At 70.6% G+C, this 51185-nt stretch carries 77 protein-coding genes and 1 pseudogene (2 of these 78 cut by a window edge); 12 read left to right on the forward strand and 66 right to left on the reverse strand.

Annotated elements, in window-relative coordinates; all coding sequences use genetic code 11:
* The 19 genes from CHR28_RS10240 to CHR28_RS10335 all read right to left on the reverse strand — a co-directional run.
* Positions 1-387: the 5' portion of a hypothetical protein gene (locus CHR28_RS10240; RefSeq protein ID WP_094053222.1), read on the reverse strand. 3372 nt of this gene lie to the left of the window's left edge; only the first 387 of its 3759 coding nucleotides appear in the window; its start codon is at positions 385-387; its stop codon lies beyond the left edge, outside the window.
* 126 nt (positions 388-513) lie between these two features.
* Positions 514-912 (reverse strand): hypothetical protein, encoded by a 399-nt coding sequence (locus tag CHR28_RS10245; RefSeq protein ID WP_094053223.1) that lies wholly within the window; start codon positions 910-912, stop codon positions 514-516.
* A gap of 12 nt (positions 913-924) precedes the next feature.
* Positions 925-1332, reverse strand: a complete 408-nt coding sequence (locus CHR28_RS10250; RefSeq protein ID WP_256984205.1) for a hypothetical protein — start codon at positions 1330-1332, stop codon at positions 925-927.
* Positions 1333-1335: 3 nt separating this feature from the next.
* A complete protein-coding gene (locus CHR28_RS10255; protein WP_094053224.1) occupies positions 1336-1770 on the reverse strand; it encodes a hypothetical protein in 435 nt (144 codons plus the stop codon).
* On the reverse strand, positions 1770-2513 hold the full coding sequence (locus CHR28_RS10260) for a hypothetical protein (RefSeq protein WP_094053225.1): 744 nt from the start codon (positions 2511-2513) through the stop codon (positions 1770-1772). The genes CHR28_RS10255 and CHR28_RS10260 overlap by 1 nt, the downstream gene beginning before the upstream one ends.
* Complete coding sequence (locus tag CHR28_RS10265) at positions 2510-2962, reverse strand: hypothetical protein (RefSeq protein ID WP_143655811.1); 453 nt, start codon at positions 2960-2962, stop codon at positions 2510-2512. Before CHR28_RS10265 ends, CHR28_RS10260 begins: the two co-directional genes overlap by 4 nt.
* A 3-nt stretch (positions 2963-2965) precedes the next feature.
* Complete coding sequence (locus CHR28_RS10270; protein WP_094053227.1) at positions 2966-3352, reverse strand: hypothetical protein; 387 nt, start codon at positions 3350-3352, stop codon at positions 2966-2968.
* Positions 3349-4416 carry a hypothetical protein gene (locus CHR28_RS10275; RefSeq protein WP_094053228.1) on the reverse strand — a complete coding sequence of 356 codons (1068 nt, stop codon included), beginning with the start codon at positions 4414-4416 and terminating at the stop codon, positions 3349-3351. Before CHR28_RS10275 ends, CHR28_RS10270 begins: the two co-directional genes overlap by 4 nt.
* A 36-nt stretch (positions 4417-4452) precedes the next feature.
* Positions 4453-4857: a hypothetical protein gene (locus tag CHR28_RS10280; protein WP_094053229.1), complete on the reverse strand. Its 405-nt coding sequence runs from the start codon at positions 4855-4857 to the stop codon at positions 4453-4455.
* Between the two features lie 385 nt (positions 4858-5242).
* On the reverse strand, positions 5243-5761 hold the full coding sequence (locus CHR28_RS10285) for a hypothetical protein (protein WP_094053230.1): 519 nt from the start codon (positions 5759-5761) through the stop codon (positions 5243-5245).
* A gap of 33 nt (positions 5762-5794) precedes the next feature.
* On the reverse strand, positions 5795-7171 hold the full coding sequence (locus tag CHR28_RS10290) for a phage major capsid protein (RefSeq protein WP_094053231.1): 1377 nt from the start codon (positions 7169-7171) through the stop codon (positions 5795-5797).
* Between the two features lie 10 nt (positions 7172-7181).
* Positions 7182-8180, reverse strand: coding sequence for a head maturation protease, ClpP-related (locus CHR28_RS10295; protein WP_094053232.1), 999 nt, complete (start codon positions 8178-8180; stop codon positions 7182-7184).
* Positions 8170-9108, reverse strand: coding sequence for a hypothetical protein (locus CHR28_RS10300; RefSeq protein ID WP_143655813.1), 939 nt, complete (start codon positions 9106-9108; stop codon positions 8170-8172). The genes CHR28_RS10295 and CHR28_RS10300 overlap by 11 nt, the downstream gene beginning before the upstream one ends.
* The gene (locus CHR28_RS10305; RefSeq protein ID WP_094053234.1) at positions 9105-10790 is read right to left on the reverse strand and encodes a phage portal protein; all 1686 of its coding nucleotides are present in this window, start codon (positions 10788-10790) and stop codon (positions 9105-9107) included. Before CHR28_RS10305 ends, CHR28_RS10300 begins: the two co-directional genes overlap by 4 nt.
* Before the next feature lie 262 nt (positions 10791-11052).
* Positions 11053-12366 (reverse strand): phage terminase large subunit, encoded by a 1314-nt coding sequence (locus tag CHR28_RS10315; protein WP_094053236.1) that lies wholly within the window; start codon positions 12364-12366, stop codon positions 11053-11055.
* Complete coding sequence (locus tag CHR28_RS10320) at positions 12363-12905, reverse strand: hypothetical protein (RefSeq protein WP_094053237.1); 543 nt, start codon at positions 12903-12905, stop codon at positions 12363-12365. Before CHR28_RS10320 ends, CHR28_RS10315 begins: the two co-directional genes overlap by 4 nt.
* A gap of 146 nt (positions 12906-13051) precedes the next feature.
* Positions 13052-13261, reverse strand: a complete 210-nt coding sequence (locus tag CHR28_RS10325) for a hypothetical protein (protein WP_094053238.1) — start codon at positions 13259-13261, stop codon at positions 13052-13054.
* A 44-nt stretch (positions 13262-13305) separates the two neighbouring features.
* Complete coding sequence (locus CHR28_RS10330; protein ID WP_094053239.1) at positions 13306-13638, reverse strand: hypothetical protein; 333 nt, start codon at positions 13636-13638, stop codon at positions 13306-13308.
* Between the two features lie 39 nt (positions 13639-13677).
* Positions 13678-14067 carry a WYL domain-containing protein gene (locus CHR28_RS10335; protein WP_094053240.1) on the reverse strand — a complete coding sequence of 130 codons (390 nt, stop codon included), beginning with the start codon at positions 14065-14067 and terminating at the stop codon, positions 13678-13680.
* Between the two features lie 113 nt (positions 14068-14180).
* Between CHR28_RS10335 and CHR28_RS10340 the strand changes: the two genes are divergently transcribed.
* The 3 genes from CHR28_RS10340 to CHR28_RS10345 are packed head-to-tail and all read left to right on the forward strand — an operon-like array spanning position 14181 to position 14817.
* Positions 14181-14456, forward strand: coding sequence for a hypothetical protein (locus CHR28_RS10340; RefSeq protein WP_094053241.1), 276 nt, complete (start codon positions 14181-14183; stop codon positions 14454-14456).
* Positions 14453-14596 carry a hypothetical protein gene (locus tag CHR28_RS37695; RefSeq protein ID WP_179272377.1) on the forward strand — a complete coding sequence of 48 codons (144 nt, stop codon included), beginning with the start codon at positions 14453-14455 and terminating at the stop codon, positions 14594-14596. Before CHR28_RS10340 ends, CHR28_RS37695 begins: the two co-directional genes overlap by 4 nt.
* Positions 14593-14817, forward strand: coding sequence for a hypothetical protein (locus CHR28_RS10345; protein WP_094053242.1), 225 nt, complete (start codon positions 14593-14595; stop codon positions 14815-14817). Before CHR28_RS37695 ends, CHR28_RS10345 begins: the two co-directional genes overlap by 4 nt.
* A gap of 190 nt (positions 14818-15007) precedes the next feature.
* Here CHR28_RS10345 and CHR28_RS10350 read toward each other — a convergent pair whose 3' ends face one another.
* On the reverse strand, positions 15008-15421 hold the full coding sequence (locus CHR28_RS10350) for a hypothetical protein (RefSeq protein ID WP_094053243.1): 414 nt from the start codon (positions 15419-15421) through the stop codon (positions 15008-15010).
* A 139-nt stretch (positions 15422-15560) separates the two neighbouring features.
* Between CHR28_RS10350 and CHR28_RS10355 the strand changes: the two genes are divergently transcribed.
* Entirely contained in the window at positions 15561-15743 is a 183-nt protein-coding gene (locus tag CHR28_RS10355) for a hypothetical protein (RefSeq protein WP_094053244.1), read from the forward strand.
* Between the two features lie 237 nt (positions 15744-15980).
* Here the strand turns inward: CHR28_RS10355 and CHR28_RS38770 are convergent, their stop codons facing one another.
* From CHR28_RS38770 to CHR28_RS37710, 8 genes are all read right to left on the reverse strand, one after another.
* Positions 15981-17738 carry an FtsK/SpoIIIE domain-containing protein gene (locus CHR28_RS38770; RefSeq protein WP_094053245.1) on the reverse strand — a complete coding sequence of 586 codons (1758 nt, stop codon included), beginning with the start codon at positions 17736-17738 and terminating at the stop codon, positions 15981-15983.
* 57 nt (positions 17739-17795) lie between these two features.
* Positions 17796-18746 (reverse strand): hypothetical protein, encoded by a 951-nt coding sequence (locus CHR28_RS10365; protein ID WP_094053246.1) that lies wholly within the window; start codon positions 18744-18746, stop codon positions 17796-17798.
* A 13-nt stretch (positions 18747-18759) separates the two neighbouring features.
* Positions 18760-19005 (reverse strand): hypothetical protein, encoded by a 246-nt coding sequence (locus CHR28_RS10370; protein WP_094053247.1) that lies wholly within the window; start codon positions 19003-19005, stop codon positions 18760-18762.
* 81 nt (positions 19006-19086) lie between these two features.
* Complete coding sequence (locus CHR28_RS37700; protein ID WP_179272378.1) at positions 19087-19239, reverse strand: hypothetical protein; 153 nt, start codon at positions 19237-19239, stop codon at positions 19087-19089.
* Positions 19239-19433, reverse strand: a complete 195-nt coding sequence (locus tag CHR28_RS37460; protein WP_143655815.1) for a hypothetical protein — start codon at positions 19431-19433, stop codon at positions 19239-19241. Before CHR28_RS37460 ends, CHR28_RS37700 begins: the two co-directional genes overlap by 1 nt.
* Before the next feature lie 102 nt (positions 19434-19535).
* Positions 19536-19679, reverse strand: coding sequence for a hypothetical protein (locus tag CHR28_RS37705; RefSeq protein ID WP_179272379.1), 144 nt, complete (start codon positions 19677-19679; stop codon positions 19536-19538).
* A complete protein-coding gene (locus tag CHR28_RS10375) occupies positions 19676-19927 on the reverse strand; it encodes a hypothetical protein (protein WP_094053248.1) in 252 nt (83 codons plus the stop codon). Before CHR28_RS10375 ends, CHR28_RS37705 begins: the two co-directional genes overlap by 4 nt.
* Positions 19924-20079, reverse strand: a complete 156-nt coding sequence (locus tag CHR28_RS37710; protein WP_179272380.1) for a hypothetical protein — start codon at positions 20077-20079, stop codon at positions 19924-19926. Before CHR28_RS37710 ends, CHR28_RS10375 begins: the two co-directional genes overlap by 4 nt.
* 140 nt (positions 20080-20219) lie before the next feature.
* On the opposite strand from CHR28_RS37710, the gene CHR28_RS10380 reads away from it, so the two are divergent.
* Positions 20220-20552 carry a hypothetical protein gene (locus tag CHR28_RS10380; RefSeq protein ID WP_143655817.1) on the forward strand — a complete coding sequence of 111 codons (333 nt, stop codon included), beginning with the start codon at positions 20220-20222 and terminating at the stop codon, positions 20550-20552.
* 10 nt (positions 20553-20562) lie between these two features.
* On the forward strand, positions 20563-21033 hold the full coding sequence (locus CHR28_RS10385) for a hypothetical protein (RefSeq protein ID WP_094053250.1): 471 nt from the start codon (positions 20563-20565) through the stop codon (positions 21031-21033).
* Positions 21034-21169: 136 nt separating this feature from the next.
* Here the strand turns inward: CHR28_RS10385 and CHR28_RS10390 are convergent, their stop codons facing one another.
* From CHR28_RS10390 to CHR28_RS10455, 15 genes are all read right to left on the reverse strand, one after another.
* Positions 21170-21547 carry a hypothetical protein gene (locus tag CHR28_RS10390; protein WP_094053251.1) on the reverse strand — a complete coding sequence of 126 codons (378 nt, stop codon included), beginning with the start codon at positions 21545-21547 and terminating at the stop codon, positions 21170-21172.
* Positions 21544-21975, reverse strand: a complete 432-nt coding sequence (locus CHR28_RS10395) for a hypothetical protein (RefSeq protein WP_094053252.1) — start codon at positions 21973-21975, stop codon at positions 21544-21546. The genes CHR28_RS10390 and CHR28_RS10395 overlap by 4 nt, the downstream gene beginning before the upstream one ends.
* Positions 21972-22244, reverse strand: coding sequence for a hypothetical protein (locus CHR28_RS10400; RefSeq protein WP_094053253.1), 273 nt, complete (start codon positions 22242-22244; stop codon positions 21972-21974). Before CHR28_RS10400 ends, CHR28_RS10395 begins: the two co-directional genes overlap by 4 nt.
* Before the next feature lie 278 nt (positions 22245-22522).
* On the reverse strand, positions 22523-23557 hold the full coding sequence (locus tag CHR28_RS10410; RefSeq protein ID WP_094053255.1) for a hypothetical protein: 1035 nt from the start codon (positions 23555-23557) through the stop codon (positions 22523-22525).
* A 55-nt stretch (positions 23558-23612) separates the two neighbouring features.
* Positions 23613-23969, reverse strand: coding sequence for a hypothetical protein (locus tag CHR28_RS10415; protein ID WP_094053256.1), 357 nt, complete (start codon positions 23967-23969; stop codon positions 23613-23615).
* Positions 23970-24066: 97 nt separating this feature from the next.
* Positions 24067-24438 (reverse strand): hypothetical protein, encoded by a 372-nt coding sequence (locus CHR28_RS10420; protein WP_094053257.1) that lies wholly within the window; start codon positions 24436-24438, stop codon positions 24067-24069.
* A gap of 55 nt (positions 24439-24493) precedes the next feature.
* On the reverse strand, positions 24494-24664 hold the full coding sequence (locus tag CHR28_RS37715) for a hypothetical protein (RefSeq protein ID WP_179272381.1): 171 nt from the start codon (positions 24662-24664) through the stop codon (positions 24494-24496).
* Positions 24661-25041, reverse strand: coding sequence for a DUF4326 domain-containing protein (locus CHR28_RS10425; protein ID WP_094053258.1), 381 nt, complete (start codon positions 25039-25041; stop codon positions 24661-24663). The genes CHR28_RS37715 and CHR28_RS10425 overlap by 4 nt, the downstream gene beginning before the upstream one ends.
* A 32-nt stretch (positions 25042-25073) precedes the next feature.
* Positions 25074-25334 carry a hypothetical protein gene (locus CHR28_RS10430; RefSeq protein WP_094053259.1) on the reverse strand — a complete coding sequence of 87 codons (261 nt, stop codon included), beginning with the start codon at positions 25332-25334 and terminating at the stop codon, positions 25074-25076.
* Entirely contained in the window at positions 25331-25492 is a 162-nt protein-coding gene (locus tag CHR28_RS37720; RefSeq protein WP_179272382.1) for a hypothetical protein, read from the reverse strand. Before CHR28_RS37720 ends, CHR28_RS10430 begins: the two co-directional genes overlap by 4 nt.
* Before the next feature lie 190 nt (positions 25493-25682).
* On the reverse strand, positions 25683-26504 hold the full coding sequence (locus CHR28_RS10435; RefSeq protein WP_094053260.1) for a DNA adenine methylase: 822 nt from the start codon (positions 26502-26504) through the stop codon (positions 25683-25685).
* Entirely contained in the window at positions 26501-26875 is a 375-nt protein-coding gene (locus CHR28_RS38775; RefSeq protein WP_094053261.1) for a hypothetical protein, read from the reverse strand. Before CHR28_RS38775 ends, CHR28_RS10435 begins: the two co-directional genes overlap by 4 nt.
* On the reverse strand, positions 26872-27183 hold the full coding sequence (locus CHR28_RS10445) for a hypothetical protein (RefSeq protein ID WP_094053262.1): 312 nt from the start codon (positions 27181-27183) through the stop codon (positions 26872-26874). Before CHR28_RS10445 ends, CHR28_RS38775 begins: the two co-directional genes overlap by 4 nt.
* Positions 27180-27869 carry an ATP-binding protein gene (locus tag CHR28_RS38780; RefSeq protein WP_306437562.1) on the reverse strand — a complete coding sequence of 230 codons (690 nt, stop codon included), beginning with the start codon at positions 27867-27869 and terminating at the stop codon, positions 27180-27182. Before CHR28_RS38780 ends, CHR28_RS10445 begins: the two co-directional genes overlap by 4 nt.
* 23 nt (positions 27870-27892) lie before the next feature.
* Positions 27893-28774: a helix-turn-helix domain-containing protein gene (locus tag CHR28_RS10455; RefSeq protein ID WP_179272383.1), complete on the reverse strand. Its 882-nt coding sequence runs from the start codon at positions 28772-28774 to the stop codon at positions 27893-27895.
* 209 nt (positions 28775-28983) lie between these two features.
* Here CHR28_RS10455 and CHR28_RS10460 point away from each other — a divergent pair, with 209 nt between their 5' ends.
* A complete protein-coding gene (locus CHR28_RS10460; RefSeq protein ID WP_094053265.1) occupies positions 28984-29223 on the forward strand; it encodes a hypothetical protein in 240 nt (79 codons plus the stop codon).
* A gap of 57 nt (positions 29224-29280) precedes the next feature.
* Here the strand turns inward: CHR28_RS10460 and CHR28_RS10465 are convergent, their stop codons facing one another.
* From CHR28_RS10465 to CHR28_RS10555, 18 genes are all read right to left on the reverse strand, one after another.
* Entirely contained in the window at positions 29281-29604 is a 324-nt protein-coding gene (locus CHR28_RS10465) for a hypothetical protein (RefSeq protein WP_094053266.1), read from the reverse strand.
* 53 nt (positions 29605-29657) lie between these two features.
* Positions 29658-29987, reverse strand: coding sequence for a hypothetical protein (locus CHR28_RS10470; protein WP_094053267.1), 330 nt, complete (start codon positions 29985-29987; stop codon positions 29658-29660).
* 95 nt (positions 29988-30082) lie between these two features.
* The gene (locus CHR28_RS10475; protein ID WP_094053268.1) at positions 30083-31288 is read right to left on the reverse strand and encodes a T4 RnlA family RNA ligase; all 1206 of its coding nucleotides are present in this window, start codon (positions 31286-31288) and stop codon (positions 30083-30085) included.
* Between the two features lie 169 nt (positions 31289-31457).
* The gene (locus CHR28_RS10480; protein WP_094053269.1) at positions 31458-32057 is read right to left on the reverse strand and encodes a WhiB family transcriptional regulator; all 600 of its coding nucleotides are present in this window, start codon (positions 32055-32057) and stop codon (positions 31458-31460) included.
* Entirely contained in the window at positions 32054-32914 is an 861-nt protein-coding gene (locus CHR28_RS10485) for a hypothetical protein (RefSeq protein ID WP_094053270.1), read from the reverse strand. The genes CHR28_RS10480 and CHR28_RS10485 overlap by 4 nt, the downstream gene beginning before the upstream one ends.
* Positions 32911-33423, reverse strand: coding sequence for a hypothetical protein (locus CHR28_RS10490; RefSeq protein ID WP_094053271.1), 513 nt, complete (start codon positions 33421-33423; stop codon positions 32911-32913). Before CHR28_RS10490 ends, CHR28_RS10485 begins: the two co-directional genes overlap by 4 nt.
* A gap of 181 nt (positions 33424-33604) precedes the next feature.
* Positions 33605-34081 (reverse strand): hypothetical protein, encoded by a 477-nt coding sequence (locus CHR28_RS10500; RefSeq protein WP_094053273.1) that lies wholly within the window; start codon positions 34079-34081, stop codon positions 33605-33607.
* Positions 34081-34833: an exonuclease domain-containing protein gene (locus tag CHR28_RS10505; protein ID WP_094053274.1), complete on the reverse strand. Its 753-nt coding sequence runs from the start codon at positions 34831-34833 to the stop codon at positions 34081-34083. Before CHR28_RS10505 ends, CHR28_RS10500 begins: the two co-directional genes overlap by 1 nt.
* A gap of 58 nt (positions 34834-34891) precedes the next feature.
* A complete protein-coding gene (locus CHR28_RS10510) occupies positions 34892-35893 on the reverse strand; it encodes a recombination directionality factor (protein WP_094053275.1) in 1002 nt (333 codons plus the stop codon).
* A 1-nt stretch (position 35894) separates the two neighbouring features.
* The gene (locus tag CHR28_RS10515) at positions 35895-36740 is read right to left on the reverse strand and encodes a hypothetical protein (protein WP_094053276.1); all 846 of its coding nucleotides are present in this window, start codon (positions 36738-36740) and stop codon (positions 35895-35897) included.
* Positions 36737-37018 (reverse strand): hypothetical protein, encoded by a 282-nt coding sequence (locus CHR28_RS10520; RefSeq protein ID WP_094053277.1) that lies wholly within the window; start codon positions 37016-37018, stop codon positions 36737-36739. The genes CHR28_RS10515 and CHR28_RS10520 overlap by 4 nt, the downstream gene beginning before the upstream one ends.
* Entirely contained in the window at positions 37015-37293 is a 279-nt protein-coding gene (locus tag CHR28_RS37725; protein ID WP_094053278.1) for a hypothetical protein, read from the reverse strand. The genes CHR28_RS10520 and CHR28_RS37725 overlap by 4 nt, the downstream gene beginning before the upstream one ends.
* Positions 37290-37874: a hypothetical protein gene (locus CHR28_RS10530; protein WP_094053279.1), complete on the reverse strand. Its 585-nt coding sequence runs from the start codon at positions 37872-37874 to the stop codon at positions 37290-37292. Before CHR28_RS10530 ends, CHR28_RS37725 begins: the two co-directional genes overlap by 4 nt.
* A complete protein-coding gene (locus CHR28_RS37730) occupies positions 37871-38224 on the reverse strand; it encodes a hypothetical protein (RefSeq protein ID WP_094053280.1) in 354 nt (117 codons plus the stop codon). Before CHR28_RS37730 ends, CHR28_RS10530 begins: the two co-directional genes overlap by 4 nt.
* 232 nt (positions 38225-38456) lie before the next feature.
* Positions 38457-39071, reverse strand: coding sequence for a hypothetical protein (locus CHR28_RS10540; RefSeq protein WP_094053281.1), 615 nt, complete (start codon positions 39069-39071; stop codon positions 38457-38459).
* Complete coding sequence (locus tag CHR28_RS10545; protein WP_143655819.1) at positions 39068-39469, reverse strand: hypothetical protein; 402 nt, start codon at positions 39467-39469, stop codon at positions 39068-39070. Before CHR28_RS10545 ends, CHR28_RS10540 begins: the two co-directional genes overlap by 4 nt.
* An 81-nt stretch (positions 39470-39550) precedes the next feature.
* Positions 39551-39853: a hypothetical protein gene (locus tag CHR28_RS10550; protein ID WP_094053283.1), complete on the reverse strand. Its 303-nt coding sequence runs from the start codon at positions 39851-39853 to the stop codon at positions 39551-39553.
* A gap of 3 nt (positions 39854-39856) precedes the next feature.
* A complete protein-coding gene (locus CHR28_RS10555) occupies positions 39857-40120 on the reverse strand; it encodes a helix-turn-helix domain-containing protein (RefSeq protein ID WP_094053284.1) in 264 nt (87 codons plus the stop codon).
* Between the two features lie 175 nt (positions 40121-40295).
* Here CHR28_RS10555 and CHR28_RS10560 point away from each other — a divergent pair, with 175 nt between their 5' ends.
* Both CHR28_RS10560 and CHR28_RS10565 read left to right on the forward strand, forming a co-directional pair.
* On the forward strand, positions 40296-40715 hold the full coding sequence (locus CHR28_RS10560) for a hypothetical protein (RefSeq protein WP_094053285.1): 420 nt from the start codon (positions 40296-40298) through the stop codon (positions 40713-40715).
* Positions 40716-41143: 428 nt separating this feature from the next.
* On the forward strand, positions 41144-42517 hold the full coding sequence (locus CHR28_RS10565) for an integrase (RefSeq protein WP_143655820.1): 1374 nt from the start codon (positions 41144-41146) through the stop codon (positions 42515-42517).
* Here the strand turns inward: CHR28_RS10565 and CHR28_RS10570 are convergent.
* A pseudogene (locus tag CHR28_RS10570) lies at positions 42507-43499 on the reverse strand (amino acid permease); the annotation flags it as partial. The gene CHR28_RS10565 and the pseudogene CHR28_RS10570 overlap by 11 nt on opposite strands.
* A 109-nt stretch (positions 43500-43608) precedes the next feature.
* Positions 43609-44070, reverse strand: coding sequence for a universal stress protein (locus CHR28_RS10575; RefSeq protein ID WP_094053287.1), 462 nt, complete (start codon positions 44068-44070; stop codon positions 43609-43611).
* 87 nt (positions 44071-44157) lie between these two features.
* Here CHR28_RS10575 and lysX point away from each other — a divergent pair, with 87 nt between their 5' ends.
* Both lysX and CHR28_RS10585 read left to right on the forward strand, forming a co-directional pair.
* A complete protein-coding gene (lysX, locus tag CHR28_RS10580; RefSeq protein WP_094053288.1) occupies positions 44158-47445 on the forward strand; it encodes a bifunctional lysylphosphatidylglycerol synthetase/lysine--tRNA ligase LysX in 3288 nt (1095 codons plus the stop codon).
* 89 nt (positions 47446-47534) lie between these two features.
* Positions 47535-48374 carry a polysaccharide deacetylase family protein gene (locus CHR28_RS10585; protein ID WP_094053289.1) on the forward strand — a complete coding sequence of 280 codons (840 nt, stop codon included), beginning with the start codon at positions 47535-47537 and terminating at the stop codon, positions 48372-48374.
* Between the two features lie 39 nt (positions 48375-48413).
* Here CHR28_RS10585 and CHR28_RS10590 read toward each other — a convergent pair whose 3' ends face one another.
* Entirely contained in the window at positions 48414-49079 is a 666-nt protein-coding gene (locus CHR28_RS10590) for a class F sortase (protein WP_094053290.1), read from the reverse strand.
* Between the two features lie 362 nt (positions 49080-49441).
* Between CHR28_RS10590 and CHR28_RS10595 the strand changes: the two genes are divergently transcribed.
* On the forward strand, positions 49442-49930 hold the full coding sequence (locus tag CHR28_RS10595) for a hypothetical protein (protein WP_094053291.1): 489 nt from the start codon (positions 49442-49444) through the stop codon (positions 49928-49930).
* Between the two features lie 107 nt (positions 49931-50037).
* Here the strand turns inward: CHR28_RS10595 and CHR28_RS10600 are convergent, their stop codons facing one another.
* A complete protein-coding gene (locus CHR28_RS10600; RefSeq protein WP_094053292.1) occupies positions 50038-50574 on the reverse strand; it encodes a hypothetical protein in 537 nt (178 codons plus the stop codon).
* Between the two features lie 225 nt (positions 50575-50799).
* Positions 50800-51185 carry the 3' portion of a bestrophin-like domain gene (locus tag CHR28_RS10605; protein WP_094053293.1) on the reverse strand. 379 nt of this gene lie beyond the right edge of the window, so the window shows 386 of its 765 coding nt (coding positions 380-765); the start codon falls outside the window, past its right edge — the gene reads right to left on this strand; the stop codon is at positions 50800-50802.

Here is a 51185-nt window from a genome sequence, read left to right on the forward strand (position 1 = left end):
GGCGCGGCTGGTGCTGTTGATCTGCCCGGACTGGTTGTCGAAGGTGACGTCGAGGCGGATCGGGGACTGCGCGCGCAGGTCCCGTATGCGGCCGGAGATCGTGGTGAAGCCGGCGGCGGTCCGGTCGTCCAGCCCAACGGAGATGTCCGCGCGGCTGGCTGCCCGGATGGCGGTCATGGACCGCTGGATAGCGGCGAACCCGGCCACCGTGCGGTCATCAAGGCGTACCGCCACGTCGATGTCACGGGCGGCCGCGCGCAGTCCGGTGAGCGCCGTGGATGCAGCCCGGGCACGGTCCCGGAGGGTGCTGAGGGAGGAGTTGACGGAGGTGAGTCCGGTGCCGGTCTGGTTGGCGACCCGGACGCGGATCTCGATGTCGTTACCCACCGTCGACACCTCCCTCTGGTGCTGGTGTTCCGAGTTGTTCGATCTTCAGGAGCCGGAGCAGCTCGGCGTCCTCCTGCAGCAGCGTCGTGAGCGTGTAGCCGGGGAAGCGCTGCAGGAGGCCGAGGATCAGGCGGGCACGGCCGAGGTCTGAGGGCTCTCGGACAGGGGTTCCATCGGAATCGACACCGCCGGGGACGGCTCGCCAGAGGGCGAGCTCTGCGGCAAAGGGTCAGAGACCCCGCTGTTCGCCTTGCGCACGGCGTCGAGCATGGCCAGGATCATGGCCACGTCCTGAGTGCACACGCCCTCATACGTGGTCGGGACGGGCTGCCCTTGATCGTCCTCGACGTTCCACGACACCAGGCGCTTCACGAGCGTCTTGACGATCAGGTCGGCGTCCATGTCGACGCCATCCAGTTCCAGTTCCTCTGCCACGGTCATGCCGCGCACGCTGGCCTGGAGGCCCTCGTACTCGGTGCCGGTGAAGTCCAGCGCGTAGACGCGCCTCTTCGGGCGGTAACCCATCCTATTTACCCCCTATGTCCAGGTCGGGACGGTGCCATCCGACAGGACGCCGGGGACCGCGAAGGTGAGCTCGCCGCTGTCGGAGCGGCTGAGCGGGTAGTCGGTGAAGAGGCACTCGTTGTTGAGGCTCTGGCCGCTGACGGTCAGGGACACGGTGCGCGCCACCGAGGTGGACGGCACGGTCTTGAACACGTCATGGCTCGCGTTCGTGGCGTCGTTGAAGACGCCGTTGAGGGTGATGCTGAAGTCGGCGAGCAGCAGGAGCCGCTCATAGGCCGACTTGTCGATGCCGGTGATGTCCTGCACGCCGCGCGGGGTGGCGAACTGCAGGTTGGTGATGTCGTTCTTGATCGCCCTGGCGGTGCCGCCCGCGTCATCCACGGAGCAGGTCGTCCACCCGAGGCCGCTCTCCTTGGCCATGGCCTATCCCTTCTGCTGCTGGTCGACGAGGCGGAGTTGGTTCTCGCCGAAGTCCTCCACCCAGTCCTGCGGACGGGTGTGCTGCCGCTTCCGGCCGGTCGGGTTGCCCCGCCAGTCCCCGTCACGGACGAGGTAGATCTCGGGTCGGGTGCGGTGCTCGGCGAAGCAGCGCTGACCGCTTTCGAACCGGAACACCGTGAGGCCTTGCTCGGTGCGCATCTCGCGGAACGTGCGCCGCGACTGGCCCCGGATGTAGGCGGCCTGCGTCGCGCCGAGCTCCGTGCGCTCGTCGATGACGGAGTCCCAGCCGTGCCGCCACTGCGGGCAGCCGACCTGCTCGCACGCCGCCACCACGCTCGTGTCACGCGGGCTGGTGATCTGGTAGGTCTGGTACGCCTGCACCGGCAGCGCCGGGTCGATACGAGTCACCGGTCGCATCAGAACACCTGCCCTGCGATCTCGTTCTTCACGATCACCACGGAGAACGCCAGCGAGGAGAACCCGCCCGTCGTCGTGGTGACCGCTCGGATGTAGCGGCGGATGGTGGCGTTGTTCGCCGTCGCGATCCGCTCCGCGGTGCGCCCGGCGGTGAGCTGCGTGAAGCTGAGCCCGGCGACGTCCGCGAACGTCGAGTTGTCCGCGCTGTCCTGGATCTTCACCGTGACGTCCGTGCCGGTGAACGCATACGCCTGGAGGTAAGCCTGCGCCCCGAACGCCGCCGACGCTGCGGTGTCGATCGACGAGCCGTTCGTCGCCGCGGTGTCGGTGCGCACGCCGGCCGTCAGCGACCGGCCCCACTCGACACCGAACCCGTTGCACTGGAGATCGAAGGTGAAGGTGAACGCCCCGTCGTCGCCGCGCTGGCCGTCGTAGTTGACCTGCTTCGACACCTGGCACGCCGCCGGATTCCCCAGCGTCGTCCCCCGGAAGTACGACGCGATCACGTCCGTCGTCGGCAGCGTGCTCAGCCGCGGGTGCACACGGTCCGTCCCCGGGTTGAAAAAGCACGTCCCGCCCATCGAGCCGGTGCGCTTCCCACCGATACGCTCGTGACCGCTCTTGTCGATGCCCGTCGTGTCGAGCGTGGCGGGGCCGCCGGCCACGGCGATGCTGTTGATGTCGCCGGAGACGTCGTACCCGTGCAGGTAGAAGTTGTCGCCGAGCCCGGACTGCTTACTCACGGGGTCTCCTCCCAGAGGTCGTTGACGATGCAGGGCACGGCGATGTCCATGACCCGGTACTTGGTGCCGTCCTGCTGGAGGTAGCCCGCGCGGACGTCGAGGGGCTGGCCGTGGGCGCCGAGGATGTCGATCTCCCGCAGCAGCCCGCCAAGGGTGAAATCACCGACGTAGGCGCCGCAGAGGTCGTCGACGGCGGCGACCATAGTGGGGTCGATCGCGTCGGGCGGGTCGAACATGAGCGTCTGGAGCCGCACCGTGAAGCTGACTCGGGTGGTGACCGAGTTCAGGCCGGACGAGCGCAGAGGCGTGATCTGGTTGGCCCACACGGAGCACGTCAGCCCATGCCCGGGCGCGTTCTCCGGCTCGTGCTGGTTCACCCGCTCGAAGTGCCCGGACGCCAGTGCATGCGAGACGACCGCGTCAAGGAGGCCCATGATGTCCAATGCCATCGGTCAGCCCCCCATCGCGGGGAGATGACGGCGGACGGCCTGCTCGGCGATCTGCGGGCCGCGCTCGCGGACGAGGGTCTTGGTGCGCTTCCAGTGCCAGTAGCCAGGGAAGCGGGTGACTGGCGAGTTGCGGGAGCCGACGCCCTCCAGCCACGGCCCGTACACCACGCCCTGGTCGTGCACGAGAGACGTGTCCGCGCTGAGGCGGGTGGTGGTGACGCGGGACTCGTAGTAGCCCGTCGGGTGCCGGAACGCCATGCCCATGAGCGTCAGCGCGTGCGTCTCGGCGAACTCGGCGATGTCCTCACGCGCGTCGTCCGCCGCCTCCTGCATGGCGCGCTCAGCACGCCCGTCGAACAGCGGGCCCTCGAAGTGGATGTCGATGCTCATACGGACCTCACCCGCGCCTTCCGGCCGTGCGAGTCGTAGACCTGGTTGCGCAGCGTCGCCAGAGCCGTCGCGTCCAGCGCCCGCTCGCCGGTGCCACCGTCGCCGGTCTTCCGGGTGCGGGCGTAGCCGGCCTGCTCGCTGGTGATCCTGTTGATGGCTTCGGCGAGGGCCAGGTCTCGTACCGGCCCGGGCGGGTCCCAGCGCACAACGCTCGCCGCGTCAGCGTGGGTGGCCGCGGTGGTGCCGAGCGCGCCCCGCTGCACGGTGAGCGCGCGGGCCGCGTAGATGTCGACGCCAGCCGCGTGCGCGGCGAGCACCGAACCGTCGAAGGCCCGCTTCACGGTCAGGGTGTTGCCGGCGATGTCGACGATGAGCATCCGCTCGGACTCGACGAGGAGGACCTCGTCGACGGCGAAGGCGCTGCCGTCCGTGACGGTGACGGTCACGCTGTTCTGCTGGGCGGTCAGTCCGCTGCCGCCGACGTTCTGGCCGGTGTCGGCCATCGTGCGGTTGGTGACGAGCATGCGCTCGGAGCCGATGCGCAGCACGCTGCCGACGCCGAGTTCGGCCGACGCGGCGCCGTTCACGGTGATCGTGGTGGCGGTCGTCGTGCCGACGGCGGCCGCGAGCGTCCCGACGGTGGTCTCGTCGAGTTGGTAGCCCCACAGGCCGGTGATGGTGATGTCCCGCTGGTGGGTGTCGCCGCCGCCGAACGCCGCGCTGGAGTCGAGGTCGATCTCCAGCCGGTTGTAGGGCGGGCCGGAGCGGTTGGGCTCCAGGAAGTAGTCGCTCGCGGCGATCGTCGTGCCGCCGGAGGTGAGGGTGGTGACGGAGATCAGCTCGGAGTCGTCGAGCCACAGCCGCCACGACGGCCGGTACTGCGAGCCCGGCCAGTCGAAGGACCGCGTGGCCGTCTCCGGGTAGAACCGGCGGTGGCACAGCGCGTCGATCCCGCGACTGGCGGACTGCAGGGCGCGGTCGATCTGTGCGCTGCTGCGGGCCGTGGCCTTCACGTCGAGGGCGCGCATCACGTCCTCACGCGTCGCGTACACCGGCTGGGTCATCTCTCGTCACCTCCTCTCGTGGTCTCGTGCAGGGGGTCAGGCGCGGCCGTATACGGAGAAGCCGACACCGGTGAAGCTGGGGGTGGTGCCGGTGAGCTCCCAGCGGATGCGGCCTTGGTTGCCGAGCGTGTAGCCGGTGCTGATCTGCCCGTAGGTGTAGCCCGACGACGTGAGCAGCGCCCCGCCGATCGACGTTGCTGACGAGGTCTGCACCCAGTTCCCGAACTCGTCCGCCACCTCGAAGAACACCGCCAAGGTGGGGGTCGTACCGGTAGGGGCGTTGCCGACGTGAACGACGAGCAGCCCATTCGAGACCGTCGAGATGTCGATGGCCTCGGCACGGTTCGTCACGAGGTTCGTGACGCTCGCACTGACGTGGTTCGTGCTGGAGTTCAGCGTCAGACCGGACGCCTTGAAGATCAGGTTGTCCCGGATCGGCATGCTCGTCGTCCCTCCCCTCAGTCGTCAGCAGAAGCCGCGGTCTCGCGGCCACTGGTAGCCGTCGCTTCGGCAGTGGAGGACTCCGCTGCCTTCCGGCCCGGCTTGGAGCGGTTCCCCGCAGTGCGGGCACGCGACGGGCGGGGTGTCTCGCTCGGCTCGGGCGTACTCGGCTGCTTCTCGCTCGATGTCTCGGAGCTGCTCCCAGCTGATACGTCCTCACCCGCCTCGGGTCCGGCGATATCCGCCGCGTGCGACGCACCGCCGTGAACGGTGATCTTGCCCATGTGTGCGCCTTCCTCGACGTGGCCTGTGCTCTTGCAGTGCGGGCACCGGGCTGCACCCACCGAGTAGCGGGCGGTGCAGCCGGTGCAGATCCACAGGGTCATCAGGACAGCGGCGCGATCAGCTTCTCGGGCGCCCGCGACGTCGTCAGATCACGCAGCAGGTACAGCACGGCGCCCAGCTGGGCGTTCGTGCCGACGTCCGCGACGTCGAGGCTGATGTAGTCGTAGCCGTCCGACAGGGAGCGGGCGTCGACCTCGATCGCGATGATCTGCTGCGACTCCGCCGAGGTGCCGGCACCGCCGGGGTCGGCGATCGTGGCCGCGGCGGACTGGGTGACCTTCGTCCACTGCTCGTCGCCGTCGAGGGTGGCCTCGGTCTTGAGGTAGTAGTGGTCGATGATCGCCAGGTTGGCGGTCGTGCCTGCCGACGAGGCGGTGTGCTGCTTCAGCGTCAGCGTCGGGTCGTCACCGGCGGTGCCGGCGCCCTTCACGACGAGGATGGTGCAGCCGCCCGCGTTGCGCAGACTGACGCGCTTGCCGGTGACGGCTGCGGTGGAGAGGTCGACAGGTGCGGCGCCGATGCTGACGTCGAAGCTGCGGCCGAGTGCTTCCATGGCCATGGAGGTGGTCCTTTCTGTCTCGGTGCAGCCGGGTCAGGCGGCGAGCTCGACGAACGGGGACAGCGTGTTGCTGGAGCCGTTCTGGGGGGTGATGGCGGACTGCAGCCAGGGGCGGCCGTCGACGCGCTGGATGATGCGGAACGTCGTCTTGTCCGAGCCGAACTTGTAGTCGGTGGACGAGTCGGCGGTCATGGTCTGGCGGTCACCGACGAGGTAGTAGCCCAGGTCGGTGAAGGCGAGGTCGCCGCGGGAGCCGAGCGTGCCGCCCTTCTCGGTGATGATGAGCGGCCGACCGAAGATGCTCATCGGGGCGGGGCCGGTGGCGTTGACGACGAAGACGCTGTTGCCGCCGGTGCCGACGGACAGGCTCATCTTGAGCAGCTGGGGCAGGGCGTCGGGGGCGCAGGTCCACACGGCGCGCGACAGCGACGAGGGGAGCATGCGGGCGTACATGTTGACGATGTCGTCGTACTTGATCTGGTTCGCCGTGGTGCGGGTGACCGCGACGGCGGCCGCGTTGCCCTCGCCGCGCCAGCCGAGCGGCTCGCCCACGCCGGTGCCCGAGATGAACTTCGCGTCCTCCTCGAACGCGAGGGCCTGCGGCCACAGACGCTCGATCAGCGCGGAGAACGAGGTGATGGAGTCCTGGAGCAGCTCGTTCGGGACCGCGCTCAGGCCGGTCAGCTTCTTCGCGTCGAGGGTGACGCGGCCGAACTTGGGGTTCGAGTCGGTGAACTCGGCGCCCTCCTCGCCCCAGTAGGCGACCATGCCGCCGAACACGCTGCCGTTGTTCGTGGTGGAGTCGATCATGGGGAACGGCACGCGGGCCGACTCCATGGGCACGACCGTCGCGAGCGGCCGGACGATGGACTGCTCCAGCGCGATCTCCAGCAGCTGGCTGCGCAGGGACTCCGGGACCAGGAACCCACCGTCGGCCGGCGAGACGCTGCTCGCGGCGTTGCGGAGCGCGCCGAGCTTGTCGGCGTCCGCGGCCACGTTCTTGTGCCAGATGTTGCGGACGTAGTCGATGGCGTTGGAGAAGTGCGAGTCCACCGCGGCGCCCGGCGCGGCCGGGTTGTACGCGGTGGCCTGCCGGTGCGAGGTGAGCATGTTCGCCCGGTTGCCGTTCGCGTCCAGACGCGCGCCGTTCTCCGGGGACAGGTTCAGCCGCTTGATCTCGTCGCGGTCGCCCTTGGCGCCGGCGTCGCGGAGCATGTTGGCGATGCCGCGCTGGACGCCCTCGTCGATCTGCCGCTGCAGGTCGCTGCCGTCGCCCTGCTGCCGGTTGGCGTACTCGATGATGAAGTTGGTCAGGTCCTCGGGCGTCTCGACGACGTCCTTGGCCTTGGTCGGGTCGGCGAGCATCTCCGCCAGCTCGGCGGCGTTGCTCGGGATCGTGGGGGTTGCCATGCTGCCTCCTTCAGGCTGCTTCCGTCGCCGAGCTGGCCGCCGACGTGCTGTGGGTGAAGCGGGCCACGAGCGCGGCCCACGGGTCAGGCTTGGGCTGGGAGAGGTGAGCGACCATGGCCGCCCACTCGTCTACGGGTTCAGCGGCCGCCTCCGGCTCCGGCTCGGCGGTCGGCTCCTCGGGGGCGGGTTCGACGGGCGTGGTCTCAGCGACCGGCTCGACGGGTGTCGTGTCCTCGACGGGCGGGGCCACTGCGGCGGCGAGCTGCGCGGCGATCTCCTCGCCGATCAGCGACCGGATGTCCTCGGACAGCGTGTGCGACTCCCGCTCCAGGGCCACCGGCTCCGGTGCAGGGGCCTGCTCGCGACCGGCGTACCGGAAGACAGAGAGGTCCCAGGAGGCGGCCACGGCCAGTTCGCCGGGTGCGCGCTCGCTCTCGCGGGTCGGCGCGTCGACCTCGTCCGCGAGGCCAGCGTCCACGGCTTCCTGCGCGCTGAACCACGTCTCGCGCTTCATGGCCGCGCGCCAGTCCTCGACGCTGCCGCCTGCGCGGGCCGCGTAGATCCCGGCGATCTTGTCGGACTGGCGGTCGAGGAGTTCGGCCATCTCGCGCATCTCGTCGGCGTTTCCGACGGCGAGCCCGGCCGCTTCGTGGATCATGAATTCGGCTCCCTGCCGGGCCACGATTCGGTCACCTGCCATGGCGATGACCGAGGCGATCGACGCGGCGAGGGAGTCGACGTAGACGGTGACGGGCGCGGGGTGCGCCCGCAGCGCATTCATGATCGCAATTCCGTCGAATACCGAACCGCCAGGGCTCGACAGGTGCAGGTTGATCTGCGACGCGCTCAGCGCCTTGATGTCCGCGACGAACTCGTCGGCCGTGGTGCCGAGCCAGCCGATCTCGCCGTAGAGCATGACGTCGGCCTCGCCGCCTGCGAGGTTACGGATGCTGTACGGCTTCTTCTCGGACGCGATCCTCGCCCGGATCTTGGACGGGTCAAACGGCATCAGCCTGTGCCCCCTTCCGGGCCTGCTTCCGCTGGTGGGTTCGTTCGGCGTGGCAGTTCGCACACACGACTTCACACTTGGCGATCTCGGCCATGAGTCGCTCGTAGCTCGCCCGTGTGATGCCCGCGCTGACGTTGAACTCTTTGGTTTCGGAGTCGAGGTGATCGAACTCCATGACGTAGTACGGGTAGCGGACACCGCAGTCCGTGCACGGCTGGTTCTTCGCTGCCCGCACAGCAGCGCGGTTGCGGCCGATGACGCGGTGAGCTGCCTCGCGGGCCTCGCCCGGGTTCCGCTCCCGCCACTTCTTGGTCGCGACCCTGTTCGCTACCCGGACGACTTCCCTCTCGCCCTCGGACAGACTGCGGTGACGCTCCTGGCACTTCCCGGCGTGCGCAGCCGCGCACGGTGCGCAGGCTTCTTCGGCGTGCACGTAGTGCGCCTGGTAGCCAGCAGCCGTGCCGGTGCGTCCGCCAGGGAAGTCGAGGGTGGGGAGTGCGCATGCCAAGCCGGGCTCGGGGACAAGGGCGCGACGGCAGTCCGAGCACGGGCGCTGCCCGGCGCCGAGGTGCGCCTTGTAGCCGTCGAGGGTTCCCTGGATGCCGCCGGGGAAGCAGGCGAGGGAGCGTGCCCTCTCTTCAGCGCGGATCCGACGCCGCGCCGTGGCACAGGACTCGCATACGGGTTCGCCTGCGTGGCGGTGCGCTCCGTACCCGGCGATCGTCCCGGTGCGCCCCTGGGGGTAGCCAGGGGTGGGTTTTGCGCAGGCAGGGGTAACGTAGGTCATGTCGATCTGCTCTCTCAGGTCGGCCATGCCCCGGGGGTGTTCCAGCACCCGCCGGGGTCCATTGTTGATACGTCCGATTCTACCGTTTCCGCAGGTCAAAGCCCTTACGGAGCGGCCGAGTTGGGGCGTGATGATGCTCATGCGTCACCGCCCTGACGCCGCTTGACCACACGGCACCTGCACTCGTTGCCGTACTCCGCACCAGTGCAGTGCACGTAGCCGGAGCCGCCCGGGTAGTCCTTGAAGGCCGCGGCGCGGTTGCGGTAGAGCTGGCCGTCGTTGTCCCGGCAGGGCTGGCAGGTGTTGTCGTCGATGACCGCGACCGCCTGCCACCGCATGGCCGCCTCGATGTCCTCACCAGCAAGCCCGGCCACGGTCTCCGACCACGTGTCCGTCGGCTCCGGTGCAGGGTCGTCCTCGGCGGGCGCGGCGTCGGGCTTCGCCGGGGTCCGGCCGCGGCGGGCGAGCTGCGCCGGCGGCGGCACGTTGAGGTCGAGCCCGGCGCCGGCGCGGTTGAGGATGTCGCGGGCCTCTTCCCAGGTGAGCACGGTGTCGACGCCGAGGTAGATTGACTGGATCATGTCGCCCAGCTCGCGCGGGCTGATGCTGCCGTCGCCGCCTTGCGCGGCCGCGGCTGGCATCTCCGGCAGGCCGACCGCGGACAGGATGCCCTCCGGCGCCCACATACCGGTCTCGGCGAGCGCCTTCGCCGCGTTCGCCCGGGCAGTCAGCGTGGCGGCCTCGGTCTCCGGGTCGGGCGGCGTCGGGTTCTCGTAGTCGAACTCCAGGCCTTCCGCGGCGCGGCCGAACATCGGCAGGAGCTCGTGGTTGAGGGCGGCCTTGATGCGCTCCAGGCGCGGGATGGTCTGCTGCTCCGCGAACCACGCCTTCGCCGCGAGGGCGCTCGCACGGTTGATGTCCTCGAAGTCACCGATCGCGGACTTGCTGATGCCGTAGGCCTCGCGGATCTTGTCGGCGGTGGCGCCGCGCAGCTCGACGAACTGCATGTCGCGCTGGCTGATGGTGCGGTCGATCCACTTGCCCTTCTCCAGGATCGCCACGCGGTGGGCGTTCGCGACGCCCTTGTGCTGATCGGCCCAGCGTTCCCGCAGTTCGTCGAACTGTGAGTCGGACAGGTACTCGTCGAACTGAAGAATGCCGCCCGGCTGCGCGCTGTTGATGAAGAACGCGCGGCTCCATTCGGCGGCGTACCGGCTGGTGTCGAGGTCCGGGAGGATCGACAGCACCGGGCTGAGCCCGCGGTACGGGTCGAGCGGGTTCGGCCGGCGCAGCTGGATGACCTCGTTGAGCTCCAGCGGGATCTGCTCGCCGTCGGGCGACGTGTAGACGTAGCCCTTGAGGAACGTCTCGGGGTCCGGGACGGGGGTGATGCGGTCGGGTCGGACGGGCCACATCTCCAGCGGGATGTTCACGCCGGGGTGGCGGGCAATGACCCACCAGGTCTCGCCAGTGAGGTCGTAGTGCTGGGTGGAGGACTCGACGAACTCCTGCCGCGGCATGAACTTGTTCGGGGCGTTCCATAGGTCGAGCGCGGCGTGGGAGGTGACCTCGGTCCGGTCCTCCGGGCGGCCGCTCTTGGCCTTGCGGTAGAGCTTCCAGTCGACCAGCGCGGTGGCGTTGCTGGTGCGGTCGACGATCGCGAACAGGGTGCCGACCGCGGACATGGCGCGCATCTGGCCCTCGGCGGACCGGTTGCTGCCGAAGAGGCGGCCGTGTGACTGGGCGCGGGAGGCGAAGGGGACGGGTGTGGTGGTGGCCGTGCGCGCGGCGTTCGACAGCGCGCCGAGGAGGGTTCTGGCCACCTACCCCTCCTCTGTGTCAGGTGCCGCCGTAGACCCGCCAGTTCAGGACGAAGCAGCCGACACCGGCAGCGACGAGACCAGCGATCAGGTGCCACACCATGGCAGCACCGGACAACAGAATGATCCCAGTCATGTCAAGCAGGATCGGCATACTCTTATTCAAGGCTTGCATCCACCTGCGTACACGCGCCTTGACCTGCACCCTCACGTTCTTCACGACAACCTCGTCCCCTCGGCGGCGGCTTGTAGGTTCACGACAGTCTCACAGCCAGCGCACCCGAGGACGGCCACCGAGGTCCCGGGCGGCGACCATGTACCGGGCGGCATCCATGCTGTGGTCGTTCTCCTTCACCGGCTCCTCCTTCAGCCCGGTCTGGTTGCCGGGCTTGACGGCCCAGACGTAACCGAGGACTTCCTCAGCGAGGCCGATGGGGAGGGCGGCGGCGTCCATCTCGGGGTCGCGTTCGAGGAGCGCGTCACGGAACACGAACAGCCGCGGCCGGCCGTCGCCCTGCTCCTTGAGGCGGGCGCCGAAGGCCTGGATCCCGTCGGACACGGTCTTGTGTGCGGCTTGGGTGCCCATGCCGAGCTTCCGCTCCAGCGTGGCGCGGTCTTCGGCGTCGTGGTCGGTGATGATGGCGCGCGGCCGCGGATGCCCGGCGAGGAGCCGGTCACGGATCACCTCGGCATGGTCCTCGACGAGCATGCGGGTGCGCACCCACTCACGCACGAGGTACAGCCGGCCGTCGGGGTCCTCGGCCCACATCTGGGCGACGAAGGGGTTCGTGAAGCCGAAGTCCACGGTCACGAACCGAGGCCACGCTTCGGGGACATCGAACGGCTCGATGACGTGCACGGCGTCGGACCAGCCCTCGTAGACAAGGCCTTCGGCGGCGGCCCAGATGCCGTCCCGGAAGCGGAGGCGGCGGACACCAGTGAGGGCGTCGAGCTTGGCCATGTAGTCCACGCCCCGCCCCGTCAGGCTGCCGTCGGCGTTGACGTAGAGGGGGTTATCGCGGTGCAGGCTGTTCAGCATGCGCATGGTGCCGTCGTCACACCGCTGCTTGATCCAGTGCTTCGGATGGTCCGGGTTGCACGCGAGGATGACCTGCCGGTACGTGTCCGCGTTGCCCCGGAGTCGGGTGATGAGGGTCTCCAGCGCCTTGAGGCTGATCTGCGTGGCCTCGTCGATGTAGATCCTGCTGAACTCCGTGGACAGGAACTTCTCGGGCCGGTCGAGCCCACCGACCAGGATCTCCGCCCCGTTGGCGAACTGGTAGGCAGCCGGCTTTCGGGGGCTGCCGCCGAACCACTTGACGACGCCCTCGGCGAGCGCGGCGGTGGCGACCTGCTGCTCGAACGTCACCAGGGTGGATCCGGTGAGGGAGGCGTGGGTCTGGCGGACGATCAGGCTGCGGCAGTTCGGCACCATCAGCGAGGTGTAGAACGCCTTCTGCAGCATCGCCAGGGACTTGCCCGTACCCGCGGGGCCGGCGATGCAGATCTCCTGATCGCGCGCGCCCAGCAGGGTCTTGGCGGCGCCGCGCGGTTCGTACCGCACGACCGTCGCGGTCACACGAGGTCCTGCGGGTCGACTCCCACGATCTCGAACTTCACGCCACCGGAGTGCTCGACCTTGGCGGGCTGCTTGAGGCCGTTGAGGTTCTGGTACTGGTCGCGGATGCGGAGCGCAGTCTGGATGGCTTGGAGGCGCGGTCCGTCGTCCAGGAGGGGTTGGCCGTCTTCGCCGCAGACGACGCGGCCGTGGGAGACCATGACGTGGTTCCGCTCGATGATCTCCATTGCCATGACGTACAGGGCGTCGAGCTCTTCAGATTCGACCTGCCGGAGCTTGGTCACGGCAGGCAGGGCGACGTCGCGCTTCGCGGCCTGGATGCCGCGCCAGGCCTGGGAGCGGTCGTAGTAGCCGAACCGGTCTGCGATTTCTTGGTAGGTGCAGCGGTGTTCGGCCCAGTATTCGGCGGCGGCGGCGTCGCGGCGGACGTTGTCCATGCTGCGGACGAAGCGGTTCTTGCCGTCGCGGGGCCGCTCCAGGTGTTCGCGCTCGCTGGGGCTGTCCGGCTGGGCGTTGGGGGGCGGCTCGTTGGCGGTCACGGCGTTCCCTCCCTGGTGGTGGTGTTACTGGTTGGCGTGCTTTGATGGTAACGATGCGTGCAACCGGGGTGGCGGCTCAGAGGGCGCGCGCAGGGAGAAGCCCCACCGCGTCGGGCGTCGCGGTGGGGCTTCGGCCGTGCTCGGGGTCAAGCGTGCGGGATCTCGTCGGCGTGCACAGTCTCGAAGTGCCACCAACGGCCCTCCGCCCACTGCATGACCTTGGCCGTGTCCGCTCCGGAGCGGAGCGCGGCTCGCACGTGCGCGAACGCCTTGGCCTCGCTGGTGTGCGGGACCTCGGCCAGTTGGATCCCGTTCTGGGTGAGGATCACGCGCCACGGTTCGCGGGGCTTGTTCACGGCGGGTTCCTTTCGGTGGCGGTGGGTTGAGCGTATGGCGGGGGTCAAGCGGTGCGGGCGTAGGCGATGGCCTTCGCGAGCATGTCGGGCACCTCGTCCGGGCCGTCGCCAACCCAGCCGGCCAGCGGGCACCAGATCTTCGGAGCCTCGCCCGGCTCGTAGTCGCGGTCGGTGTCGTCGGGCTCGGGGATGCGGAAGGTCTCGACGGCGTAGGGCGCCCAGCGGTTGGTGGGCTCCTCGGTGGCGACGATGAAGATGGTGCCGACTCGGCGGACGTTCGTGATGCGGGCGCTGGTGATCCCGGCGGAGGCGAGTGCGCGGCGGGCGATGGACTCGCGGAGGTGGGCGATGCGGGCGGTGCGGGCGGTGGCGTTCACGGTGGGGCTCCGATCTCGGGGTGGTGCGCGGGCGGTCGGTCAGGCCGCGAGAGCGTCGGCGAGGAGCTCGACGCGGGCGACGGCGGGGCAGTCGACGGGGTACAGCACGGTCACGGTGGCGAGGCCGTGGGCGGGGCGGGTCTTGGGCTCGTCGGCGGCCGGCCGGGCGACGGTGTAGGTGCTGCGGTGAACGGTGTAGGTCTGGATGCGGTCGAGGCGGAAGGAGCGCATCTCCTGGGTGTCGCGGTCGGCGGCGCGGAGGACGATGTCGCCAGCAGTGGTGACGAGGATGTCGGCGATCTCGATGGTGCGGATGGTCTCCGACCCGTCGGCCTTGATGTAGGTGATGGTGACGGGGTGCTTGGCGTCGAGGGCCTTGATGAGGCGGGTGAGGGTGTGGGTGGTGGTCTCGCGGTTGGTGTGCCTCATCGGGTCCCCCTCGTTCGTGGTGATGACTCCAGCATGAGGCCTACGTGTAGCCCTGTCAATAGGGCTATGCGTAGCTCTTACGGTAGGGCTACCCGTTGTGTCAGACTGGGGCCATGCCCAAGGACTACGAGCCACCCCGAGACGCCGCCGACACGTTCGCCCGCTACAAGGCCCACTACGAGGGTGAGCGCGCACTGAAGCCGGAGATGCTGGAGTACGCCGACCGCGAGCTGAAGGCGGGCGCCACGGTCGGTCAGCTCGCCGCGTGGACCGGGCTCACGCCCGAGGTGTTCCGCCGCCGCGCCCGCGCCCTCGGTGTCGAGCGGAAGAGGCCCCCGACGGTGGGCAAGCTCGCACGCCCAGCGAGCAGCGAGGAGAAGACCGCATGAGCGCGGCCGCCACCCACGCTCAGCACCTGGAACACCAGAGCGGTGACTGGCTGGCCGACTACCTCGACTGGAAGGCCGACAACGGCATGTGGGATGACGGCACGGGCCCGGTGCGCCCGGACGAGGAGCCCAGCACATGAGCGAGCCGAAGCTCTACACCCCCGCCACCGGCGTGCAGGATCGCGAGTCATTCCGCGCCATGCTCGCCCGACTCGACATCGACAGCCGCCTCACCACCGACTCCAGCGGCGAACAGACCGTTGCCCTCGACCGGGCCGGGATGGAGCAGCTGGCCGCATGGTTCGCCGACCAGGGGGACGCGGCCCAGGCTGACGCGATCCGGCGCGCGCTCGACGCCTGAGCCCACCGCATGACGATGGCCCCGCCCGGTTCCGGTGCGGGGCCTCTCGCTGTACGGGCGCGGCAGTCGTGCGGGGGAGGCAGGGACGTATCCCCCGCCCGGACGTGCAGGTCACGGGCCGCACGACTGCCGCTGCACAGGACGCTACGCCCCACCCGCCGCGCCTGTCACTACCCCCGAACGGGTGACGTCACGGCGCTGCGGCGGCGCTCTCCATCGCCCGGCGCAGCGCGTCCCCAACAAGCTTGTCCGCCTCCGGGCTCTCCCAGTACTCAGCGATCACCTCGCCCGTGATCCGCTCCAACGTCACCTGATCCACGCCGAGGCACTCGGGAGGCGGGGGCATCGGAGAGATTTCGCTGCCGGCGGTGGCGGCTTCGGTGGCTTCGTGGAGGTTCTCGGTGAGCGCGGCCTTGCACGAGCCGGGGGTTGCGGTGGTGGTGTCGTCGTCGAGCCACACGCCGAGCCCGCCGCCGATGGCGAACGCGGCGATCGCGGCGCCGGCGGTCCAGGCGGTGAACCGGCCCCAGCGTGGCGGCCGCGGCGGTGCGGGCGGCCGCGGCGGTGCGGGCGGTGGCGGCGGGTAGTGCGGTGGCTGGTTCACGGGTCCCCCACGAGGCTCGGTGTGCTGGCGTGCATCATCCGTCTGCGTGAACGACCCGTGAAGGCGCTGTCGCCGTTCTGTGACCCGAATCCACTCGAACCGGTAGCCGGGCCTATCTGGTAACGGCACACTGACGACCATGGACGACGTGGTGTACATGGTGCGCGGCGGCACCCGAGAGGCCTGCCAGCGCGAGCTCGACCGCCTGTGTGAACTCCTCGGCGCCCGCCCGACGATGCGGCCCACGGACGGCACCGGCCGCGGCTGGGTCGCCCGCGCTGTCCCCGTGCCGGCGGCTGCCGTCGAGCCGGCCGAGCAGTAGCCGGGCATGCGCAGGCCCCACTGCCCTGGGGGGATAGCAGTGGGGCCGGGTGCGCGGTGCCTGACGCGATTCTCAGTGTCGCAGCGCTGTCAACTCGCCTTCCAGGGTCGCTGGGCGGGTCCCCTGGGCGGTCCCCTGAAGCTGGTACACCCCTCCCCCGAGCCGCCTCGGATGCAGCGCCAGGGAAGGGGGCAGGGGACCCGGCCAATGGCTGGTTGACCTGCGAAGTCTCCCGGTTCAGGGGACGGATACCGCCTGCGCTTCCCACGCCTCAGCGGGCACCAAACGCCATGTGCCGGCGTCCGTGCGCTCGACCTCCGGCTTCAGGCCCTCGATGGCCTTCAGTACCTGCCGCTCCTCCAACGCGGTGGCCAGCTCCAGTTCGCGCCTCGTGGCGTTGCCGTACTTCGCCAGCGCGGCCCGCACCTTCTCCTGGTTCGAGGCCCCGGGCACCGGCAGGATCAGCCGCTTCCCCACCGGTGCCCGCACCGTCGTCGCCCCGATCCGCGCCACCTCCGCCTTGAACTCGTCGCCCGTCAGCCACATGCCCTTGTACGGGGCCGGCTGCTGGTGGACCGGGGACTGGAGGAGGAACTTGCCGGGCTGGTCCAGCTTGCCGGGCTCCCAGCCTGGGGTGTTGCCGAAGATGAACCGGCGGTGGTCCGCGTCGTTCATCCTGGTCGAGAGCCGGTTCGCGTAGTTGCCGCGCGCGTCCGTGGTCCCGCCGAACACCTTCCTGCTGGGCTGCTGGGTGGCGGACAAGAAGTGCATGCCGGCGAACCGCATGAGGGCCAGCAGGGACTCCTGCTTCTTCGAGGCGGGGGTCTTCTTCCAGGGCCCGTCGTCGCCCTGCCGCACCAGCTCGGCGAGTTCGTCCTCGATGACCCAGATCGCGGGACGCCCGTGCTTGGCGGGGTCCCATTCCTGGTCGCCGGCGGCCGCGAGGATCTCGCCTCGTTCGGCGAGTTCGGCTTTGAGCCAGTCGAGGAGGGCGTGGGCCTGCTCGGGGGTGGCGGCGAGGTCCTGCAGCAGCGGCAGCATCGGGGTGAGCTCCGGGGCGCCGGGCTTGAGGTCGATGCCGTACAGGACAGTGTCCGGGCGGTCCGCGAGTTGGACCGCGATGGACCGGACCAGGGTGGACTTGCCGAACTTGCTGGACCCGGCGACGAGGGTGTGGTTGTAGGCCAGGTCCAGCCAGACCGGGTTCAGGAACCGGTCCACGCCCAACAGGACCGGGTCGGTGAACCGGGTGCCGCTGGTCCGCTCGTAGGGGATCACCGTGGAGAGGGGGTCGCCGTCGATGAACCGGGCGATGAGCTGGTTCGTGAGCGCCCCGTCTTCCAGCATGAACTCCCCGGCCACGCCCATTCCGCTCGCGACCTTGGACCACGCGGTCTTGAGTCGATCCCGGTCCAGGTTCACCGGGAGGTCCAGGACCGCGGTCCAGCCGGTCTTGGTCCGTTCCACGGTGCAGCCCGGGAGTTCAGCGGCGAACAGTTCGTGGACCACGGTCCGCAGGCGGGTCTCTTCCACGGTCCGGCCGGTCAGGTTCGGTCCGGCCTGGACCGGTTCGGGCGTGGTCTTCTGCAGCAGGGCGTGGTGGGCCATCTGCTGCCGGATCAGGAGGGTCTGGAGCTTCGCGGACTCCATGTCGAGCTTCAGGTCGTCGTGCCGCGTGTGGTGCTTGTACACCAGCCGGGCCGCGACCGCGGTGGCGGAGGCGACGAGCCACGCGTATGCGGTCGGGCCTATCCCGCCGATGGTGGTGACGCCGGCCTGGGTGAACGCTCCGGTCATGGCGAGTGCGCCCCAGGACAGGGTAGGTGACCACTTCTTCGCGAACGACGTCCAGGCGAGGTTGCCGGTGGCGACCGCGGTGGCGAACTCGACGACGGCCGCGGTGGCGCCGTACTGCCATTCGGCGATGAGGGCGGCGCCCGTGACGATGCTGGGCGTGGTGAGGCTGGTGGCGATGTCGGCGCGGGTGAGCTTCACGGGCGGGCTCCGGCGGAGACGGGGCGGCCCCCGAGCGGGTCGGGGGCCGGGCGGCGGTCAGCGGTACTGGTGGAGCTTCGACTCGGCGTCCTTCAGCCGTCGGTAGGCCGTGGACTCCGGGACGCCGAGGATGGTCGCGGCGCCCTTCTTGGTGATGTGGTCGCCGTTGCGGAGGCGGCGGAACAGCTCGTCGACTTGGTCCTCGGGGCGGACCGGGCGGTCCACGGCGCGGCCGGTGGCCTGGATCAGGACGGGTTCAGGCGTGGTCTCGATCTGGTCCACGGGCTGGTCAGCGGCCTGAACCGGCTGCGGTTCGGGCCGGTCCACGGTGCGGTCGGCGGGGCGGTTCACCGGTTCGACGACAGGCGGGGCGGCCGGGCGGCGGGCCTCCAGCGCGAGCCGGACTCCGACGGTGCGCTCCTCGGCCAGGAGCCGGTCCCGCTCCCCCAGCGCGAGGGCCATCTCGGTGCCGGCCTGCTGCTGCAGGGCGCGGAGGTAGGCCTCGTACTTGGGGTCGAGCTTGATGCGGATGGTGTGCATGCCGATAGCCCAGACGCCCTTGGCGGCGACGGAGACGAGCGCGCCGACGATGCCGACGAGGAGCGCGTTGTCGCGGTGTCCGTGGAGGATGATCGCGGCGACGGACACGGCGAGCATGGCGATGCCAGCCCTGCGCGGGAGTTCGGCGCGGTTGCTGTCGTAGCGCAGGAGCCATTCGGCGACGAGGCAGGCGGCCCATCCGGCGTCGAAGACTCCGGCGACGAGGTAGGCGGCCCAGGCGGGCGCGAGCAGGGAGAGCATGCTGCCGATGGCGACGGTGCCCCAGACGATGGCGCCGATGGTCATGAGGATCGCGGCGGTGAACAGGGCCTTGCGGAGGAGGCTGTCGAGGTTGAACGGCAGCCGGGGCGGGGCGGGGGTGGTGTCGGGGATGTCGTAGTCGACGGGGATGCCGTTGACGGTGTCGGTGATGGTGCGGGTGGGGTGGCGGCGGAAGAGGCTGGGCATCGGGGTCTCCGGGTTAGGCGTGCGCTCGGGCGCGGGGGCGGTGGGTGCGGATCTGGTGGGCGATGTAGATGGCGCCGGCGGTGAGGAGGGCGGGGCCGGGCTGCTGGGCGGCGGCTTGGGCGATGCCGTTGACGATGCCGAGGAGCAGGCTCGTGCCGAGTTGGGCGAGCTGCGCGGTGGTCTCGGGGTGCATGCCGGCGAGGATGATCAGGCTGGCGGTGAACAGGTTGCGGATGAGGTGGTCGGGGCGGCGTCGCATGGCTGCTCCTGGGTGGCGGTGGGGCGGGGGCTGGCCGGATCTCCAGGGCGTCCGTGCGAGACGGGCGCCGAGGGCTACTGGTCAGTCGTCGGATGCGGTGGAGGTGTAGGTGTTGCCGTGCTCGTCGGTGACGGTCTCGCCCGGCTCCACCGTGAAGGTCGATTCGACCTCGACGCCCTGCTCCTGGGGCGTGACGGGCTCCCCGTCGCGGAATCCGAACACCAGGCCGCCCATCAGCCGCGGCCGTTCAGCTCGTTGATGCGGTCGAGGTTGGCGTCCACGGCGTTGCCGTAGGCCTTGGCGGTCTCGGTGTTGCCGGCGGCCTGCATGCGCTTCTGCGCCTCCCGGCAGTCGGCGGCGCCCTGCTGGTAGTCCTTGATCTGCTGCTGCTTGTTCTTGGCCACGGTGGTCCTTTCGTTGGTGGGCACCGCCCCTCCCGCCCGTGGGGGAACGGAATGGAGTGCGGGAGGGGCGGCGTCGGGTGCCGAGCGCGGGACGGGGTAGGCGACCACGCCCGGCGGTCTCGGGTGTCAGCGGTGCTGGCGGTCCTGTTGGTCCATGCGGTCGCGGATGTCGGCGGCTTGGGCGTAGTCCTCGGCGCACCGTTGCGGCGTGGCGGGTTCGGCGAGGATCTGGTTCGGCTGGGGGGTGAGGTCCGGCTTCTGCTCGCTCATTGCTGCGCCTCCGGCTTGGGCAGGGCGCGGCAGCGCTCGGCGTGGGTCTGGGCGTCCTGGCGGGCGTAGTGCTCGCTGCCCCAGCCGATCTGGAAGCCGCAGCCGGTGCACTCGGCGCTGTCGATGTGGTGGGGCTTGGTCTCGTCGGCCTTCAGGTCGACGGTGGCGCCGGCGGCGGTGAGGTAGCGGGCGATGACACCCTCGGGCCACGGCTGCGAGGCCGGGGCGGTGCTCGGCTGCTCGCTCATCGGCCGGCTCCCTGCTGCGGGAGCGGGTTCTCGGCGAGGTGCGCTTGGAGGGCGCGGCCTTGGGCGGCTTGCGCGGGGTGGCGGAGGGACGCGCAGAGCTGGCAGGTGCGGGGGTCGTGCGTCTGGTGCTGCGGGTCGATACGATCGGCCACGGTCATTTCTCCTGTTCACGGCAGGCGGATGACTGGCCCCGACCGGTGTGTGAGAGCCCGGTCGGGGCCGTACTTGTTGGTGCCGTTCGAGAGTAGCGGACTTCCTTGTAACTTTACAAGGAAGTCTGAGAGGATGAGGCATGCCCAATCCCGCCGGGGATGAAAGAAGCGCGCAGGGAGGTCCCGACTTGATCACTTTTGGTCAGATGCCGGAGCGCCTCGAAGCCGCCGGGCTACCCAAGCTGACCCACCAGCGGTGTCGGCAGCTCGCCGAGGAAGACCCGGACTGGCCCATCCCTATGGACAGGGCGGTCAAGGTTGGCCGCATGCGGCTGTTCGACTGGAACGTGCTGGAGCCGTACTTCCGAAACCGGAAGTCGCGGCAGGGTCAGCGGCCGAGCAAGCCGAGGGAGACCCATCCGGATGTCACAAGCGAACGCGACGCAGAGAACCACGACGGAGGCTCGGAGTAGGCGCGCCGCCGTGTACCGGCTGTGGGCTGCCGATGGAGCGCTGCTCTACATCGGGTCGGCCTACGACCCGAGCGAGCGGTGCAAGGAGCACCGGAAGAAGCCATGGTGGCCCGAGGTCGCTCGCCGCACTGAGGAGTGGGTCGGCCACCGGAACGCTGCGTACCGCGAAGAGATGAAGGCGATCGCCAAGGAGCGCCCGAGGTACAACGCGATGGGCTCGCCGTCGTACCGCACCCCGGATACGGAGGCTGTGCGGCGACGGAAGGAGCTGGGGTCGCTCCGGCAGAGGCTGCTGGAGGAGTCGTGGGCGGCGGCCGACACTGCCCGAGAGGCTGCGCGTGCCGCTGGTGCAGAGGAGAGGGAGGCCGGGCGCGCGGGCCTGCTGGCCGAGATCGAGTTCCTGGAGGCTACGGGGCTGTTCGCTGGAGCGGTCAAGCGCCGCCGCGAACGGCTCGAAGGGTACGAGCACTCAGGAGAGTGACCCCACCGCATAGCTGCGCCCCCGGCCGTCGTGACCCGGCCGGGGGCGTTCGCGTTGAGTAGCACCGCCCGGTCGGCAGAGCAGGACGACCGTGCGGCAGGTTCAGCGTCGCATGCCCGTCAAGCCGCTCCCGGGGCTACAGCGGGAGACGCATCAGAGCGAAGCGCGCATCCGGCGTCTGCCCCTCGCCGACATACACGCCGAGCGCCTTGCAGTAGATCAACGCCTTGCCGCGCGGCACCTCCTCAGAGGCGCACGCCTGATAGCCGAGCACCTTGCCCCCGATCAGCACGGAGGCGCCCTCGTCGGCGGGGTTCAGCCACAGCTCATCGTCAGCGCGCTGCGGCGGCCACTGCTTACGGGTCCACAGGATGACGTCGTAGATGGCGCGGCCGAGCGGGCCTTCCATCCCGTCGGTGGGCGTCTGTTGGGCGTCGGCGAGGCGTTTGATCTGCGTCGTCAGGGCGTCGATGGCGCGGACGACGGCCTTCGCGTCGTGGCTGGTCTGGCTCACCGCTGCTCCCCGTTGATCGTGCGGGCCACGACGAGGGCGTGCTCCGAGGGTGCGCCGGGGCCGGTGGTGAGGAAGGCTGCGCGTCCGGCGGTGTCGTCGCGGAACACGTCGCCTGCGGCCTGGATGCCCGCCTCGTGGTAGCGCGCAGCCTGGTCCAGCCAGTCGGCGAGGGCGAGGCCGACGCTGGGGCCCATGGTGGCGATGTAGTCGCCGATCGGGGCGGACACGTAGGCGGGCGGGCCTCCGCGTCCGCCACCCCGGAGGAAGGGCGGCCCGTCGACGGTCCCGAGGGTGGTGTAGGTGGCGTCGGGCAGTTCGCGCATAAGACGGGTGGCGCGCCAGTGGGGGCTGCCGCTGGCGGCGGCGGCCGCGCTGGCGAGGGCGCGCAGCTTCTCGGCTGCGGTGCGAAGTTCGTCGGCGGGGGTCATGCGTGGTGGTCCTTCCGGGTGCAGGTGGTGGGCTCGTGCTCGGCGCCGGCGGAGGTCCACCAGCGCTCGCAGCAGGCGGCGGCCAGGGCGACGGCGACCACGCCGTCCTCCAGGCCGGGCCGCTGGTGGGGTGGTCTGGCGGCGCGTTCGGCGCGGAGGGCTTCGCGGCGGTCCTCGTATCGGCCGCGGGCCCACCATGCGTGGCTCCAGGCGATGGCCACGGCGAGGACGATGCCGAGGGTGGTCCAGGCGGCGGCGGTGGTGCTCAACGGTTCCTCCAGGGCATGTGCGCCCAGTGGGCGAGGGGCAGGCCGGCGGTGACGATGACGAGGGCGATGTACGCGAGGACGGGCAGGTAGGCGGTCACAGGTAGGTCCCGGTCAGGGGTATGTCGCGGATGGTGTAGCGCTGGAGGGCGGTGAGGCCCTGGCCCCAGAGGTCGGCGTCTCGGCGGTCCCGGCGGCGGCGCCTGGTGCGGGGGGTATAAGGGCGCAGCGGCAGGTGCCGGTGGCGGGGAGGAAGTGCCCGCGGGGGCAGCGGGGGCCGGTCACGGCTGCGCCCCGTCCTGCCGCGGCCCGGCGGCGGGCTCACCGATCTCGGTCTGCTCCTCCGTGGTGAAGCCGGAGCAGTCGCACTGCTCGCCAGGCCTGGTGGACAGGAGGCAGATACCGCGTGTGGTGTCGTGCCAGTTGCGGGTGTGGTCGCAAGTTGTGCACACCGTGGCGAGGGAGACAGGGCACTGCTGCTCGGGCTGCGCCTCGGCGACGCAGGGGCAGTTCGGGTCGCGGCTGCCGCCCGTCTTGGCGAAACAGGTGATCAGGTGACCGGTGGTGAACTCGTAGTCGTCGCGCCGGTCGGCGCCGGGCTGGCGGGGGCGGCCGATGCACACGCGGTGGCACGGGCAGTCGTCCGGGCAGTCCCGAATGGGTGCCTCGGCGGCCTGGGTGAGGGTGGTGAGGTGTCGGGTTGCGTCGTGTTCGGGCATGCGGCCGGTGCCGGTGGCGGCGGTGTACAGGGCCTCGCGGGCGTGGCGGACGTCGGCGGGCGCCTCGGTGCCGGGCTGCGCCTCGTCGTCGAAGCACTTGCAGCCGGGGCCGCCCCACCGTCCGGGGCAGGCGTGGACGGTGTCGTCGGGCTGCGCCTCGTCGGCCATGCGGCGCAACTCGACGGCGAACAGTCGGCGGGCGGTCGCGATGCTGCGGCGCCTGCGGATCACGTCCGTAGCTGCGGTCTGCTCCTGCTGGTCGGCCAGCTCCCGGTAGACGTCGGCCCGGGACACGGGCGGCGGCAGCACGGCCAGCACCGCGTCGGCGACCTCGCCGTACTCGTCGGGCTCCAGCGTGTCGCTGTCCCAGGCGAACCCCTCGGCCTCGCAGACGGCGCGACGGATGCGGTCACGGAGTGCGGCCTGCTCGGGTTCCTCCCCGACGGCGGTCACTTCGTCGATGATCTCGGCCACGGCGACGCACACCCGCTCGTGCTGCTCGGTGAACGTCGGCGTGGCCGGCCCGGGGATGGCGACGGCGTCCCACAGGGCGTCGGCATGCTGCACGGACAAGCCGTGCGTGTGGTCGGTGGTCATGTGTGGCTCCAGGGGTGGGGCCGCCCCGGGGCAGGGGCGGCCAACGGGTGGGCGGTCAGCAGACGTCGAGGACGGTCACGGGCTGGGCACCGGGCGTGCCCTCGTCGACCCACCCGGCGACCCACTCGCACTCCGGGTCCTCGTAGTCGTTGCTCGGGTCGGGCTTCCGGAAGATCGCCCACCGTTCGGTGATGGCGTCCTCCCACTCCCCGACCGTGGCGTGGCTGTCGTCGGCGAGGTTGGCGAGGTGGCAGAACACGCGGGCGTGGCGGTTGAAGGCGGCGAAGGCGCGGCGGATGCCGGGGTGGCCGAGGGCGAGCATGTCGCCGTCCTCGCCGATGTGGGCGACGGGGATGCCGTAGTGGGTGGCTTCCGTCTCGGGGTCCGTGATGATCTCCGGCGCGATGGCCATGTGCTGCTCCTGGTGGTGGCTGTGCGGGCGGGGGTGGGTGGTGTGGGACGCTGAGCGGAGGCCCGCGCTGCTACGGACAGCGCGGGCCGTCTGCGTGTCACGGGGTGGGCTCGTCCGGCTGGCCGCGCAGGAACTCCGCCAGCGCCCGGTCGCCCGCCCCGGACTCGGCGTCCCGCTTCGCGAGCTGGGTGATGAGGTACTTCCGCTGCGCCTTCAGGCGGCGGATCTCGCCGAGCAGCGCGCGGACGTCCTGGACCGCGTGCTTCACGAACTCCTCGTCGGCGTCGGCGTCCGTGCCGTCGCCGAAGTTGAACGTGCCGACGCCTCGGAGGTACGAGCCGCTGGTGCAGGCGAAGAAGTCGGGGCCGTACTTCTCGTATCGCTCCCACGGACCATCGGTGGCGGCGCTGGCGCGGGCGTCGATGTCGGCGATCTGCTGTTCGGTGAGCGGGGCGTGATCGGTGCTCACAGGTGTCTCCTCGGTGTTGGTGCCCGGTGTGGGGCGGGGTGGGGTGGTGGGGCAGTCAGGCGGCGGCCGGCTGGGCGCTGGGCCGTGGCGCGCCGGGCGTGCCGACGGCTTCGCATAGCTGCGCCCAGTGCTCGTCTTGCTGCTGCTCGGTCCACGGGCCGCGGGGTGGTGCGGGGTCGGGGCGGGTGGGGACGAGTTCCAGCAGCAGCGCATCCAGCGGGCTCATTGCGCGGGCTCCTCGTTGGCGAGTTGCAGGAGGACGGCGGCGTGGCAGTGGTCCGGCTCGCCCTCGGCGGGGTGCGGGCAGTAGCAGGCGAGGTCCTTGCCGCGCAGCTCCGGCAGTCCGGCGAGGATCCGTTCGCGGGTGGCGTCGGCCTTGGCGCCCATCCAGTAGTCGCGGTTGCCGCGGAGCCAGGATCGGAAGGCGTGGGCGCAGAGCTTGCGTGCCTGTTCGGTGGTTTCGGCGCCGCCCCATTCCATGGCGCCGGCGATGGTGAAGGGGTTGCCGAAGCGGGACGGTCGGGTGACGATCACGCAGTTGTTGGGCTTGCGCCATCCCTTGGTGCGGCGGCGCTGTACTCGGATGGGCGGGGTGCTGCTCATGGGTTGGCTCCGGAGTGCGTGTTGGCGGACGGTCAGGTCTCGTCGATGGCGAGCTGGCCGGGGACCTGGACTGTGGGCTCGGGCGGCATGAGGGCGTCGAGGGCGGCTTGGTGGTCGGTGTCACCGGAGGCGCAGAAGACCTTGCGGTCGGCGGTGATGGTCCAGCCGGTGCCGGTGAGGGCTTTGCGGGCTTCGTCGAGGTCGGCGAAGTGGGCGGTGTACTCGTCTTCGTCGTAGGCGTAGCCGCAGACATCGCAGGCGACGGTGATGCAGGTGTGGGCGGCGATGGTCATGCGTTCGTCCGTTCTGCGCGGCGGGCCCGCATGCGGTCTTTGATCTGCTGCTGGGTGGGCTGCTGCCACTGGTGCCAGCCGATGGGCGGCTTCCACCGTCGGGCGTGGCCGCGCTGGGCGAGGCCGCACCAGCGGCAACCGTTGGGGGTGGTGCTCATGCGTTGGTCTCCTGTGCGTGGTGGGCGTCGATTCGTGCGGGGTGCGGGGTCTGGAGTCGCCTGCCGGTTCGGGTGGTGCAGGGTGCTCGTTCGGGGGCTCGGCAGTGGGGGCAGGGGATGCTGCGGGCGGGGTGTGCGCCGAGGCGGTTGCGGAGTTCGTCGGGCATGGGGGCGCCGGGCCGGCGGGCGGTCACTGCGTCGCCGCCGCGGTGAAGAGATCGAGCTGGTCGCCGAGTGGCCGGTTGGACCAGAGCACTTCGGTCCGGGCCTTGGCGCTGGTGGCGTTGCCGGTCATGGTCTGCTGCGTGTACCGGTGCCAGCCGTCGTAGAGCTCGGCGTAGAGCGGGCTGTCGTAGCCGGAGAGGACGACGGCGGCGCGGCAGTCGGCGAGTGCGGCCGCCAGCTCGCGGTGCTCGCCCTCGGTCTTCATCTCGATCCGGTAGTTCGACCACGGGCGGGTCGTGCCGAGGTACGGGGGGTCGACGTACAGCAGCACGTCGGGCTGTGCCCCGTACTTCCCGATGAGCGTGAGCGCGGGCAGGGTCTCCAGGGAGACGGCGTGCAGGCGTTCGGCAGCTGCGGCGAGCCGGTCGACGTAGCCGTCCATGTAGCCGGGCATGGATGTCGCGGAGCCTGCGGGGTCGATGTAGTGCCGCCAGCCGGTGTTGCGGAGGGTGCCTGAGCGGCCCTGTGCGAGGCGGGACCAGATGCGGCGGGCGAGCTCCAGGTCGTCGGCGGCGGGCTCGAACGTGGCGGCGAGCTCGGCGCGGCCGTGCGGGGTGAGGGCGCACGCCCGGAGCAGTTCGGTAGGCCGCTCGCGGAGGACGCGCCAGAAGGTCATGAGTTCGCCGTCGAGGTCGTTGACGGTCTCCATGCGGGACGGGGGCTTGGCGAGGAGGACGGAGAGGCCGCCGGCGTAGGGCTCGACGTAGTGGTCGTGGTCGGGCAGCAGGGAGACGATCCAGGGGGCGACGCGCTGCTTGCTGCCGAAGTACGGGACGGGGCTCTTCACGCGTTGGCCTCCTCGGTGATCTGTGCGGCGGTGGTGCGCTGCTGGGGGAAGTTGTGGCCGGCGGTGTCGCGTGCTTCGGCTTCGGCGACGAGGGCGGCGAGCGCGGCGCGGATGGGGCTGTTGTTGATCGGCTGGCTGCCGCCGACGGAGGGGGCGTCGTACTCGGGCGGCACGTAGCCGGTCCAGTGCTGGGGGGTGGTGTGGCCGATGGGGGGTTGGGTGAGTCGTTCGGCGAGGTCGGGGTGGCGGAGGACGAGGGCGCGGCGGCGGGTGTTCTCCTGTGCGGCGTTGGTGCGGGCCTGCTTGATCAGGCGGAGGAGGTCGCCGGGGTTGCGGCGGAGCACGGCGACGTCCTGCTCGGTGAGGTTCACGGGCCGGTCTCCTCGCTGACGTCGCGGATCTTCACGGCGGGGCTGCGGGGCGGGGGCGGGTCGTTGCGGTGCTTCCAGGCGTTCACCGTGTGTCGGGGGCGCACGACCAGGGCGACGAGGAGTTCGACGGCGAACACGGCCTGAGCCGCCCACCATCCCGGCCGCTTCCGTGCAGGGCCGTCGCGCAGCTCGCGGGCGCGTCGGTACACCTGGTCCCAGGCCCATGTGTCGATGCGGTCGAGTGGGCGGACGCAGCGGGCGGCGTAGCCGAGGGCGAACGCGCCGAGGATGGCGAGGGTGAGGTTCATGCGGCGGCCTGCTTGCGGCGGTCGCCGCCCTTGATGACGACGCGGTCGCACATCTCGATCAACCGGGAGGAGACGCGGTCGCCGACGCGGTCGATGAGCTCCTTGGGGAGGACGTTCGACGTGAGGATGGTGGGGAGCTGGTTCTCGTACCGGTGGTTGACGAGCCGGAAGTTGATCTCTTCGACCCACTCGCTCGACTTGGCGGCGCCGAGGTCGTCGAGGAGGAGCAGCGGGGCGTGCGCGTACTTGCGGAACTCGGTCTCGCTGTCGACGCCGGCGCGGGGCCGGAGCGCGGCGTACAGGTCGGCTGAGCTGGTGGCGGTCCAGCGCCAGGTGATGCCGGTGGGGGCGAGGTAGCGGAGGGCGCCGTAGGCCTGGTGGGTTTTGCCGGTGCCGGTGACTCCGAGGAGCAGCAGGGAGCGGTGGCGGCCGACGCTGGTGGTGACGCGGCCGGCTGACTGCTCGCGGCTCGCGGCGATGAGGGAGTCGGCCCAGGCCTTCACTTCGGGCTGGTCGGGGAGGGCGCGCTGGTAGATGAACGGGACGTGTTGGGTGGCGTGGTGGATTTCCTTGCGGGCGATCGACCAGCGGTCGTAGGGGTCGCCGGTGATGTCGTTGATCTGGTCGGGGGTGAGGTTGTGTGCGGTGAGGGCGTCGTCCCAGCCGGTGAGGTTTATGCGGGTCATGTGGTCCATGGGGTGTGGGCTTTCTAGAAGAAGGGTTCGTCGTAGGCGTCTTCGTTGACGGGGTTGCGGTACGGCTGGTAGCCGCCGGAGACCGCGCGGAGGTGGGGGCCGGGCTGGGGGTCGGGCTCGTCGTCGTAGCAGCCCTTGTTGAGCCAGGTGGCCGGGTACTTCGTGTACTTGGGGTCCTGGCCAGCGCGCTCGTGGGCGTAGTTCTTGGCCGCGTCGACGATGTGCTGCGGGTCGGCGCCGCGTTCGATGGCGGCGATCCAGGCCTTGCGGGCTTCTTCCTTGGCCTTGCGCTTGGGGTAGGTCAGCCAGAAGGCGCCGAAGGCTTCGAGGTGCAGCTGCTCGGTGGGCTCGTCTGCCTGAGCCGCAGGCGAAGAAGAGTCTTTTGGTAGTTGGTTGTCTGACGGTTGTTGGTGGTTAGGGCGGCGTTCCGTCCGTGACGGACGGACTTTAAGTGCGTGACGGCTAGGCGTTGAGTGCGTGACATCGGCGGTCACGGACTCTGCGTCCGTGACGGTCACGCCTTCTCCGCCTGTGACAGTCACGGACTCTGAGTGCGTGACACCCTTCGAGCGAGACCGGCGCTTCCGCTCAGCAGCCGCAGCGCGAAAGTCGTCCTCCTCGCGCTCCAGATCCGTCCAGTCGGTCGCCGGACGGCACAGGTGCATCGCGAGCTTCCAGCGCGTGCGTCCCTCAGTGACCCCGTCGCGAGCGATCAGGCCGCCTGCCTCCAGGCGGCGAAGCGCCCTCTGGACGGTGGTGCGGTCGTAGCCCGTGCGGTACTGGATGCGCAGCACGGAGGGGTGAGCGTTCGTGCCGTCCGACCGGGCGTGCTCGGCGAGCGCCTGGAGGACGTGCCGGGCTGTGGTGTCCGGCTTGCCCTTCTCGGTACGCAGCATGGGCGCGTGGTCCATGGCCCACTCGACTGCATCGGTACTCAACGTTCTCTCTCTCGTTTGCGCTGGTCAGGGCATGACTGTTCGGCTGCCCGTTATGGATCTCTTGCGCACATCCATGATGCCACATGCATGTGGCCACACGCGAGTGTCTTGGGGGAGTCAGAGGGGCGGGCTTCCATGTGGCCACCTCCATGTGCGAACATGCAGGCATGCCCGCCACCGAAGAGACCGTCGCTGCCCTGCGGAAGGCAGTGCGCGCGAAGAAGACCGCCGAGGACCGTGCCGAGGCCGCACGCGCCGCCCTGGCAACCGTCATGGCCGACGCCATACAGGCGGGCATGAAGCAATCCGAGGTCGTCGCGGTGACTGGGTACACCCGCGAGCACGTCCGCCGGCTGGTGCGCGAGGTCGAGGACGTGCGCGCTGCGAAGAACATCGCCGAGTCCTGACACCGTCCCCCTCCTCTCATCTGCGGGCCCCGTTTCGGCGGGGCCTTCGTCGTGTGGCTACGCGGCGCGGCCGGCTTGGGCGGCGCGGGTGCCGCGCCAGACGCCGACGGCGGAGCGCTCGCCCGTCGGCCGGCGGGAGCGGTCGAAGCTCACGTGTTCGATCACGCCGTCGCGGACGAGGGAGAGGACGAGGTTTCCCCAGTCGGCACGCGGGTTCGGCGGCTCGGGCAGGTCGTGCTGCTTGGCGATCTCGTAGCTCGTGAACAGGCGGCCGGTGCGCGCCGCGGTGACGAACGCGGGCCGTACCTGGTCGACCCACGTGTGGTAGTCCGGGGCGGTCGCGGGTTGGGTGCCGTCGAGGGTGGGTTGTATCGCGGGCATCGGGTCCTCCAGGGGGCCCCGCACCGGGGGTGCGGGGCTCGCCGTGTGGTCGGTCAGCTGTAGTCGTGCAGGACGAGCCAGGACGGCTCGGGATGAACCTCGTGGCCGAGCCGGACGGCCGTGTCGTGGAGGACGGTGTTCCAGACCGGAAGCTCGTACCGGCGGTAGTCGTCGGCGGTGACCTGGGCGAAGCCAGCGGGCTCGACCTCCTCGCAGATGGCGAGGAGGAAGAGCCGCTCGGAGTCGCCGAGGAAGAGGCGTTGGATGCGGCCGAGGCGCTCGCCGTCGGGCTGGTTGGCGAGGACGTTGTCCAGCCGCTCGAAGTCGGTCGTGGCGGGGACCTCGAAGCCGTAGCCGCGGTAGACGGAGTGGTGGAGTCCCATGTCGTGTCTTCCTGGTGGTTAGTGGCCGATGGGGGCGCTGCACGCCCGGCAGAAACCAGCACCGGGCGGCAGCGGCGTAGAGCAGCGGGGGCAGGTCACGTCTCGTCGTCCTGCACGTAGGGCGCGGTCGTCTCGGGACGGATCGCTCGCCACAGGTGCAGGCCCGTCGGGCGGCCGTCGAGCATGAGGAACATGCAGGCGCGCACGGCCTGGCCGTCGATGCGCTGGACGGCACGGGCGAACTCGCCTCGGTCTCTGGCGAGGTGGGCGATGGCCGCGTACTCCTCGGTAACGCGCTCGGCGAGTACGGCCGCCTGCTCCTCCATCCGGGCCGCGACGGACTTGACCCACTGGTCGAACTCGTCGGGTACGGCGTCGAGGAGCGCGGCGAGCGGGTCATGGCCGCTGCTCTGGAGCGCGGTGATCTCGTCGGCGGGGCAGCCGAGGGCCTTCGCCACGACCTTCGGCGGCTGGTCGGCGTACTTCTGCATGCCGAGCATCCGCCAGATGTCCCGTTCGGTGATGCCGGTCAGGACCTTGTGGAGGCGGACGTACTCCGACAGCTTCGCCTTGGCGCGGAGACCGGACGCGTAGCGGATGACGTAGCCCTCAGTGGAGATGCCGGACGTCGGGGTGCCGTCGGGGCGGGAGTTGGACTCGGTGAGCTTCACCAGTTCGGGCAGCGGCAGGGCGGGCCAGGTGCGGACGACCGTGCCGAGGTTTTGCCAGTCCTGCGCGGCGTAGGAGAGGCGGACTTCGCGACCGTCGGCGTCGAACGCGGCGAGGAGAACGAGGTCGTGGCGGCCACCGTAGTCGACGACGATCCGGTTCTCCGGGTAGACGATCTCCGCGAGGTAGGTGACTCCAGGCGTCAGCAGGAACGTGTCTCCCTCGTCGAGCCAGCCCTGCGCCCACCGGGCCTGCTCGCTCGTGAACGATCCCTTGGAGGCGACGTGCCATCCGTCGGCGTAGTGGAAGACGATGCCGAGGCTGCCGTCGACCTTGTCGTACACCTCGAACGGCTCGTCGGGCAGCGGCGGGGCGTAGTCGTTGCCGTGGCCGTGCTCGCCGACGTTGAAGAACTTCGGGAACGGCCACGCCACGATCTCGCCGGTCGTGTCGTCGACGATCAGGCCCCGGCAGCGGAGCGTGGCAGTGGTCCAGGCGCGGGAGTACTGCGCGGTCCGCGTGTACGTGTAGATCGACAGCGGCAGGTGCGGGTGCTGCTTGCGGGTGACGAGCCTGGCATCGAGAGCTGTGGCCAGTTCGTCTGCCGGGATGAGCTCGTGGAGCGCGGTCATGGCGCGTCCTTTCGTGTGGCCCGTGGTGCGGGCTGGAGTCCGGGTGGTGGTTCGGGTAGGCCCCGCGCCTTCCACGGGCTGTGCGCGCTGCACCGGGGCCCGCAGGGGTAGGGGCGGACAGGCCCGTCATGCGCACCGGGGATGTCGCAGACGGGCCCATCAGCCGGGGTCATGCCGCGGTCTTCTGCTGCTTCGCGGCGACGCGCTGCTTGCGCTCGGCGTTGTCCTCCAGATGCAGCGGATGCACGCACTCGACGACCGGGCACGTGCGCCGCACGATCCCCTCCGGGTCGTGCCCGCGGTCCAGGGCGAACGAGGTGCGCTTCGGGGCGTAGGAGTGGCCGCGCCACGAGAACGTCAGCGACCCGTTCCAGCCGAGGTGCCCGTCCGGCATCGGATAGGTGTGCTCCTCCCACACGTCCCGCAGGCTGCGCCGGGCCGTGGCCGGATAGAGCACCTGCTGCATCGCCGCGGTGACGGCCTGCTCGCTGCGATGCCGGTCCCGCACGATCTTGGCGACGGCGCGTCGCTCAGCCGGCTTCAGGCCACCGCGGATCCCGTGCTCGTTGTCACCGGTGAGCAGCGCGTGCTGCAGGCAGGCCATCGCCACGGGGCACGACGCGCAGATGGCCTTGGCGTGGGCGATGCCGTGCTCGTTGTTGTCGGGGAACATCTCGTCCGGCTTCACGCTGTCGGCGCGGCACGCGGCCTGCGTCCGCCAGTCCGGCTTGCGCTTCGACTCCGGGACGGCTCCGGTGTAGTTGCTCATGCTGCTTCCGCTCTGAAGATCGCGTCGTACAGGGAGTTGGTGCGCTGGCGGATGGCCCGGTCTTCGAGGTGCTCCGGCCGCACGCACGGGCCGTAGCCGCAGCCCGGAGCAGCCGGGCCCACCGGAGGACGGCCGTGCAATCGCTCGAACGCGGCACGGCGAACGCTGATCGTGCGGCCGGCGTCCGTCACGGCAGGCGAGTCGCCCCGGAAGCGGCCGGTCCAGCGCACGTGGCCGCCGTCGACCGGCTCGGTGTGCATCGCCCACTGCTCGGCGAAGGTCAGCGCCACGGGGACGACGGCCGGCACCTGCTCCTCGGCGCGGATCTTGGAGACCCGTTTCGGGTTGGTGCGCAGACGGTTCCCGATCTGCTTGTCGGACAGGCCTTCCTTGAGGAGCGCGACGATCTCCTCGCGGGTGCCGTTCGGCTTCCGGCCGATGGCGCCCCGGTGGTGGGCGGGGCGCGCGGTGACGGCGGAGTCTCCGATGTGGCCCGGGGCGACGCAGCCCTCGTGCTCGCAGGTGACGAACGCGTAGCCCTTGGGTTCGTGGCCGTGCCGGATCTGAAACGCGAGCCTGTAGGCGCTGTAGTTGTCGCGTTTCCAGTGGAGGGTGGGGGTGCCCTTGCCGTTGCGGTGGCCGGTCCATTCGAGGTGGTCGCCGTCGACGGGTTTCACGCGCTGCCAGAACAGGTCTTCCGGGGAGCCGGCGCCCTTGATGCCGCCGCGGGCCTTGGGCAGGCCCAGTTCGGCGCGGGCGCGGGTGACGGAGCCGAGGGTGACGCCGGCCTGGCGGGCGATGGTGCGGTCGCCGTACCCGGCGCGAAGCAGCTCGGCGACGTCAGCGCGGACGGTCATTGGGTCACCTCCGCTCGGTCGGGCCACGTGACCTTGGTGAGCCGGTCGCGCTGGGCCTGCGGCAGGGTGAACTCCGCGTGCCCGTACCAGTCGAGGGCGGCGGCGCGGAGCCACCAGGCGTCGCACTGGTTGCCGTCCGGGAACTCCCGGCCCGCGCGCTTGAGAGCGGCGATGGCCATGGCGGTCTTGTCGGCGTTGCCCTTGCCGGTGGCGTAGGCCTTGAGCGTGGCCGGGGTGATGAGGACGTACGGAACGTCTGCCTCCAGCAGCACGGTGCGGACTGCGCCGTGGACCATGCCGGTGATGCCGGCGGCCTTGGCGTGGGTGGGGAGGTCTTCGATGACCGCGAGGTCGATGGCGTCGGCGTGTCCGGCGACGGCGGTCTTGATGGCGACGAGTCGCCAGTCGCCCTTCCACGGCCCCTTGAAGGTGCCGGTGGCGCCGTCCGGCAGGGCGTAGCCGGTGGCAGTGATGGACAGGTCGAGCGCGAGGACTCGGGGCGCGGTCATGCGGTGGCTCCCGGGGTGACGAGGTGGCCCTCAGCGCAGCGGAGGGCGGCGCCGTGGACGGTGGCCGCGGTCTCCACCCCACACGACCGGCAGTGCACGAACGCCTGCTGAACGAGAGCCGCATACGGACGCTGGGAACGGTGCCGCCCGTGGCCGCGCCACAGGTGGCGCAGGGTGAGCCTCACGCCGGGCTCCCCTCGGCCTGGCGGAGCAGCAGGGCCTGCGCCTCGTTCACGCGCTGCACGTCGAACAGCTGGTCCTCCAGCGCGCCCGCCGCCTTGTTCCGGCGGTGCAGTTCCGCCACGAGCCGCGACTCCGCCACGGTGTAGACCCGCTTCGCAGGCAGCACGTCCGGAGACGGCTGGCGGGCGGCGATCTCGTCTGTCAGGTCCACACCGGCAGAGCCGAGCTGGCGGCGCAGGTCCGACGCCTCCTCGCCCCGGCCCGTCGCCTCCAGACCCACGATCAGGTTGGCGACGAGGCCGCGCAGCGCGGTTGCCTCGGCGTGCAGGCGGGTGATCGTGTCCGCGGTCGCGGTGTCGGTGCTGCGGCCGGTCAGTTCGTAGGCGGCGATCTTCCGCTCCGACTCCCTGTACTTGGCCTTCAGGGCGGCGTGCGCGGTCTTCAGGGCTTCGTGGGTGGCACGGGAAACGGGCATCACAGGGACTCCGATCGCTGGTGCGGGATGAGCGGCCAGTCGCCGCGGACGAACCGGGCGCGGTCTTCCTTGCCGGGCGTGTTGCGGAAGTAGTCGGCGAGGGACTCCGCCTGCTGCCGCGCCCACTCCGTCTGCTGCTTGTGCAGGTCGTCGAGCGACGCGCCGCCGATCGCGGCGTGCGTGGAAGCGATCCGCCACGCCACCCGGCACGCTGCGACCGCGTCCGCCGCGGCGTCGTGCGCGGCGTCGAGCGGCACCTGGTAGTGGCGGCACAGGTCCGTCAGCGTCCGCTTCCCGCGCCGGTACGGGTCGACGTGCTTGTCGAGGACGAACGGGTCCACCACCCGCAGGTCGTCGCCGACGGTCTCGGTGAGGGGCTGCACGCCATGCCGGCGGGCCTCCCGGTCGAGCATCGTGAGGTCGTAGGCGGCGTTCATCGCGACGACCGGGATCCCCGACAGGACCACCGCCGTGAGGGCGGTGACGACCTGCTCGACGACCTCCCCGGCCGGGCGGCCCTCGGCGCGGGCCCGCTCGGTGGTGATGCCGTGCACCGCCGCCGCACCCTCCGGGATCTCCACCCCGGGGTCAGCCATCCACGTGGCGGAGGCGACCGGCTGGTTGCCGCCGCACTGCACGACGCACGCGGTGACGATGCGGTCCTTCTCCGGGCTGACGCCCGTGCTCTCGATGTCGAAGCCGGCGAGGCGGCCGAGATACCAGGGCGCCTGCTGGTCGGTGTGCTGGTTCATGTGTTCTCCTGAGCCAGGCGGCCCCGCACTGCCCGCGGGGCCGCCGTTCGTGTGCGGGCTACGCGGGGGGCTGGGCCACGGCGGGCCAGGACGGGGGCGCCGGGTCCTCGACGACCTCGACCTCGTAGGCGCCGTCCTCGTCGGGCTCCGCCTCCTTCCGGGCCTGCTCGGCCTCGGCGTCCTTCTCCGCGGCGAGCTTCATGAGCTGCTTGGACAGCTCGTCCTCACCCTTCGGGTGGACGTGGCCCGCCTGCCGGGCCTGCATCCACACGTCGCGCACGTCGTCCGACGTAAGCGCAGCCGCCGCTTCGGCGAGGTAGTCCGGCCGCGGTGCCTCGATCGCAGCGCGCTGCTGGCGCGCCGCCCCCGGGTCGAGCGCGGTCGCCGCGTTCATCGGCCCAGCCAGCGCCTGCCGCGGCGTGACACCACGCAGCTCGACCACCACGACCGGGAACTTCTTCGTCTGGCCGTCCGCCACCCGCTGCCGCGGTTCGATCCGCAGCGTCACCGGCACGAACCCGCGGCCGTCGGTCCCCGCGAGGACCATGTCGACCATGCCGCCCCACTCCTGCGCCGCGTAGAAGGAGTGCGTCTCGGCCCGCCACATGCCCATCCCAGACAGGTCCGGCAGCATGACGTTCAGGCGGGACGTGGTCGAGCACACGCGGCCCTTCGGCTGCAGGTGCCAGTCCTCACCGAACTGCCGGGCGCACAGGCAGGCCTGGCGGGACAGCAGCTCGGTCTCACCGTCGCAGCGGCGCTGGCACCCGCCCTTGGACCACATCTCGTTGTACTGGTTCAGCGGGTCGCCGGGGGTGATGAGCGCCTCGATCGACGACGCCTTCGTGATGACCCGCCACTGCGAGATCGTCGAGTTCAGCGGCGACCACTGCTCGGGCTCACCACCCCACAGCTTCGCGGCGGTGCGGACGTGCTCCTCTGAGTGGGAGGTGACCACCCATGTCGACGAGCGCATCGGCCGGTTGCCCTGCGTGTAGCCGGTGCGGAGCCGCCCGTGCTCGGCCGCGCGGGCTTGGATGTTGCGGAGCCGGGACCCCATGTCAGGCTGCCTTTCGAGTCGTGCGTCGCTTCGGCGCGGGCTCGTGCCCGGGAGCGAACAGGGCGGGATAGGTGTGCGGCGCGGCGTGCAGCCAGCGGGTGGTCTCCAGCGCGCCGCGGAACGCGCGGTGCGCGACCCGGTCGGCGGGCATCGGCACCAGGGCGTGGCTGCCGGCACGGAGGTTGAGTACGCCCGTCCGCTCGATGGCGGGCATGGGCTGCTCGGTGTCGTCCGGGAGCAGCACGGACTCGCAGTAGCGGAGCGCGGCGAGCTGGAGCGTGTTCTCCGGGTACACGGACTTGGCGGGGCGGGTGGCGGACGACTTGTAGTCGATGAGCCACAGCTCCAGCCGGCCGCCGGGCCCAGTGGGCAGCCAGATCATCAGGTCCGCGGTGCCGGCGTAGCCCAACCTGCGGTGCAGGCAGGTGATCTCGGTGGCTTCGACGTGCTCGTTGAGGTCGACGCCCCACGAGGCGAGCCAGATGTCGAGCTGTCCGACGTAAGGGGTGACGATCGGGTCGTCGGCGACCGGGGCGCCGAGGACCCGGGCTTCTGCGGCGTCATGGACGCGGTCGCCGAGGTCCGCGGCCTGCTCGCGGACATCGCGGTGGACGGCCTTCAGTTCCTTGGTGAGCGCGGCCCGGTCGTCGGCGACTCGGTCGGTGATGACGTTCCACCGGTCGAGGGCGTATTCGAGGGTGACCTTCACTCCCCACGGCACCAGGGCCATGGACTTGTTGACGGCGGTGTCGATGACGTTGGTGACGGAGACGAGGTCGGGTCCGCCGGCAGGGTCGGTGTAGTAGCGGCCCTGCGCGGTGTCCCGGGCGTGCTTGGGGTTCGTCACGCGATGCCGTCCTTGATCTCGTTGACGTGCACCAGGTGGCCGAGCCCGCCGACCTTGCCGTAGACGACCTCGTTGTCCGGCGGCAGCGAGGCCACGGCGGACCGCATCGCGTACATGAGGGAGGCGGGGTGGCCCTGCATGGTCATCCATGACTGGCCGAAGACGCGGTCGTTCCAGTCCTCGACGGTGAACTCGTGCTCGGAGGGCAGATGGCCGTTGAGGGCGGCCGTCACGGTGACGGTGCGCCCGGCGAGCGGGTGCGGGGCGGGGTGGTTCACGGCTGGTCCTTCGGGTCACAGGCGGACGGGTAGGGGAATGCGGGCACGGTGGCGTCGGGGTCGGCGTCGTAGAGGAGGTGCCGGTACTCGGCGGCTTCTCCCGGTGCGGCGTGGCCGGTGGGCCAGTCCGGGTGCGCGACCAGCCACTGAGCCCGACCGAGACGCTCAGCCAGCCGCTCACTCGCGAGCTGTGCCCGCTGCCGGACGACCAGGTCGTGCATGTCGGACTGGAGCCGGGTGAGCGGCACGTCCAGGTCGGAGATCGGGCGCGTCATGACGCCACCGCCTTGCTCGGCGCCGACGAGCGGACCGTCCGACCCACCGTGTACGCGTGACGCAGCCACAGCACCGACTCCAGGTCCCAGCCGTAGAGATCCGGGCCCGACTTCGGCAGGCGCGTCGCCCACTGCCCCCGGTCGGTCAGGTACACGCCGTCCCACCCGGCGGCGGCCAGCGCCTCCCAGTTCGGGTAGAGGCGGCCCCGGCCGACCCACTGGCTGTCGCTCTGCGGGAACTCCTCGACGATCGAGACCAGGTGCGCCTGGTCATCGATGAGGAGCAGCCGCGCGTCACGCACCGGGGTGACCTCGGTGAGCATGAGGCCGGTGGTGTCCGACTCCATCTCGGAGCGGCACCACTCCAGCCATGCGCTGTCCGCCGGGGCGCCGTCATCGGTGCGCGCGGTGACCGGGGACGTCCACAGCCCGGTGCCGCCCTTCGGCTTCACCCAGCCCGTGCCGATGCCCTGGACGGGGCGGAAGCGGGCCGGGTCGGCGGTCAGCGCCACGTCATGGTCGGCCGTGTGGGCGTAGACCTGCTGCGGCAGGGACACGGCGGCGATGGTCGCGAGGCTCATGCGGTCCTCCGCTCGGGGTTGAAGCGGGACAGGACCGTGTCGACGCGGGTCAGTTCGGCGTGCAGGCGGTGCGTGTCCTGGATGGACACCTCGACCTGCGGCGAGTCCATCCCCGCCACGTCCTCGACCTGCTCCAGCGCCGCGTCCAGCTCGCCCTCACGGCGCGGGCCCTGCATCACGGCGGCCAGCTCGTCGAGCGCGGCGATCACGTCGTCGCGGGACTGCGGCTCACCCCAGTGCTGCACCAGCTGCACCAGCGTGTCGGTACGGATCTGATCGACGCGGAGAACGGAACGAAGGTGGTCGGCGCTGAGCTCGAAGGAGAGTTGCGGCTTCGTGGAAGTGATCATCGGGAGCTCCCGGAGTGCTTGCGGTGACGGCCCGGAGGCCGAGAAGAGGAAGGAGGGAGGTGGCCGGTCCGCGCCCAGTGCGGGACACGCGGCGTCGGCGGGCGGCGGCGAGACAGCCGCGACCTACGGTCAGAGGCGACCATCCACACCCACTGGGCGATCCAGAACGCGAGGATCAGCAGGCCCAGGTAGATGACGGCGTGGATCGTGCACCACCCGACCAGCACATGCGTCACGGCGCGGCGTCCGGTTGGGGCTGGTCCCGGCCGAGCCGGTAGTCGTGGTGCAGCGGCGAGTCGTGAGGTTCCTCGATGCCGAGACGCTGGTTGTGCGCCTTCTCGGCGCGCTCCACCGTCAGGGCGTCCAGCAGGGCCCGGCCGCGCAACGGCGGCACGTCCTCACGCAGGGCCTGGGTCGGCGCGATCCGCCGCGTGATCCCATCCGCCTCGGCGCCAACGCCCAGCGCATCAGCGATCAGGCACGTGTCGATCAGATCCGTGCCCTTGTCGCGAGCCTCCGAGACGATCCGCTCGGCAGCCGCCCACTGAGCTTCGCGCTGCTCCAACTCGGCGACCCGGGCCTCAGCAGCCTCCGCGCGCTTCCGCCAGCGGGCCTTGCCGTCCTTGTGGTGCTCAACCTCACGCCGCAGCTCGGGCAGCGTCGTGCGGTGCAGGAAGTCGAGCTCCTCTACCTTCGTCCGCAGCTCGACCTGCTCGGCGGCCGTCTCCGGCGACTGCAACAAGCACGCCGCCTCCAGATCAGCCGCCAACCCCGTAGCCGTCCGCTTCCCCGCCACCTGCGAACCGTGAATCACCCCGGCCGCCGCGTTGACCCGCCGCGGGTTCACCGCTTCACCGCCGCGCGGATCCAGTGCATGACCAGCTCACCGGCCGGGACCGGCACCGACACCAGCACTCGCGTGCTCGTCCCGTCCTCACACAGCTCCGTCGATGCGTGCAGTGTCCACAACTCCACGCCCTCGAACTCCGGGCTCACGTGGATCTCGCCGCCCAACTCCCGCAGCCACTCGCCGAGGTCGTCCACGTCGGCGACCATCACGTGCACGTGGTCCGGGCGCGGAATCCGCACCGGAGCAGGAAGCCCCGTGCTGTCGATCAGGCAGTCCACGGTGAAGGCGTTGCGGTTCTGCGCCAGCGCCCGAGACTTCTCGGCGTCCGGCAGCGGAGCCTTGATGAGCGTCATCACGTGGACGCTCGGGCCGGGAAGGGCCGTAGGATTCGTCATCGATCCACTCCTGTTCTTGGTGCAGTGGGTCTGGGGTCGTCACCGGGTCGCGTCCGGGGCGGCCCCGAGGTCTGTCAGGGGTCAGGTGGTGGCCAGCGCCGGCTTCCGTGCCGCCGGGCGGCGCCGCTGGCGCGGGATGCTGCGGCCGGTACGCGGGTCGCCGGCGGAGCGAACAGCGTGGATCGCGGCCCGCTGCTCGCGGTCGGTCACGATCCGGCCGCGCTCCCCGTTCCGGCCACACAGCTCCGGCCGGGCGCGCAGCAGCTCACGCAGCCACTTCAGGCCGCACTTCAGGACGTAGGCCGTCTCCTGGACGGTCATGTACTCCTGGTTCGGGTCGGCCGGCGGCTGCGGCCGGTGGTACTGGCTCTTGTCCCTGGGCACGGGTCATTCCCTTTCGTGTGGTGGGGGTGGGTCCTCGGTGGGGCGAGGAGGCGTGCGCCGGATGCGTGAGTCGGGCACTTGCAGGGCCTCACGGAGACGGCGGTACGTCTTGGGTCGCATGTCCTTGCGGGATCCCGTTTCGAGGTGGCTGACGTAGCGGGGGCTGATTCCCGCTTGTCTGGCCAGCTCCTCTTGGGTGAGCCCCGCTTGCATGCGCTCCTCGCGGATCGCGTCCCCGTCGACCTCGAAGGTCGTCGGTTGGTGCATGGGTAGAAGCTAACCCAAGTTGACCCTGGTTGTCTACCCTCAGATGACCCTTGTTGGTTCTCGGGGGCCAGCTTGAGGCGCCCGAGCTGACTGATGATGGTTGCCAGATCATGAAAACCGGTCGTTTACCTAGCCGGAACTGGTTGGAACTGGCTAGCCCTGTCAAACTGTCGACATGGCTACTCGGGATCTCGGCCGCCTCGCGAAGACCGTGAAGGCGCACCGCCTGCAGCAGTACCCGTCGCGCGACGCCGCGGCGGAAGCCGCAGGCATCACCAGGAACACCTGGAAGAGGGTCGAGGAGGGCCAAGAGGTCCGGGAGTCGACCTACGGCAAGGTCGACAAGGCACTCGGGTGGGCCATCGGCAGCTGCCTCGCCATCGCCGAAGGCGGCGAGCCTGCACTCGGCGCCGAGGGCGGCGACCCGACGGCCGCGGCGCCGGCGCCACCGCTCAATGCAGACGCCTTGCGGCGCGCGGCCTTCGAGGCAGCGCGGGCAACTCTTCCGTCTGCTCCGATCGGTGACATCGACGCCTTCAGTGATGAGCTTGTGGAGGTTCTGCGAAGGGCCGGTCAGGTCGCCGACACCTCGTGAACTGGGGAGCTTTGCGGTACAACCTTTTCGCCGTAACAGGATCGTGACGTTCCGAGGTCGGACAAGTCTCAACAACCCCCTCCCGCTCGCGCGTTCGGCATGTCACGCTATGCATCCACCCGGGGAGGTTTCTCTACATCAGGGGGACCGGTGAGTAATGTCATCAGCCTGGACCTGGGGCCGGGTGTCCTTGCATACCCGACCCAAGTAGCTGGCGAGATGGTGTGTGTCCTGTCCCCACGGGCCGCCGATGACCGCGCGATTCAGGCGCGCGTAAGGCAGTTCATGAAGGCGCAGGGCCGAGACTGCAGAAGCTGCGGCGGCTGCCCCGTAGGGCAGGCATCGTAAGAAGCAGTCACAGAGGAGGCGTCGGCGGCAGGGGTGCCCGCCGCGCTCCCTCACTCACCAATCAACCTGGGGGATGATGTATGCCACACGTCGAAGTGCGCGGTAACTCCATCCGCGTCAAATGGTGGTCCGGCGAGTACAAGCTCGACGCCGACGGCAAGCCCACCAAGAAGAAGCGATACGAGTCCGCGAGCGGCCCAGGACCCGGTATCCCATTCAAGGACAAGAGCGAGGCCTATACGTTCGGTCTCGACCGCGAATCCGACGTCCGAAACAACCGGCACCAGCCCCGCACGGCAGACATGCCGATGGTCGAATACTGCGACTTGTGGGAGCAGGCCCTCGACCTGCTGACAAACAGCGAGAGGACATACCGCTCCATCCTCAAGTCGGTCATCAAGCCGTACTGGGCGCAGTGGACAGTCAGTCAGATCACGCCCGTCGACTACGACTCGTTCAAGAAGTACGTCACAAACCGATACTCCGAGAGCTACAGGGCCACCATTCTCACGGTGTTCCGCATGCTCATGAACGACGCCATCCTCAAGTACAAGCTCCGCAAGGAGACACCCATCATCGAGTCGCGGCGCCGCGGCCGGTACCAGAAGAAGCAAACCCGCCGCGTCAAACGCGAACTCCCCATCGAAGCCGTACACCAACTGGCTGTCAACGCGTTCCACGTATGGGGCTACGCGGGCTGGGTGTACATCTGGACCATCGCCTTCACCGGCATGCGGCCGCCCGGAGAACTCTTCGGGCTGCAACGGGGGTTCACGTCGGTCGAATGGCCGGCGTCAGATCCCGACCGGGATAGGCGCTCGGAGGCCCAGCAGCGGTACGCAGGAATGCACGCCCTCCGGGTGCAACACCAGCTGTACTACGTAGACGGGAAGCCGACTCTGGCGGCTCCCAAGTACCAGTCGCAGAGAACCGTTGTGATCCCGCCATTCCTTCATGAGATGCATAGTGCGCTGCTGGCATCGCACGACATGCCGTGGGCGTTCCTGTCGAAGACCGGCAAGCGCCACTTGCTCGGCGTCGGGTTTCACATGGAGTACTGGTACCCGATTCGCGACGGCCGCTCAGAGAAAAAACTGGAGGGCCGGTACGCCCGATTCTCGCGACGCGGGCTGCCGGCGGTGGAAGAGATGGCGGGGGAGGACATTTACCGTCTGCGGCACTGGCACAAGGAGCTCTTGGACGAGGCCGGTGACATCGCGAGGGTGGCGATCGAGGCGAGGCTGGGGCATGAGCTGCCGGGGGTCGAGGGTGTGTACAGCCGGGTGACGATCGGGATGGAGACGCGGATCGTCGAGTACCTTCAGCGGGTGTGGGAGAAGCGGGTGCTGGCGCAGGGTCTGTGGGTGCCGCCGTTTCCCACTCGTCTCCCAGATGATCTTCCTGGGAGGTCATTTCCGCTGTTCAGCGAGCTGCCAGTGATTGGCCGAGCATGAACGTGAACATGACCGTGAGGATGCCGATGATCGCGCCCACCGCGATCACGTCCGCCAGACCGCTCAGCCCCACCGCCTTGAACGCCGTCGAGAAGCCGCTCTCCGGGTCGATGTCCTTGTAGTCCTGCATGCCCGTGAGGACCAGGCAGGCCGCCACGTACAGCACCATCGAGACGACGAGCGAGTAGATGATCGCCTTCGGCATGTGGCGCTGCGCGTCCTTGGACTCCTCGGCCGCCGTCGACATGGCGTCGTAGCCGAACACCGCGAAGAACACCGTCGCCGCGCCCGTGAACGCCCCGCCGACCCCGTACGGGAAGAACGGGTCGTAGTTCGCCGTGTCGATGTGGAACATGCCCACGCCGATCACCAGCAGCACCACCAGGACCTTCAGGATCACCACGACCGTCTCGAAACGGGCCGCGTTCCTGATCCCGAGGGTCAGCAGATACGCGATCAGCAGGCACAGCAGCGCCGCGAACAGGTCCACCCGGTGCCCGTCGCCCGTGCCCGGCGCGCCCAGCATCCAGGCCGGCAGATCGGCGCCCATCTCGCCCACCAGGAAGCTGAAGTAGCCCGAGATGCCGATGGCGACCACCGCCACGATCGCCGTGTACTCCAGCAGCAGGTCCCAGCCGATGAACCAGCCGGCCAGCTCGCCCAGCACCGCGTAGCCGTAGGTGTAGGCCGAGCCGGCCTTCGGGATGAGCCCCGCGAACTCCGCGTAGGACAGGGCGGCCGCGGCGGAGGCGACCCCCGCGATCAGGAACGAGACGAGCACGGCCGGGCCCGCCGTCCCGTTGGCCACCGTGCCGGCCAGCGTGAAGATGCCCGCGCCGATGATGCCGCCGACGCCGATGGCGGTCAGCTGCCACAGCCCCAGGGACCGTTCCAGCCGGGTCCCCTCGCCCGCTTCGGTCTCGTCGATCCGCTCGATCGGTTTGCGGCGGAGAATGCCCTCACCCATCCGGAGCCCGGCCATGCGCCTCACCTCTTCACGAGCGGCAAACGGCTGACAGCGGATCATGATGGCCCAGGCCCCCGCCCGGCGGAAGACACCACGCAGGGATCGGACGCGGCCGCGCGACGTCCTACGGCACCACCGTCACCGGCCACCGCCCGGCCTTCACCAGCCGCACCGCCACCGACCCGACGATCCGGTGCCCCGCCTGCTCCGACGCGCCGACGACCACGGCGTCCGCCTTGAGTTCGTCGGCCGCCTTCACCAGGCCGTTGTACGGGTCGCCGCGGAACGTGTGGAACTCCCAGCGGACCTCGAATATGCCCTTGAGCCGCTCCGCCGCCTCCCGGATCTGCGCCACCAGGTCCTCGGCGATCTCGTCGGTCGTCCCGGCCACCGGCGCCCCCAGCACCGCCCCCGCCGCCAGCACGGGCTGGACGTACACCACCGCGAGCAGCGCGCCCTGCCGCCGGGCCAGCCCGCCGGCGTAGGCCGCGGCCCGCAGGGAGGAGTCGGAGCCGTCCACCCCGACCACGATCACCTTGGGCCCGTCCGTGCCCCGTTCGAACTGAGGGGAGTGCTGTTCCGTCACGCCGTGAGGCTATCGGAGGCCGCGGGTCCGGCCGCCCGGAGGGAGGTTCGAGGGGCGGGAAGGTGCCGGTGTTCCTAGAGTCGATACATGAGTGCCATCGCGGACACCGGGGCGGCCGAGAAGGACACCGCGGGCCCGATACGCCCACCCCACCGGACCCATGGGCTCCTGGCCCGGGTCCCCCAGGGATGCGCGGTGTTCTTCGGCGCTCTCGGACTGCTCTGCGCCCTGCTCGCGCTCATCCCGCCGCTGCGCACCGGGCTGCGCCCCCTGGTCCGCTTCCTGGACCTGCTGCTGGTCCCGGTCAGCGCCAACCTCGCCTACGCGGTCTTCCTGTTCCTGCTCGCCGCCGCCACCGGCGCCCGCAAGAAGATCGCCTGGTGGCTGGTCGTCGTCTACCTGGGCCTGCTGGTCCTCACCGACATTCTCGGCATGGCCGTCGGCGAGTTCGCCGAGTCCGTGCCCTCCTTCGTGGTGTGCGGCCTCGCCCTGATCCTGCTGATCGTCGCCCGCCGCGAGTTCTACGCCGCCTCCCGACGCGCCGCCGTCCGGCGGGCCCTGGCCGTCCTGGTGGCCGGCCTGGTCGTGGCGATCCTCGTCGGCTGGGCCCTGGTCGAGGCCTTCCCCGGGACCCTGCCCGCCGGGCAGCGCCTGGCCTGGGCCGCGAACCGCGTCTGCGGCGGACTCGTCCCCGCCGGCAGCTTCGACGGCCGCCCGCCGCACGCCCTGTTCTTCCTGCTCGGCCTGTTCGGCGCGCTCGCCCTGCTGAACGCTGCCGCCACCCTCTTCCGCTCCCAGCGCCTGGAAGCCGCCCTCCACGACGACGAGGAGGCCCGCATCCGCGCCCTGCTCGGCCGCTACGGCGACCAGGACTCCCTCGGCTACTTCGCCACCCGCCGCGACAAGGCCGTCGTCTTCTCACCCAGCGGCAAGGCCGCCGTCGCCTACCGCGTCGAGGCCGGCGTGTGCCTGGCCGGCGGCGACCCGGTGGGCGACCGGGAGGCCTGGCCGCACGCGATCGCCGCCTGGCAGGACGTGGCCCGCCGCCACGCCTGGGTCCCGGCCGTCATGGGCGCCTCCGAGGAGGGCGCCCGGGCCTTCGTGCGGGCCGGGCTCGGCGCGCTGCAGCTCGGCGACGAGGCGATCCTGCACGTCCTCGACTTCGACCTCGACGGCCGTGACATGCGCGTCACCCGCCAGGCCGTCCACCGGGTCCGCCGGCTCGGCGTCACCTGCCGGGTCCGCCGCCACTCCACCCTCACCGAGGACGAGATGCGGCGGATCGTGGAACGGGCCGACGCCTGGCGCGACACCGAGACCGAACGCGGCTTCTCCATGGCCCTGGACCGCCTCGGCGACCCCGCCGACGGCGACTGCCTCCTCGCCGAGGCCCTCGACTCCGACGGCCGGCTCCTCGCCATCCAGTCCTTCGTGCCCTGGGGCAGGGACGGCATCTCCCTGGACCTGATGCGCCGTGACCGCAGCGCCCCCAACGGCGTGATGGAGTTCATGGTCGCCGAACTGTGCGCCGCCGCCCCGAAACTGGGGGTGCGCAAGGTCTCGCTGAACTTCGCCGTGTTCCGCTCCGTGTTCGAGGAGGGGGCCCGCATCGGCGCGGGACCGGTGCTCCGCCTCTGGCGCCGCCTGCTGCTGTTCTTCTCCAAGTGGTGGCAACTGGAGGCGCTGTACCGCTCCAACGCCAAGTACCACCCCGAGTGGTACCCCCGCTTCCTCTGTTACGCGGAGGCCGCCTCCCTCGCCCGGGTCGGCCTCGCCTCCGCCATCGCCGAGGGCTTCGTCTCCGTACCGTCGATGCGAAAGTTGTGGGGAAACGGGCACCCGAAGGGCGGACAGCGGCCCGCCACCACCGAGGGGCTGCCGTCACTGGCGGCGCTCGGCCTCGCCGGAGGGGACGGGACCGGGCCCGCCGACCCCCTCGCCGGCCTGCCCGAGCAGGTCCGCGTCCGGCACCGCACCCTCGACCGGCTGCGCGCCGCCGGCACCGACCCGTACCCGGTGGACATCCCCGCCCGCACCCACACCCTCGCCGAGGTGGAACCGGGCCAGGACGTCACCGTCGCCGGCCGCGTCATGCTGGTCCGCGACTTCGGCGGCATCGTCTTCGCCGTCCTGCGCGACTGGTCCGGCGACCACCAGCTCGCCCTCACCCGCGACCGCTCCGGCCCCGCCCTGGACCGCTTCACCGCCGACACCGACATCGGCGACCACATCACCGCCACCGGCCACGCCGGTGTCAGCGACAAGGGCGAACCGACCGTGTTCGTCACCTCCTGGCAGCTCACCGGCAAATGCCTGCGCCCGCTGCCCGACAAGCGGCGGGGTCTGGCCGACCCCGAGGCCAAGGTCCGGATGCGCTACCTCGACCTCGCCGCCAGCCCCGCGGCCCGCGACGTGGTCCGGGCCCGCTCCACCGCCGTCCAGGCCGTGCGCCAGGGCCTGCTGGCCCGCGGCTACCTGGAGGTCGAGACGCCGGTGCTCCAGCAGATCCACGGCGGCGCCAACGCCCGGCCCTTCACCACCCACATCAACGCCTACGACCTCGACCTCTATCTGCGCATCGCCCCCGAGCTGTACCTCAAGCGGCTGTGCGTGGGCGGCCTGGAGAAGGTCTTCGAGATGGGCCGCACCTTCCGCAACGAGGGCACGGACTACAAGCACAACCCCGAGTTCACCATCCTGGAGGCCTACCAGGCGTACGCCGACTACGACGTGATGCTCGACCTGGTGCGCGAACTGATCCAGGAGGCCGCCACCGCCGCCTTCGGCAGGCCCGTCGCCCGCAAGGACGGCCAGGAGTACGACATCTCCGGCCCGTGGCCCGTCAAGACCGTCTACGGCGCCGTCGGCGAGGCCCTCGGCGAGGAGATCCACCCCGGCACGGACGTCCCCGCCCTCAGGCGCCTGTGCGACGCGGCGGGCGTGCCGTACGTCGCCGACGACGGCCACGGCGACATCGTCCTGGAGATGTACGAACGGCTGGTGGAGGAACGCACCGGGCTGCCCACCTTCTACAAGGACTTCCCGACCGACGTCTCCCCGCTCACCCGGCAGCACCGCACCGACCCGCGTCTGGCCGAGCGCTGGGACCTCGTCGCCTTCGGCACCGAACTGGGCACCGCCTACTCGGAGCTCACCGACCCCGTCGAGCAGCGCCGCCGCCTCACCGCCCAGTCGCTGCTCGCCGCCGGGGGAGACCCCGAGGCGATGGAGCTCGACGAGGACTTCCTCGACGCCCTCGAATACGCCATGCCGCCCACCGGCGGCCTCGGCATCGGCGTCGACCGCCTGGTCATGTTCCTCACCGGGCTGACCATCCGCGAGACCCTGCCCTTCCCCCTGGTGCGCCGGCACTGACCCGTTCGCCTGGGCCGTCCGGGTGAAAGCGTGCCGCCGCACCGGTGTTGCTCAGGTGCGTCGGCCTCCCACCGGGCGACTGATGAGTCATGAAGAAGGATCAGTTGCTCACCCGGCGCGCGGCGTTGCTCGCGGGTGCCGGCGCCGTGGGAGCGGCCGCCACGGCCGGTGTGCTCACGGCGGTCACCGGAGAGGGACCCGCCCGGCCCACCGCCCCGGCGGCGGGCGCCCAGGCCGCCCGCCGCCCGCCCAAGGCCTCCGCGTACCGTCTGCAGCCCCTGACCGGCTACGCCCCGCCGCGGGCCGCGCCCCGCCGCGTCCTGGTGCGCGGCGAACCGCTGCTGCGGGTGTCCGGCCGGGGCCGCACCATGGTGCTGACCTTCGACGACGGCCCCGATCCCCGCTACACCCCGGCCATCTTGGACGTCCTCGCCGAGTACGAGGTCCGCGCGATGTTCTTCGTGTGCGGCGAGATGATCGCCGGCGGCAGGGAGATGGTGGCCCGGATGGCCGAGGAGGGCCATGTCGTGGGCAACCACACCTGGTCCCACCCCCTGCTGACCGGCCTGACCCGCCGCCAGATCCGCTCCCAGATGGAACGCACCAGCGACGCCGTCGAGGAGGCCTGCGGCGAGCGCCCCGAGTGGTTCCGCGCCCCCTACGGGGCGTGGAACCGCGCCGCCCTGCGGATCGGCGCCGCACTCGGCATGGAACCGCTCGGCTGGACGCTCGACACGCTCGACTGGACCACCCCCGGCGTCCGCTCCATCGTGCGCCGCGTCGAACGCGGCGCCGCCCCCGGCGTCGTGGTGCTCTCCCACGACGCCGGGGGCGACCGTTCGCAGAGTGTGCGGGCCCTGCGGCGCTATCTGCCCGAGCTGCTGGACTCCGGCTACCACGTCACCGTGCCCCGGCGGCCCGGCACATAGCAGCCGCCCGGGGGCGCCCGCCCGCCCGGCGGGGTGCGCTCAGCGCACCTCGACCAGGCGGGCGAAGGCCACCACGTTGCCCGCGTACCCCTCCTGCTTGGAGAAGCCGCCGCCGCAGGTGATGACCCGCAGCTCCGCCGCTCCCTTGGAGCCGTAGACGCGGTCGCCGGGGAAGTTGTCCTTCTCGAACACCTCGACGCCGTAGATCTCGAACACGGCGGTCTTGCCGTCCTGGCGCGCGACCTCGACCCGGTTGCCCTTCTTCAGGGCCCCGAGACCGTAGAAGACGGCGGGCCCCTGCTGGTTGTCGACATGGCCCACGACGACCGCGGTGCCCTTCTCGCCGGGCGTGACGGCACCGGTGAACCAGCCGGCCAGGTTGGGGTCCTCCGGCGGCGGCGCGCCGACCCAGCCGTCCGGGTCCAGACCCACGGGGATCATCGGCGCGTCGACCTGGATCGCCGGGATCCTGACCCGGTCCGGCAGGGCGTAGGGCAGGGGGCGTACGCCGGCGAAGGCGGCGCCGGGCACGTGGTTCTCCGCCGCTGCCGCCGTCGCCGGCTGGGGAGGTCCCTCGTCGAATTCCCCCGAACCGTTCCGGATGAGCGCGAGGCCGGTGAGCAGGACAAGCGCTATCACGCCCCACGGGGCGCGCTTCCTGGGCCGCGCCTCCTCTTCCGCCTGGGCCAGCTCGGACGCAGACATTCGCCATCCCCTCTCGACGCGGCCGTCGCCGGGTCAATCGCGCATAGCAGAACGCTAAGTGCCGTGCGCGAAACCGGCGACGGGGCGGGAGCGAACGGGTGGCCCGGGCCCGTCGGGGGTGGTCCGAGGCCGGCCGGCGAGCCGAGGTGCGCCATCCGAGTTGCCACCGCGAGGAAATTTCTGACAGTCCGTGACCTGCGGCGATGTCCCCCCGCGCGGATGTCCCGCGGTGCCTGCTCTCACCAGGACGGACCATTCCCGAAGTGCGGCTTCCCCCAGGGCAACTGACTGTCTTTCTGGGAGGCGCTTTCTCGCCGATCGACCGGGGAACGGGTCCCGGGGCGTCTTCCGCGGAGGTTCACATGCGTACCACTCGTGCCCTGGCGGTCACCGGCGCCGCGGTCGCCGCCCTCGGTTTCTCGGCCCCCGCGGCCCTCGCGTGGGAGACACCCAGCAACATCACCGCCCTGCCCAGCGTCATCGCGCGCGGCGGTCAGCTCACGATCACCGTCGACGGCTGCAAGCACGGCGGTACGGCGACGTCCAACGCCTTCTCCCCGACGACGCTCTCGCCGGTCCACGGCGGACACAACGAGAGGGCGAGGGGCACCGCCACCATCAACAGCAACGCCCGCCCGGGTTCGTACGACATCACGGTCACCTGCAACAATCGGACCCTGACCAAGCCGCAGGCCTTCACCGTCATCGGTGGTGTCCGCGGCGGTATCGGCGGCAGCAGCACCACGGGCGCGACCCCGACCGACGTGGCCATCGGCGGCGGTCTGGTGGCCGCCGCGGTCGTCGGCGGTGGCGTGTTCTGGATGCGCCGGCGCGCCGAGCGGCGCATCTGACACCCGGCTCTCCCGCCTGACCGGGCCGTCGCCTCGCACGTGAACGGTTCTCGCCCCGGGTCCCCTCGCATGGGGGCCCGGGGCGAGAACGGGGAGCACGGCGTGGGTCAGCCGGCGTCCTCGTCGGTGCGGCGGCGCGAGAAGTGGTAGGCGGCACCGAGCGAACCGGCGATGAGCGCGGCGCCCAGGCCGATCTCCTTGAGGTCGAAACCGGCGAGCGTGCCGCCCTCACCGGCGTGCACTCCCTTGTGGGGGTGGCGCGTCGGGTGGTGCGTGGGGTGGTGGGTGGGGTGGTGCGTCGGCCGGCCGCCGGCGATCGTCAGACGGGCCGTACCGCTCGACTCGTCACATTCGAAGCGCACGTCGTAGACGGCGCCGGGGGTGGCGTCCCAGTCCACGACGGCCGTCGCCCACGACTCCTCGGGCGGGATGACGACCACGTCGAAGACGGGTGAGTTGACCGCCGCCTCCCCCTGGCACGCCTCGTTGCGCTCCACCCGCAGCGTGACCTTCCCGCCCGGCGCGACCGTGGAGGGCTCCACACTGAAGCCGAAGTCGGTCCGGATCGCCGCATCGGCGGCGGGCACGCAGGAGGTGAGGGCGCCGGCCAGCAGTGCGGCCGAAGCGACGCGTATCGCGCGCATGGTGAATCCTCCGGGTCCCCGAGGAGCAGCCGCGGACCTGATCCGTTCGCGTCACAAATGCACCTCGATGCCCGAAACGCTAAGAACGCGGACCCGGCGGCGCGATCGCAGTAGTGCGAATGGGGCACAGGTGTGGGCCGCGCGGATGAACGCCGGTACCGCGACCGGGGGACGGCGACGGCGTGTCGCGCGTCCCCCGGCCGGGGCCCGTGGTGTCCGGGCCCGTCAGTCCCCGACCCCCGGGAAGAGGTTCAGGAACGGGTCCGCCGACGCCGTGACGCCCCTGCTGTAGGGCGAGTCGAAGTCCCAGATGAGGAACAGCAGGAAGGCGATCAGCGCCGAGAACAGCCCGGCGAGGACCAGTTCGCGCGTCGTTCTGCGGATCTGCAGGGCGAAGACCATCCCGATGGTGACGACGGCCCCGGCCATCAGCCCGAACCACACCACCCCCGGCATGGTCTCCCCGGTGGACTCCGCACGGGCGATCCGCGCCTGGCTCGCCGCGGTCACCTGGTCGAGGAGCGGCTGGTAGGCCTGCGCCTCGAAGTCCGACGCCGGTTCGTAGTCGGTGACGTCGGCGCGGATCCGCTCGAAGAGCCGGTCGCCGCGCT

Origin of the sequence: Streptomyces sp. XY006 (assembly GCF_002237655.1) — a bacterium.
In the GTDB taxonomy this organism is placed as follows: domain Bacteria; phylum Actinomycetota; class Actinomycetes; order Streptomycetales; family Streptomycetaceae; genus Streptomyces; species Streptomyces levis.

Excerpts from the sequence above, each read along its gene's own strand:
- CHR28_RS10245 (WP_094053223.1), bottom strand. The coding sequence starts at position 912 with ATGGGTTACCGCCCGAAGAGGCGCGTCTACGCGCTGGACTTCACCGGC.
- CHR28_RS10250 (WP_256984205.1), bottom strand. The coding sequence starts at position 1,332 with ATGGCCAAGGAGAGCGGCCTCGGGTGGACGACCTGCTCCGTGGATGAC.
- CHR28_RS10255 (WP_094053224.1), bottom strand. The coding sequence starts at position 1,770 with ATGCGACCGGTGACTCGTATCGACCCGGCGCTGCCGGTGCAGGCGTAC.
- CHR28_RS10265 (WP_143655811.1), bottom strand. The coding sequence starts at position 2,962 with ATGGCATTGGACATCATGGGCCTCCTTGACGCGGTCGTCTCGCATGCA.
- CHR28_RS10270 (WP_094053227.1), bottom strand. The coding sequence starts at position 3,352 with ATGAGCATCGACATCCACTTCGAGGGCCCGCTGTTCGACGGGCGTGCT.
- CHR28_RS10275 (WP_094053228.1), bottom strand. The coding sequence starts at position 4,416 with ATGACCCAGCCGGTGTACGCGACGCGTGAGGACGTGATGCGCGCCCTC.
- CHR28_RS10280 (WP_094053229.1), bottom strand. The coding sequence starts at position 4,857 with ATGCCGATCCGGGACAACCTGATCTTCAAGGCGTCCGGTCTGACGCTG.
- CHR28_RS10285 (WP_094053230.1), bottom strand. The coding sequence starts at position 5,761 with ATGGCCATGGAAGCACTCGGCCGCAGCTTCGACGTCAGCATCGGCGCC.
- CHR28_RS10290 (WP_094053231.1), bottom strand. The coding sequence starts at position 7,171 with ATGGCAACCCCCACGATCCCGAGCAACGCCGCCGAGCTGGCGGAGATG.
- CHR28_RS10295 (WP_094053232.1), bottom strand. The coding sequence starts at position 8,180 with ATGCCGTTTGACCCGTCCAAGATCCGGGCGAGGATCGCGTCCGAGAAG.
- CHR28_RS10300 (WP_143655813.1), bottom strand. The coding sequence starts at position 9,108 with ATGAGCATCATCACGCCCCAACTCGGCCGCTCCGTAAGGGCTTTGACC.
- CHR28_RS10335 (WP_094053240.1), bottom strand. The coding sequence starts at position 14,067 with ATGAGGCACACCAACCGCGAGACCACCACCCACACCCTCACCCGCCTC.
- CHR28_RS10340 (WP_094053241.1), top strand. The coding sequence starts at position 14,181 with ATGCCCAAGGACTACGAGCCACCCCGAGACGCCGCCGACACGTTCGCC.
- CHR28_RS37695 (WP_179272377.1), top strand. The coding sequence starts at position 14,453 with ATGAGCGCGGCCGCCACCCACGCTCAGCACCTGGAACACCAGAGCGGT.
- CHR28_RS10345 (WP_094053242.1), top strand. The coding sequence starts at position 14,593 with ATGAGCGAGCCGAAGCTCTACACCCCCGCCACCGGCGTGCAGGATCGC.
- CHR28_RS10355 (WP_094053244.1), top strand. The coding sequence starts at position 15,561 with ATGGACGACGTGGTGTACATGGTGCGCGGCGGCACCCGAGAGGCCTGC.
- CHR28_RS10365 (WP_094053246.1), bottom strand. The coding sequence starts at position 18,746 with ATGCCCAGCCTCTTCCGCCGCCACCCCACCCGCACCATCACCGACACC.
- CHR28_RS10370 (WP_094053247.1), bottom strand. The coding sequence starts at position 19,005 with ATGCGACGCCGCCCCGACCACCTCATCCGCAACCTGTTCACCGCCAGC.
- CHR28_RS37700 (WP_179272378.1), bottom strand. The coding sequence starts at position 19,239 with ATGGGCGGCCTGGTGTTCGGATTCCGCGACGGGGAGCCCGTCACGCCC.
- CHR28_RS37705 (WP_179272379.1), bottom strand. The coding sequence starts at position 19,679 with ATGAGCGAGCAGAAGCCGGACCTCACCCCCCAGCCGAACCAGATCCTC.
- CHR28_RS10375 (WP_094053248.1), bottom strand. The coding sequence starts at position 19,927 with ATGAGCGAGCAGCCGAGCACCGCCCCGGCCTCGCAGCCGTGGCCCGAG.
- CHR28_RS10380 (WP_143655817.1), top strand. The coding sequence starts at position 20,220 with ATGCCCAATCCCGCCGGGGATGAAAGAAGCGCGCAGGGAGGTCCCGAC.
- CHR28_RS10395 (WP_094053252.1), bottom strand. The coding sequence starts at position 21,975 with ATGACCCCCGCCGACGAACTTCGCACCGCAGCCGAGAAGCTGCGCGCC.
- CHR28_RS10410 (WP_094053255.1), bottom strand. The coding sequence starts at position 23,557 with ATGACCACCGACCACACGCACGGCTTGTCCGTGCAGCATGCCGACGCC.
- CHR28_RS10415 (WP_094053256.1), bottom strand. The coding sequence starts at position 23,969 with ATGGCCATCGCGCCGGAGATCATCACGGACCCCGAGACGGAAGCCACC.
- CHR28_RS37715 (WP_179272381.1), bottom strand. The coding sequence starts at position 24,664 with ATGAGCCCGCTGGATGCGCTGCTGCTGGAACTCGTCCCCACCCGCCCC.
- CHR28_RS10425 (WP_094053258.1), bottom strand. The coding sequence starts at position 25,041 with ATGAGCAGCACCCCGCCCATCCGAGTACAGCGCCGCCGCACCAAGGGA.
- CHR28_RS10430 (WP_094053259.1), bottom strand. The coding sequence starts at position 25,334 with ATGACCATCGCCGCCCACACCTGCATCACCGTCGCCTGCGATGTCTGC.
- CHR28_RS37720 (WP_179272382.1), bottom strand. The coding sequence starts at position 25,492 with ATGAGCACCACCCCCAACGGTTGCCGCTGGTGCGGCCTCGCCCAGCGC.
- CHR28_RS10445 (WP_094053262.1), bottom strand. The coding sequence starts at position 27,183 with ATGAACCTCACCCTCGCCATCCTCGGCGCGTTCGCCCTCGGCTACGCC.
- CHR28_RS38780 (WP_306437562.1), bottom strand. The coding sequence starts at position 27,869 with ATGACCCGCATAAACCTCACCGGCTGGGACGACGCCCTCACCGCACAC.
- CHR28_RS10455 (WP_179272383.1), bottom strand. The coding sequence starts at position 28,774 with ATGCTGCGTACCGAGAAGGGCAAGCCGGACACCACAGCCCGGCACGTC.
- CHR28_RS10460 (WP_094053265.1), top strand. The coding sequence starts at position 28,984 with ATGCCCGCCACCGAAGAGACCGTCGCTGCCCTGCGGAAGGCAGTGCGC.
- CHR28_RS10465 (WP_094053266.1), bottom strand. The coding sequence starts at position 29,604 with ATGCCCGCGATACAACCCACCCTCGACGGCACCCAACCCGCGACCGCC.
- CHR28_RS10470 (WP_094053267.1), bottom strand. The coding sequence starts at position 29,987 with ATGGGACTCCACCACTCCGTCTACCGCGGCTACGGCTTCGAGGTCCCC.
- CHR28_RS10475 (WP_094053268.1), bottom strand. The coding sequence starts at position 31,288 with ATGACCGCGCTCCACGAGCTCATCCCGGCAGACGAACTGGCCACAGCT.
- CHR28_RS10480 (WP_094053269.1), bottom strand. The coding sequence starts at position 32,057 with ATGAGCAACTACACCGGAGCCGTCCCGGAGTCGAAGCGCAAGCCGGAC.
- CHR28_RS10485 (WP_094053270.1), bottom strand. The coding sequence starts at position 32,914 with ATGACCGTCCGCGCTGACGTCGCCGAGCTGCTTCGCGCCGGGTACGGC.
- CHR28_RS10490 (WP_094053271.1), bottom strand. The coding sequence starts at position 33,423 with ATGACCGCGCCCCGAGTCCTCGCGCTCGACCTGTCCATCACTGCCACC.
- CHR28_RS10500 (WP_094053273.1), bottom strand. The coding sequence starts at position 34,081 with ATGCCCGTTTCCCGTGCCACCCACGAAGCCCTGAAGACCGCGCACGCC.
- CHR28_RS10505 (WP_094053274.1), bottom strand. The coding sequence starts at position 34,833 with ATGAACCAGCACACCGACCAGCAGGCGCCCTGGTATCTCGGCCGCCTC.
- CHR28_RS10510 (WP_094053275.1), bottom strand. The coding sequence starts at position 35,893 with ATGGGGTCCCGGCTCCGCAACATCCAAGCCCGCGCGGCCGAGCACGGG.
- CHR28_RS37725 (WP_094053278.1), bottom strand. The coding sequence starts at position 37,293 with ATGACGCGCCCGATCTCCGACCTGGACGTGCCGCTCACCCGGCTCCAG.
- CHR28_RS10530 (WP_094053279.1), bottom strand. The coding sequence starts at position 37,874 with ATGAGCCTCGCGACCATCGCCGCCGTGTCCCTGCCGCAGCAGGTCTAC.
- CHR28_RS37730 (WP_094053280.1), bottom strand. The coding sequence starts at position 38,224 with ATGATCACTTCCACGAAGCCGCAACTCTCCTTCGAGCTCAGCGCCGAC.
- CHR28_RS10545 (WP_143655819.1), bottom strand. The coding sequence starts at position 39,469 with ATGACGAATCCTACGGCCCTTCCCGGCCCGAGCGTCCACGTGATGACG.
- CHR28_RS10555 (WP_094053284.1), bottom strand. The coding sequence starts at position 40,120 with ATGCACCAACCGACGACCTTCGAGGTCGACGGGGACGCGATCCGCGAG.
- CHR28_RS10560 (WP_094053285.1), top strand. The coding sequence starts at position 40,296 with ATGGCTACTCGGGATCTCGGCCGCCTCGCGAAGACCGTGAAGGCGCAC.
- CHR28_RS10565 (WP_143655820.1), top strand. The coding sequence starts at position 41,144 with ATGCCACACGTCGAAGTGCGCGGTAACTCCATCCGCGTCAAATGGTGG.
- lysX (WP_094053288.1), top strand. The coding sequence starts at position 44,158 with ATGAGTGCCATCGCGGACACCGGGGCGGCCGAGAAGGACACCGCGGGC.
- CHR28_RS10585 (WP_094053289.1), top strand. The coding sequence starts at position 47,535 with ATGAAGAAGGATCAGTTGCTCACCCGGCGCGCGGCGTTGCTCGCGGGT.
- CHR28_RS10590 (WP_094053290.1), bottom strand. The coding sequence starts at position 49,079 with ATGTCTGCGTCCGAGCTGGCCCAGGCGGAAGAGGAGGCGCGGCCCAGG.
- CHR28_RS10595 (WP_094053291.1), top strand. The coding sequence starts at position 49,442 with ATGCGTACCACTCGTGCCCTGGCGGTCACCGGCGCCGCGGTCGCCGCC.
- CHR28_RS10600 (WP_094053292.1), bottom strand. The coding sequence starts at position 50,574 with ATGCGCGCGATACGCGTCGCTTCGGCCGCACTGCTGGCCGGCGCCCTC.